This window comes from Streptomyces sp. NPDC101151 (assembly GCF_044768335.1).
In the GTDB taxonomy this organism is placed as follows: Bacteria; Actinomycetota; Actinomycetes; order Streptomycetales; family Streptomycetaceae; genus Streptomyces.
The window spans coordinates 115,344-170,618 of the sequence record NZ_JBIWPP010000004.1; the positions used below are offsets into that span (position 1 = coordinate 115,344).

Here is a 55,275-nt window from a genome sequence, read left to right on the forward strand (position 1 = left end):
TGGCCGGCCACCCGGAATCCCCCCGGCAAATCCAGGCTCCAGTAATCCCCCGTTAATAACACTCGGGGCAGGCCTTTCGATTCTTGTCATCTTGGTCGAGGTCTTCCGGCGATGACCTGCGTCTATAAAATTCATTTATCGACGCTTCGGAATGCGCGATTGCGCGGCGGCCGAACATAAGAAAGTTTGATCACCGCCCGGAGCGTAGTTTCGTGGGCCGGCCGTATATTTTGATCACCGCATCCGGGGTATCGATTGGAGCTTTGACCATGCTCGAAGTGATTCATCATGTCCGGCGCCCCGGTGCCGGGCCGACCGTGCTGTTCGTTCCCGGTCTGGGAATGACCTCGCACTGTTTCGCGCACATGGCGGCCGGCCTGGGCCCGGACCATGACGTCGTCACCGTGGACCTGCGCGGGCACGGGGCCAGCCCGGAACCCCCGCTCGGCTGGACCCTCGAGGACGCGGCGGCCGATCTGGCGCAGGTCGTCGAGCAGTTGGACCTGCACGATGTCACGCTCGTCGGGTGGTCGCTCGGCGCGACCGTCACCTACAACTATGTCGACCGGTACGGGACCGACCGGGTCTCCCGGCTGGTCTCCGTGGAGATGTCGCCGCACCTGCTGCGGGAGGAGGGCTGGGAGCACGCGGCGTTCGGTGGTCTGGACGCGGTCGGCGCGCTGCAGGCGACCCAGCAGCAGTGGACCGACCCGGACGCGTACCTCACAGCCCTGATCGAGAACTGTTTCGCGTCCGGGAGTGAACCCGAACCCGGCGCGCTGCAGCCGCTGTTGGCCGAATCGCTGAAGACGTCGCGGCTGGCGCTGCTGGCCCTGTGGAGCGGGGTCCTCACCCAGGACTGGCGCGAGCGGATCGGTGCGCTGACGCTGCCGACGTTGCTGCTGCACGGGGCGAAGAGCCGGATCTTTCCCACCGAGGTCGGCAAGTGGCTGCTTGATGCGCTCCCCGACGCCCGGCTTGAGATGTTCTCCGAGAGTGGCCACGCTCCCTTCCTGGAGGAACCGGACCGGTTCGTCCGCGTGCTCCGCGACTTCATGGACGGGACGGCGGGCGTGTGAGTCGGCTGCGCGGCAACCCTTGGGCGACGCTGGTGGTGTTGTCCCTGGGCTACTTCATGACCTTGCTGGACTCCACGATCGTCACCATCGCGATCCCCAGCATCATCGACTCGTTGCACGCCACGCTGCCCCAGGTGCTGTGGGCGTTGAACAGCTACATCATCGCCATCACCGTACTGTTGATCACCGCGGGCCGCCTCGGCGACCGGTACGGCCCGCGGCAGATATTCGTCGTGGGCGTCCTGCTCTTCACCGTCGCGAGCCTGCTGTGCGGGCTCGCGACGGTGCCCGGCATTCTGGTGGGTGCCCGCGTGCTGCAGGGTGCCGGTGCCGCGCTGCTCATGCCGCAGAGCCTGACCCTGATCGTGGCCTCTTTCCCGCGCGAACGGCGCGGCACCGCACTGGGGGTGTGGGGCGCGATCGGCGGGGTGGCCTCGGTGCTCGGCCCGTCTCTCGGCGGCCTGCTGATCAACGTGGCCGGCTGGCGGTGGATCTTCCTCATCAACCTGCCGATCGGCGTGCTCGTCGTGGTGGCGGGCCTGACGATCGTCCCGGACCTGCGCACGGGCCGGCAGCACTCCTTGGACCTGCTCGGCGTCGGTGTCGCCTCGGTGGCCCTCGCCTGCTTCGCCTACGCCGTGACCAACGGCGCGGATCACCACTGGGGCCCCCTTGTCTGGGCACTGCTGGTGGCAGCCGCGCTGTTCGGCACCGGCTTCACCGTCCGCCAGCGGCATCGCCAGGACAGTGATCCGCTGGTGCCCTTCGCCCTCTTACGGATCCGCAGCTACACCGTGACGCTCGGGATCGCCGCCGCGATCACCGGTGCCACCTTCGCCATCACGGTGGTGGCCGCGCTGTACTTCCAGTCGGTGCTCGGCCTGAGCGCCTTCCGGGCAGGGCTGATCCTGGCGCCGGCCTCGGCGATGTCCATGCTGATCGCCCTCGTCGCCGGCCGGCTGGCCGACCGGATCGAGGGCCGGTACATCCTGCTGACCGGCATGGTCGTTCAGGGTGCCGGCATCCTGTGGACCGCGCTGCTGATGACGGGATCGGTGCACTGGACGGCCTTCCTGGCCCCGATGGCGGTCATCGGCATGGGCAACGGCTGCTCGATCGCGCCCAGGACGACGGTCGCCATGCGCGACGTCCCCCAGGAAATGACGGGTGCGGCCTCCGGGATCCTGGAGACGATGCGGCAGCTGGGCGCGATGGTCTTCACCGCCGGCGTCGTGGCGCTGGTGCAGGGTCTGCAGTCGGTGACGGGCGGCAGCGGCGCGGCGATGCGCGCCGCCACGGTCCTGCCGATCGCGGCGCTGGCTCTCGGCGCCGTCGCCTGCCTGGCGCTGCCGCGCGAGGCGGCTGAGCCCGCCGTGCATGCCCGACCGGTACCGTCCGACTGACGGCGACCGACCTGAGGAGTGCGGCTTTCCCGGCGGTGAACAGGACTCCGGACAAGTCCTGTCGTCCCGGGTCAGCGGCACTCCTCTCGCCTGTGGTCGGGCTGGTGCCGCTGCAGGCGGCGTTTGCCCGTCGAGGAGCGGCGTCCGGTGCGTGCTCTGGGGCCCGGGCCGGAGGCCGGGGGAGTGCCGGCCGGAAGCCCTCGTACGGGACGTACTCGGGCTTTCGGCACTGTGCGGCGAGTGGGGGTACCCCCGCTGGGGGAGCGTGCCGGGCGTCGCGACGGGGCGAACGTCGCCCGCCGCGGCACTAGCTTCCGGAACCGCTCTGTCCGGGCGTGTGCTGGAGGAGGAAGCTGATGTTCTCGTGGACGGAAGCGTGATCGCCGGACACGAACAGGGCATGGCCTGCTCGCCAGTACCGGATGCGCAGGCCTTCGTACTCGAAGACCTTCGGGGCCCGGCGGCGGTCGACGTCGATCGAGGCGACGGCCTCGGGGTGCGGGAAGGCATAGGACGGCCAGGTGAAGGGAGCGTCGGTCGGACCATTGAAGAAGCCCACGCCGTAGTGGTCGCCGGTCGGCCGGGGCCGGCTCGGGGCGCGGCCGTTGAGCATCGCGTCGAAGTACGCCTCGTACGGACGTATCTCGTACGCCGATTCGAGCAGCTCGACGACGCGGTCGCCGGGGTAGCGGGTGTGGATCTCGACAAGCTCGATCCGGTCGTCGAGCAGCTTGATCTCGGCGTGCATCGGCGAGGTGACGAAGCCCAGCGCCGACACGACGGCCTGCAGGTACTCCTCGACCTGCGCGGTCCGCTCCTCGGTGTACTTGCTGGGCACCACATGGCCGACTTCCTCGAAGTGCGGCATACCGGTGTTGACCTTGTCGGTCAGGGTGAACAGCGTGAGCCGGCCGTCGACGACGAGACCCTCGGCGCTGATCTCGGGGCCCGGCACGTACTCCTCGACGATGACCTCGTGCGTACGGTGGTCCCCGGACAGATGAGCCACCCGGACGTCACGGTCGGGGCGATTGGTCTCGGCCAGGTCGTAGGGCTCGAAGACGCGCGCCAGCTCGGAACGGTCGGCGACGAAGGTCACGCCGTGGCTGCCGCTGAACGATCGCGGCTTGACCACCACCGGCGGCTCCAGGCCGCCGAGCAGGTCCTCGGGCGAAAGCAGCGAACTCCGGTGGAAACCGACCTGGGTGAGCCCGTGCTCGCGCAGCACTTCGCGGGTCCCCGCCTTGTCCAGGACGCGGGCCTCGACGGCGGACGGCGTGCCGGGGATGCCGAGTTGCTCGCGTACGGCCGCCGCCAGCTCCATGGAGAACTCGGTGATGGCAAGGACGGTGGCCGGCTCGGCGTCGCGCACGCAGTCGGCGACGAGCAACGGGTCGAGCGCCTTGACGGTCCGGGTCTGCACGGCGGTCTGTTCGCCGATCTGCGCGAGGGACTCGGGTGTGTCGACGACGAGGAGCGAGGCGCCGAGTGTGGCCGCGTCACGGACGGCGTCGTCCAGTTCGTGGACGCTCCACGGGACTCCGACCAGCACGACGGTCTTAGTATTCATCCCGCTATTTTCCACACACAGACAGTGCGTCGACAATGCCGGATAGTTGCAGGAATTGTTATCGGTCGATCAAAAATCATTATTGGACCGCTCCGCCGCAGCTTGCATAGGGTTTATTTGACCTAGTGCCACACGGCGTGCGAATTATTCGAATGAATAGACAGTGTATTTCGTGCACGCCTGTGTCCCTTCATCGATCTGCCAGGAGAATCATGATCGGAACCATCGACCGGGAGATCCTGCTCGCTCACGCCCGGATGATCGCCTCGTCCGGCGGGAAGGCAGTCCCCGAGGGGGCGCAAGAGCTTTCCGACCTGGAGATCTGTGGTCCTGCCGAGATAACGGCGATGACCAGGGCGGCGGCCGGACGTGACGGCAGCGTGCTCGTCTCCAGCGGCGGCACCACGGGCACCCCGAAGCTGACCTACCTGCCCCACGACATGGCCTTCGACCGACTCCTGCCCGTCTGGCGCCCGGTGGGCGTCGGCGACGTCGTGCTCAACCTCTATGACGCCGGCCGCATGTGGGGCACCCACTATTTCGTGCAGAAGCTCGCCGAGCGCACCGAATCCACGGTGATCCCCTCGGGACCGATGACGGCCGAGGAGCTCGAACTCCGGCTTCCGATGCTCCGCGAGGTCGGCGTCAGCGCTCTGGCCAGTGTTCCGTCCGTTCTCGCCGATTTCGCCGAGACCGTGCTCAAGACCGGAGTGAAGCCACCGGTCAAGACCATCATCTGGATGGGCGAGGCATGGACGGAGTCCAAGCGGGAGCTGGTTCGACGGGCCTTTCCCGATGTCCAGCTGTGGGGCATCTACGGCTCGGTCGAGACCTGGGCGATGGGGTCCAACCGGCCCGAGTGCGACGAGGCGACGCTCCATCTGCTCGCGGACGAGATCTTCGAGCTGGAAGAGGCGGGTGCCTTGCTGACCCGGGCCGGCGACGGATGGACCGTGCCCGTCGTCCGTTATCGCCTCGGTGACCGCATCGAGGCAGCGGAGTGCCGCTGCGGACGCGGCGACGCCTTTCGGGTCTTGGGACGTGCCGACGACGGCTTCAGCCTTCTCGGCAACTATGTCAACATCGCGGACATCGTCGAGTCCGCGCGGCAGTGCCCGGGCGTCCTGGATGCCCAGCTCGTGCTCGTCCGCGACACCGACATGGCCGACGCGGCGCGTTCGATGACCGTCGAATACACCGGGACGGCCGCCCCGGAAGCCGTCCGGAGCCTGCTGACGGGGAGCAACGTGCGGCTCGGCACCGTCGACAGCCAGCACCCCGAGGCGATCTCCGCCCGTATGGTCGACCGGTTGCGCCGCATCACGAGGACGAACAAGACGCCGGCCGCGGTCTGGCAGGACGCACTCGGCAGCGGTTCTTAGACCGTGTACTGCGTGGTGAGGGGGACGGGCCGTGTGCGGCAGCGCCGCAGCTGCAGGCGGTCACCCGCCGCATCGGCCTTCGCCGGTGCGGCATGCCGCCCACTTGGTCCGGCCGTGCCACCGGTGAGGTCACGTCAGCTGCGGATCAAGTCCTGGAACCCGCCAGGGTCGTGACCCCCTCGGGCGGGCTCTCCGGGGCATGGCGGCGGGCTCTCGTCCAGGTCTTGGGCGTCCTCGGCGTCGACCCCGGCAGCCGGCAGCCAGGGAGCCGGTGGTGAGATTCGCCCGGCCGTGGCGGTCGGGGCCGGAGGCTTCGGGAGGCCTGGGCGGCGAGCCACCGCGCCGCCTTGTCCGACGCGGAACGAGTCGTCGGTCACCGTCCAGTCCGTCGGCCAGGGCAGCGTCTCGATCCGTCACGCCTCCTTCGTCGTCGGCTGCGACGGTGCCGGGAGCACCGTCCGCAAAGCCGCGGGCATTGCTTCCCGGGGACGAACGCCACCGCGTACGGCTTCGTCGGTGAAGTCCTCCTCGACAGCCCTCCGCAGGGAGCCGCCTGGCACACGGCGGAGGGCGAACCGGCCGTCGTACCCGTCTTCGGCCGCGGACCCTGCCGTTCGGCGCGGCCACCGTGTCGAGTTCCCCAGCCCGGTGATCGGCACGGCCGGCCGAAGTCCGGCAGGTGCGGGTTTCCGGGCGGGCGACGCGCTGTCGGTTCAGTCGATGACCGCCGTGGCCTCGATCTCGACGAGGTGGTCGGGTACGTCGAGTGCCGCAACGCCCAGCAGTGTGGCCGGCGGTACCGGGGTGACTCCCAGTTTCGCGGCCGCCCGGGACACCCCGTCCATGAGCAGCGGCATCTTGTCGGGGGTCCAGTCGACGACGTAGACGGTCAGTTTCGCCACGTCGTCGAAGGAGGCGCCGACCTCGGCCAGAGCGGTGGCGGTGTTGAGGTAGCACTGCTCGACCTGGGCGGCGAGGTCGCCCTCGCCGACCGTGACCCCGTCGGCATCGCCGGCGACCTGCCCGGCGATGAAGACCAGTTTCGACCCCGTCGCGACCGACACCTGCCGGTAGGCGTCGACCTTCGGCAGTCCGGTGGGGTTCACCAGGGTGATGGCCATGCTGACTTCCTCCTCCGCGCGAGGGCTTGTGGGTCCGCTCGCGGCGGACGGAGCCCTCGTAGTCACTTGTGGTTACTCGGGAACCGTAGGAGAGTGGTCGCTGACATGGAAGAACGCACTTTTCGGTGACTGGGGAACCTGATGGTGACCAAGCAGCTCAAGGGCTTGCCCGAGGACGCGGACCTGAGGCGAGCGGACTCGCTGGGGCGGGAGATTTTCTCCGACGTGGCCAACAAGTGGGCGCTTCTGATCATCGAGTGTCTCGGTGAGAGCACCCTTCGCTTCACCGAGCTGCGGGACGGGGTCGAGGGCGTCAGTCACAAGATGCTCACTCAGAACCTGCGCATGCTGGAGCGCAACGGCCTGGTCGAGCGGACGGTGCACCCCACCGTTCCCCCGCGGGTCGAGTACCACCTCACGGAGCCGGGTCTCGCCCTGCGAGTGACGATCGACGCACTGTGCGGCTGGACCCACCGCTACCTCGGCCACATCGAGGCCTCCCGTCACCGCTTCGACGCCTGACGCGTCAGCTCCCGTTCGGCGACCGCCCGGAAGCTGTGTGGCGGCCGGCCGGTGAGACGCTGGACGGTGTCGGTGGTGCGGTCCTCGGCTCCCTCGGCGATGGCGCGGTCCATGCCCGCCAGCATGGCGGCGAACTCCGGCGGTATGGACGCGGCCAGTCGGTCACGCATCTGTTCGTAGGTCAGATTGCGATGGGTCACGGGGCGGCCGGTGACCTCTGTGACGATCACGGCGATGTCGTCGTGGCTGAGCGCCTCCGGTCCGGTCAGGACCAGATCGGTGTCGGGCGCGCGGTCGCCGGTCAGGGCATGTACGGCGACGGCGGCGATGTCGTCGGCGTCGACGAATCCGACCCGGCCGGTCCCGGCCGCGGTCAGGATGACGCCGTCCTCACGGATGCTGCGGGCGTGGGCGTGCGTGCCGGTGAAGTTCTGCATGAACCAGGAGGGCCGCAACACCGCCCACTGGTCGAACACACCGGGCAGGGCCTCGTGCACCGCTCCCACCGCCGGGCCCCCTTCGGGGACGGCCGAGGAGCTGAGCAGCACCGCGCGGTGCACGCCGGCGGCGCGGGCCGGGCGGAGGAAGGGCAGCATGACCGCGGCCGGGTCCGGGTCGCCCACGGGCGGGACGAGGTAGACGCGGTCGGCTCCGTCGAGCGCGGCGCCGAAGGTCGCGGGGTCGTACCAGTCGAAGCGGACGGGTTGCGCGCCCGGGAGCGGGGTGGCCCGACGGCCGGCGGCCCTGACGCGGTGGCCGGCGGCGATCAGCTGCGCGGTGGTACGGCTGCCGGTCGTTCCGGTGGCGCCGATGACCAGGATGGTGCCGGTGGGGGTCATCGGGCGCCTTCCGTGACGAAGTCCAGGCCGGGCTGCTGGACGGCGAGCGGGTTCCAGTAGTCGCGGTAGGAGGTGAAGCGTCCGTCCTCGACGGTCACGACGGCGATGTAGGTCATGTCGAAGGGGTTCCCTGTCTCGACGAGGCGGCCCACGCCGCGCATCTCGACCACGACGGTCCCGGGCTCGGTGGTCTCGTGGATCCGCACCTCGGGAAAGCCGTGCAGGTCGATGTGGTCGGGATAGTCGCGCATGTAGTCGGCGACGGCCTCCCTGCCTTCCAGCCGCTCCGGCCACCCCGGGGGCGCGAAGGGGAACTCCATGACGCCGTCCTCGGCCCACAGGCCGACCCAGGCGGGAATGTCCTTGTCCAGGAGCAGTTGCAGGCTCCGGCGGTACAGCTCCGCCGGCGAGGTGCTGGTGTCTGCGGGCATGAGTATCTCCGTCCCGTACGATACGGACCAGCGGTCCGCTTATGCTTCGAAAGATACGGACCGCCGGTCCGGATCGCAACTGGAGGAATCGCATGACCGAGCGCAAGCCGCGCAAGGACGCGGCCCGCAACAGGGCAGCCGCCCTCGCGGCCGCCGACGGGCTCTTCGCTCGGTGTCAGAGCCCCGAGGACCTGACCATGGCCGACATCGCAAGCGCGGCCGGCGTCGGCAAGGGAACGCTCTTCCGTGCCTTCGGCGACCGCGCCGGACTGCTCCGCGCGCTGTACGAGGCGCGGCTCGAACCGATCAGACGGGCCGTCGAGGAGGGTCCGCCGCCGCTCGGACCCGCCGGCCCGCCGCATCAGCGCGTACCGGCCCTGCTCGACGCCATCGTGTGCTTCAAGCTCGACAACCGCCGCCTCGCGCTGGCCCTGGAGGGAACCGGCGCGGACAGCCCCTACCGGACCGAACACTACGAGCGCTGGCACGCGCTGCTCCGGGAGGCGCTGGAGCGGATTCCTGGCCTGACCGACAGCGACTTCACCGCCCACGCGCTGCTCGCCGCCACCCGGGCCGACCTCGTCGAGCACCTGGCCGGAGAGAAGGGCGTGCCCCGCGAGGAGATCCGGGATCAGCTGGCCGGATTCACCACCGCACTCCTCGGCACCCGTGCAGAAGACGGCGCGGGCGCCGAGCACCGGGCACGTACCGGAGGGGGCGCGGACGCCGAACGCTGAGCACGGGCCGGCCGAACGCCCGCCGGGTTCGCCCGCACCTCCGGGTCCTCCGGCGCTCAGGCACACGGGGCGGGGGCGCCGTGGCCGCGAGCACGATCGGCGGGCGACCGGGTGACGGGAGGCGCGGCCGCCGATGGGATGATGATCGCTGACAAGGCGACGGCGATCCGAGGAAGCCGGTGTGAATCCGGCGCGGTCCCGCCACTGTGATCGGTGAGCGAGTTCCGACAGGCCACTGCCCGAGAGGGGCGGGGAGGCCGGGACGAGCGACGACCCGAGAGCCAGGAGACTCACGCGGTCGCCTCCTCGACGGACACCGGGGCGGATCTCCCCGGGGGAGGGGTGGTGCGGCATGCCCGAGAGGCCGGCCGAAGAGACGTTCGGCGACGAGGTGGCTCCGGAGAAGGACGAGGTGGCTCCGGAGAGAGCCGACCCGGTGCCGTGCCGTGTCGTCGTGTGCCGGGACTGCTGCTGCGGCAGTCCCAAGGTGATAGGCGTCGATCACGCGGCGCAGACCGCACGTCTGCGTGCGGAGGTGCCCGTGCGCATCTCCGCTTGCCTCGACGTGTGTGAGCAGGCCAACGTCATCGTCGTACAGCCCTCCGCCGCCGGCCGGGCAGCCGGTGGCCGGCCGGTGTGGCTGGGCCTGGTCAACGACCCCGACGCGGCCGAGGACATCACCGCCTGGGTGCGCGCGGGCGGCCCGGGCATCGCGCCGCTGCCGGAGATCCTCGACCTCTACGCCTTCACACCGCCTCGGCTCGCCACGGCCTCCCGGGAGCGGCGCCGAGTCGACGGCCCTCGCTGAGAACGGACCGGACGGCACCGAGCACGTCCTGGTCGCGGACCGGCGACAGCCCGGGGCGGGCGAGCAGGGCCAGGAGGAGGCGGGCGCAGGCCAGGTCCTGACGTCGGACTCCCGCCGCACGGGCGGACGGCGGGAGTCCGACGACAGGACGACCTACGCCGTCCGCCCCAAGTCCCCGGTGTCCAGGCGCAGTCCGAGCGCGTTGCGGCGGTGCACGGCGGCCAGTTCCGTCTCCAGGGGCGACGGTGGCACCGCCAGGACCGGGCAGGTCGCGTGAGCCAGGCAGTAGCGGCCTGCCGAGGGGCAGAGGGCGCGGTGCAGTCGGCTGCGGCGTCCGGCGCCGATGACCAGGACGTCGGTCTCGCGGTCGGCGATCCGCACCAGCGCCGGGCCCGGAACACCCCGGGCGACCAGGGCGCGCATGGGGACAGCCGGGCCGGCGGCGCCGAACACGTCGCCGAGCGCGGTGAGCAGCCTCTCCCGGGCGAGGCGTTCCCACTCCGGGACCATGAAGGAAGCGGCCGGGGAGCGCCGGGCGGCCAGGTCTCCGCCGGGCGGCTCCCAGGCAAGTACCGGCCACAGCTCGGCCCCGCGGCGCCGGGCGTCGTCGGCGGCCCGGCACAGGGCGGTGAGACTCCCCAGTGAACCGCTGACCCCGACCACGACACGAGGGGCCGGGAGCGCGTCGGACTCGTGCATCACGTCACCGTTCTTCACTCGCCGCCGGGGTTTCGGGCCGGCGGTCCTTGTTGAAGCCGCGTCCATCCCACTCCCTTCCCGGGCCCGCGAACAGCCCCGTGCGCCAGTTCTTGGCGACCTTCTGACGGCCCGTGTCCAGGCTCGCGCCAGGGGTGTCAGCATCCCGTCAGCGTCGCCCCGATCACCGTCAGCATCCCGTCAGGAGACGTCCGGGAACCGGAGTGCGCGGGCATACCGTCGTCGCCTGGCCCCGGTCCGCTTCCCGGCCGGGGCCTCCAGTTCGGCCTGTCAACGACCTCGGATCCTCCAGGAGGCATCCCATGGCAGAACCCTTGTGCGACGACCCGGAGCCCTCTGATCGGTTCCCGGCCGGACCCCTGTACGTCCCGGTCCGGTCGGGTGCTGCCGGGTGTGCGACCCGTCTGTTCCGCACACCGCTCGGCGACCGCACGGCCGTCGCCTTCACCTCGGAGCGCGCCCTCACCGCCACCCTCGGCCCCGATCAGACCTGGATCAGGCTCGCCGAACCCGCGCTGCGCGCGCTGACCGAACCCCTCGGCGTCACCACCGTCACGGTCGACCCCCAGTTCACCGCTCCGGCTCCGACGCGCATCGAGGACATCTCCCACGGTCCGCGGACACACGTAGAGCACGGCTCGCGCCCGAGCACCTGGGATCCGCAGGCGGTCGGCGTGCTCCGGCTGACCGGCGCCGCCGCACTCGTCTCCGCGCTGTCGCTGTGGCTCGGCTGAGAGGGAACACACGATGACCACCGTCCACGAACCCGCACTCGCCGCGACCGCCGGCGAGCTGTCCGTCTGGCCCGCCTCCACCGCCGAACCCCACCCGGGCGACCTCGCCGTGGGCGGCGTACCCCTCGCCGAGATCGCCGACCGCTTCGGCACGCCCGTGTACGTCGTCGACGAGGACGAGGTCCGCGAACGCTGCCGCACCTACCGGCACGCCTTCCCCGACGCCGAAGTCCTGTACGCCGCCAAGGCGTTCCTGTGCCGCGCGATGGTGCACTGGATGGAGGAGGAGGGCCTCGGGCTCGACGTCTGCTCCGCCGGTGAACTGGAACTCGCCGTCACCACCGGCTTCCCGCCCGAGCGGATCGTCCTGCACGGCAACGCCAAGTCGCCGCGCGACCTGGAGGCCGCCCTGCGGCTCGGCGTCGGCCGCATCGTCATCGACAGCCCGTCGGAGATCGCCCGGCTGGCCGCCGCCGTCGGCCCCGACGGGCACCAGAAGGTGATGGTCCGCGTGGTGCCGGGCATCAGCGCGGGCGGTCACGAGAAGATCCGCACCGGCACGGACGACCAGAAGTTCGGCCTGTCCATCAGCGACGGATACGCCCAGCACGCCATCGCCCGGATACTCGACCAGCCGCAGCTCGAACTGACCGGCCTGCACTGCCACCTGGGCTCGCAGATCACCAGCGTCAAGCCGTATCTGATCGCTGTACGACGCCTGGTGGGCCTCATGGCCCGGCTGCACCAGCAGCACGGACTCGTCCTTCCCGAACTCGACCTCGGCGGCGGCCACGGCATCGCCTACCGCCCCGGCGAAGAGGCCCTGGACGTGACCGCGCTGGCCCGCAAGGTCCGCACCGAGCTGACCGAGGCATGCGCGTCGGCCGGACTCCCCGTGCCCCGGCTCATCATCGAACCGGGCCGTGCCATCGCCGGACCCGCCGGCGTCGCCCTCTACCGCGTCCTCGCCGTCAAACACACCGGCGACCATGTCTTCGTGGCCGTGGACGGCGGCATGAGCGACAACCCGCGGCCCGCCCTGTACGGAGTGCGGTACGCGCCACGCCTGGTGGGCCGGCGCGGCAGCGCCACCCTGGCCCCGGTGACCGTAGTGGGCCGGCACTGCGAGGCCGGTGACATCGTCGCCGACGGCGTCCGCCTCCCCGACGACGTACACCCCGGTGACCTGCTGGCCGTCCCCGTCGCCGGCGCCTACCACCTGTCCATGGCCTCCGGCTACAACCTCGTCGGCCGTCCGCCGGTGACCGCCGTGCACGACGGCGGCGCCCGGCTGCTCGTCCGCCGCGAGTCCCTGGAGGACATCCGCAGCCGCGACGTGGGCCTTTAGCCCCGGTCGCGCCCTTCGAGCCACCTCGGGGCGAGCCCTGGCCCGGCCCTCGCCCCGAGGTGTTCCAACCCTGTTTTCCGATGGATATGGGGACCCTGTGACGGCCGAGAACGGCGTCAACCTCGTCGCCGTGGCCACCGGAGCCGCCCTCATCCTGGCGCTGGTCGACTTCCTGCCGCCCCCTCGCTCGGATCCCCCGCGGAGGGACTGCTCCAGCGGCGGGACGAGGACGTCGACGGGGACGCCGACGAGAATGCCGAGGAAGCGACGTAGGCTCGGAGGCTCTGTGTGATCCCGGCGGAAGGCTGAACTTCAGTGGCGGACAAGCGCGTTGTCATCGTGACCGGCGGAGGTACGGGCATCGGGGAGGCCACTGCCCGGCTGCTGCGCCAGGCGGGCCACCAGGTGGTCGTCTCCGGTCGGCGGGCCGAGCCCCTGCGGCGCGTCGAGCGGGAGACCGGTGCGCTCGCGCATCCGTCGGACGTCGGGGATCCCGATGCGGCCGAGGGGCTCGTCCGGGCGGCTCTGGCCGCGTACGGACGGCTCGACGGACTGGTGCTGAACGCGGGCATCGGACGGGGCGGAGCCGTGGGTGACCTGTCGCTGGCGGACTGGGACGAGGTGATGCGCACCAATGTCACCGGTCCGCTGCTGCTCCTGCGCGCCGCGATCCCGCACCTGCTGGAGAGCGCCGGGGCGGTGGTCGGCGTCGCCTCGGTCTCCGCACTGCGCAACGGCACGAGCAACGCCCCGTACGCCACGTCCAAGGCGGCCCTGCTCCAGCTCTGCCGTTCCGTCGCCGTCGACTACGGGCGCCAGGGCGTACGCGCCAACGTCGTGTGCCCCAGCTGGGTGCGGAGCGAGATGGCCGACCGGCGCATGGCGCGCTTCGCCGAGGAGACGGATCCGGGAGGCGGGGGCGTGGAGGCCGCCTATGAGGAGGCGACCAGGCTGCTTCCCGTGGGGCGGCCGGGTGAGCCGCGTGAGGTCGCGGAGGCCATCGGCTGGCTGCTGTCCCCGGCCGCGTCGTACGTCAACGGTGCCGTGCTGACCGTCGACGGCGGGGCCACGGCGCTTGACCCGGGGACGCTCGCCTTCGACTTCCACATCGCGCCGCGCCAGGACGCGGGCGCCGGCACTCCCGACTGACCACCGCGGCCGCACCGTACGTCATCCGTGCCCCAGCGGCCAGGAGTCCGTGTGCCGGCTCTCGCCCCGCCCGGACACCGGGATCAACCGCTCGCCGGAGCCCGGCCCTCCGCGGGCCGGTCGGTGCCCTCGAAGGCGCGCAGAAGGTGTTCCGCAGCCAAGGTGGCCGTCAACGTGCCGTCCCTGACCTGCTGTTCGAGGTCGGGGGCGGCCTCGCGTACCGCGGGGTTCGCGTGCAGGCGGCCCAGGAGTTCGTCGCGGACCATCGACCAGGTCCAGCCGACCTGCTGGTCCCGCCGCTTGGCGGTGAGCCGTCCGGTGGAGTCGAGGAGGGTGCGGTGCTGTTCCAGCCGGTCCCACACCACGTCCAGACCCGCCGACTCCCGGGCGCTGCAACTGAGCACCGGCGGCGTCCAGAACGTGTCCTTGCCATGCATCAGGCGCAGCGCGCCCGCCAGCTCACGGGCGGCGGCACGGGCGTCGCGCTCGTGGGGACCGTCGGCCTTGTTGACGGCGATGACGTCGGCCAGCTCCAGGACGCCCTTCTTGATGCCCTGCAGCTGATCGCCCGTGCGGGCCAGCGTGAGCAGCAGGAAGGAGTCGACCATGTCGGCGACCGCCGTCTCCGACTGCCCGACGCCGACGGTCTCGACGAGGATCACGTCGTAGCCGGCGGCCTCCATCACCACCATCGACTCGCGCGTCGCCTTCGCGACCCCGCCGAGCGTGCCCGCGCTGGGGGAGGGCCGGACGAAGGCGTTGGAATCGACCGCCAGGCGTTCCATCCGGGTCTTGTCGCCGAGGATCGAGCCGCCGGTGCGCGTGGAGGACGGGTCGACGGCGAGAACGGCCACCCGGTGACCCAGCGAGGTCAGCAGCGTGCCGAACGCGTCGATGAACGTCGACTTGCCCACGCCCGGCACCCCGCTGATGCCGATCCGCCGCGCCCGGCCGCTGTGCGGGAGCAGCTCGGTGAGCAACTCCTGCGCCAGCGCCCGGTGCTGGGGGCGGGTGGACTCGACGAGCGTGATGGCGCGGGCCACCAGGGCCCGCCTGCCGTCGAGCACACCCTTCACATACGTGTCGAGATCGATCGCTGCCATGCGGATCAGAGGTCGTGGCCGAGGTCGGCCGACAGCCGCTGCACCAGGTCGTACGCCGCGTCCGGGATCACCGTCCCGGGCCCGAACACGGCCACGGCGCCCATCTCCAGCAGCGTCGGCACGTCCTGCGGCGGAATCACCCCGCCGACCACGACCATGATGTCCTCCCGGCCCTCCTCGGCGAGCTTCTCGCGCAGCGCCGGTACGAGGGTGAGGTGACCGGCGGCCAGCGAGGACACGCCGACCACGTGGACGTCGGCCTCGACCGCCTGGCGGGCGACCTCCTCCGGCGTCTGGAACAGCGGGCCGACGTCGACGTCGAAACCGAGGTCGGCGAAGCCGGTCGCGATCACCTTCTGGCCGCGGTCGTGGCCGTCCTGGCCCATCTTGGCGACCAGGATGCGCGGGCGCCGGCCCTCGGCCTCCTCGAAGGAGTCCACCAGAGCGCGCGTGCGGTCCACGGACGGGGACTCCCCTGCTTCGTTGCGGTACACGCCGGAGATCGTACGGATCTGGCTCGCGTGGCGGCCGTACACCTTCTCCAGGGCGTCCGAGATCTCGCCGACCGTGGCCTTGGCGCGGGCCGCGTGCACGGCCAGCTCCAGCAGGTTGCCGTTGCCGTCGGCGGCCAGGGTGAGCGCGTCCAGCGCGTCCCGGCAGGCGGTCTCGTCCCGCTCCTCGCGCAGCCGCCGCAGCTTCTCGATCTGCTGGGCGCGCACGGAGGAGTTGTCGACCTTGAGGACCTCGATGGCCTCGTCGTTCTCCACCCGGTACTTGTTGACGCCGATCACCGGCTGACGGCCGGAGTCGATACGGGCCTGGGTGCGGGCCGCCGCCTCCTCCACGCGCAGCTTGGGAATGCCGGCGTCGATGGCCTGCGCCATGCCGCCCGCCTGCTCGACCTCCTGGATGTGCGCCCAGGCCTTGCGGGCGAGGTCGTACGTCAGCTTCTCGACGTACGCGCTGCCGCCCCACGGGTCGATGACCCGGGTGGTGCCGGACTCCTGCTGGATGAGCAGCTGGGTGTTGCGGGCGATGCGGGCCGAGAAGTCGGTCGGCAGGGCGAGCGCCTCGTCCAGGGCGTTGGTGTGCAGCGACTGGGTGTGGCCCTGGGTCGCCGCCATCGCCTCCACGGCCGTACGCGTGACGTTGTTGAACACGTCCTGCGCGGTCAGCGACCAGCCCGAGGTCTGCGAATGCGTGCGCAGGGACAGGGACTTGGAGTTCTGCGGGTCGAACTGGGAGACCAGCTTGGCCCACAGCAGCCGGGCCGCCCGCAGCTTGGCGATCTCCATGAAGAAGTTCATGCCGATCGCCCAGAAGAAGGAGAGCCGGGGCGCGAACGCGTCCACGTCCAGGCCGGCTTCCCGCCCGGCGCGGATGTACTCGACTCCGTCCGCGAGGGTGTACGCCAGCTCCAGGTCGGCCGTCGCACCCGCCTCCTGGATGTGGTAGCCGGAGATGGAGATGGAGTTGTAGCGGGGCATCCGCTGCGAGGTGTACGCGAAGATGTCGGAGATGATCCGCATCGACGGCTTCGGCGGATAGATGTAGGTGTTGCGGACCATGAACTCCTTCAGAATGTCGTTCTGAATGGTTCCGGCCAGCTTCTCGGGCGGTACGCCCTGCTCCTCCGCCGCCACGATGTAGAGCGCCAGCACCGGCAGCACGGCGCCGTTCATCGTCATCGACACGGTCATCCTGTCCAGCGGAATCCCGTCGAACAGCTGGCGCATGTCGTAGATCGAGTCGATCGCCACGCCCGCCATGCCGACGTCGCCGGTCACGCGCGGGTGGTCGCTGTCGTACCCCCGGTGCGTGGGCAGGTCGAAGGCGACCGACAGGCCCTTCTGACCGGCCGCCAGGTTGCGCCGGTAGAACGCGTTGGACTCCTCGGCGGTGGAGAAGCCCGCGTACTGGCGGATCGTCCACGGCTGGTTGACGTACATCGTCGGGTACGGGCCGCGCAGGTACGGCGCCATGCCAGGGAAGGTGCCGAGGAAGTCCAGGCCCTCCAGGTCACGGCCGGTGTACAGCGGCTTGACCCCGATGCCCTCCGGGGTCTCCCACAGTGGCTCCGCACTCCCGGTCGCCCGCTTGAGAGCCGTGCGCCACTCCTCGGCACCGGCGTCGGCGACCGGCGTCCCCAGCTCGATGCCGGAGAAGTCGGGGATTCCCATCAGGACACTCCCATGCGGTCGAGGGTCGCGGAGAGCACGGCCACGGCGTCGCAGCCCGCGAAGACGTACGAGTCGACGCCCGCGTACTCGGCGGGGCGGCCCGCGAGGACCACGTGCCGGGCACCGGCCGCCCGGAGCGACTCGGCGACCTGCTCCGCCTGTTCGGCGTACAGGGCGTCGCTGGAGCACAGCACGGCCTCGGTGGCCCCGCTGTCCTCGAAGCCGCCCTCGGTGACCGGCTCGATGCCGCCCGCCTGGAAGAGGTTTGCGGCGAAGGTCGCGCGCGCGGTGTACGCGGCGGGCGAGCCGAGAGCGGCCAGGAAGATCCTGGGGCGGGAGCCGGTCGTCGCCAGGTGGGCGTCGGAGCGGGCGCGCAGGGCCTCGTACGCCTCGTCGCGACGCACCCGGGGCAGTCCACCGGACGGCGGCTCGGGTGCGGGCTCGCGCTGCACCGGCTTCTCGGACAGGAGCGGGAACTCGCTGACGCCGGTGATGGGTTCGCGCCGCTTGGCGAGCTTCTTGCCGCGCTCCTCCCAGGTCTTCGCGAGGTCCGCGCGGAGCCGGCCGGAGCGCAGTACGGCCGCCTGACCGCCGTCCCGCTCGATCGACCGGAAGAACTCCCAGGCGGCCCGGGCGAGTTCGTCGGTGAGCCGCTCGACGTACCAGGAGCCGCCCGCCGGGTCGATGACCCGGGCCAGGTGGGACTCCTCGATGAGAATCGTGGAGGTGTTGCGCGCGATACGGCGGGCGAACGCGTCCGGCAGGCCGAACGGGTGGTCGAACGGCAGCACCGTGACGGAGTCGGCGCCGCCCACCCCGGCGGCCAGCGTCGCGACCGTCGTGCGGAGCATGTTCACCCACGGGTCGCGGCGGGTCATCATCACCGGCGAGGTCACCACGTGCTGCACCTGTGCGCCCGCACCGGGCGCCCCCGACACCTCGGCGACCCGCGCCCACAGCCGGCGCGCCGCGCGCAGCTTGGCGATGGTCAGGAACTGGTCGGCGGTGGCCGCGTACCGGAACTCCAGCTGCCCGGCCGCCTGCTCGACCGAGAGCCCCGCCTCGGTCAGCTCGCGAAGGTAGGCCACGCCGGTGGCGAGGGAGGCGCCCAGCTCCTGTGCGGCCGAGCCGCCCGCCTCGTGGTACGGAAGCGCGTCCACGGTCAGTGCGCGCAGACCCGGGTACTGCTCGGCGCAGCGACGCGCGAGCGCGGCGACCGGGGCGAAGCCCTGGGAGGTGCCGGTGCGGGCCTCGTACCCGAGCGGGTCGCCGCCGAGGTTGCCGCGCACGGTCTTCGGGTCGACGCCCCGCTCCTCGTACAGCCGAAGCAGTTCGGCCGCGGCGGCCTCGATGTCGAGGCCGGCGTCCAGGACCACCGGGGCCAGGTCGAGGTAGACGCCGTCGAGGGCGCGCGGGAGGCCGGACACCGGGATACCGCCCTGGCCCACGAGCAGCCAGAGCGAGGTGACGCCGTTCTCCAGGTCCGCCAGGACCGACCCGTCGGCGAGTGCCGCGTGCCGCTGCCGTACGTCCCAGCCGCCCGCGGTGTTGCCCTCGGGGCGGCCGCCGCGTACGAACGGGGCGAAGCCGGGCAGACCGGGATCGGGCGCGTCGTCGCGTGCGGTGTACAGGGGCCGGGTGCGCAGCCCGTCCTCGAGCATGGTGGACAGAGCGTCCTCAGCTGCCGCGCCCGAGACTTCCTTGCCCGACTTGCGCAGTACACCTTCGACCAGGCGTTGCCACTGCTCGTGTGTCGCGTCAGGGAACTCGGCGGCCAGTGGGAGCCCGTCGTCAGGCAGGACCGTCATGCTCGGATGCTAGGGCAGAGCGTTCAAGTGACAGCAGAGCGCAGGGCTGTGACGTTTCCCTCCTTGTGGCTGTGACCTGCGCCCCTCAGGCGTTCGGGGGACCGTTTTCCCACGTTTGGTACGGCTCGTCGGCGAGGTCGGGCACCAGTGCGCTCAGTGCCTCGCGCTGCTCGGGGCCGACGAAGCGGGCGAGCGCCTCCCTGACCGTCTCCGCGAGGATGCCGGAGGCCTCCCGCAGCAGTCGCCGGGCCTTGTCGGTGAGTGCGACCTCGATGCCCCGTTTGTCGCCGCAGACCGACTCGCGGGTGACCAGGCCGGCCCGCTGGAGGCAGGCGATCTGGTAGGTGAGCCGGGTCTTGGGGCGGCCGAGGAGTTCGGCGATCCGGGTCATGCGCAGGCCGCCGCGGGGCTGCTCGGCCAGCAGGCACAGGATCAGGAACTCGTCGTGCGAGACGTCGAGGGACTTCTTGACGACCGACCGCAGCCGCTGCTCCACCGCGCCCGTGGCGGCCAGCAGGAGCATCCAGGCGCGCAGCTCGCCCGGGAGCAGTCCGCCGCCCCCGGCGGAGGGGCAAGGGGGCTGGTCGGCGGGGTGTTCGTCGCGGGCGGCCATGGCTTCGATTCTACCCGTTGTTCAAATTTGGATATTGAGCTAGCGTGAGGTCATCCAAATTTGAACCAATAAGACAGGAGGGCGGCCATGACCGTCGCCGTGGAAACAGGCCTCTGGCAGCTCGACCCGACCGCGTCCACCGTGGGCCTGCGGCACAAGACCTTCTGGGGCCTCGTCACCGTCAAGGGCACGTTCGCCGCCGTCACGGGTCAGGGCGAGGTCCGGCCCGACGGCTCGGCCACCGGGACCGTGACCCTGGACGTGGCCTCTCTGGACACCAAGAACGCCAAGCGGGACACGCACATTCGCTCGGCCGACCTCCTCGACGCCGACCACCACCCGGAGATCACCTTCGCCGTTCACGGCGCCGACCGCCTCGACGGTGAGAGCGTCCGGGTCACCGGTCAGCTGACCGTGCGGGGCATCAGCAGGCCGCTGAACCTCACCGCGCGCCTGGCCTCGGCGACGGCCGAGGCGCTCACCCTGGAGGCCGAGTTCGCGGTGGACCGCGACCAGTTCGGCGTGACCTGGAACCAGCTGGGCATGATGCGCGGCCTGACCACGGTGACGGCCGGGCTCCGCTTCACCCGCGCCGCGGCCTGACGTCAGCCCTTTCCGGGCGGCTCGGCCGGCCGTACGTCCTGCGTGGAGAGCGTCTGCGGGGTCGCCGTGAAGGCGCGCAGCCGCAGGCGGGCGCTCTTCTTCACGGGCAGCGGGAACCGGCCGGAGGGCGCCCGTAGTTCGACGGTCGCCGTGGTGTGCGCGGGGATCGTGGCCGGCCCGCGACGCAGGGACCAGAACCTGCTCATGCCCTGACCCGTCGTGAGCATGTAGTGCGGGGTGAGCGGGGCGCTCCCGGTGTTGGTCACCCGCAGGGTCAGCCCGGCCAGCGAGCGCGCCGTGGCGTGCCGCGCCGCCGTGATGTCCATCCGCAGCGGCGGCCGGCCCGACACCGCCAGGGCCGCGCTCACCAGCGCGGGCGCCAGCAGCAGGACCACCGCGCCGACCAGTGCCGGGCGGCGGCGCCGACGCGTCAGCCACCGGGGCCGCGGCTGCCAGGCGTGTCCGAACTCCGACAGGGGCACGGTGATCGCCGCCGCCAGCCACAGCGGGGTCATCATCAGGTAGTAGCCGTCCTGCGACCGGGTGGCCAGATAGAAGGCACACCAGGGCAGCGCGGTCGCCGCCGGGCCCAGCCGCCGCACGAACAGCACGAACAGCGCGAGCAGGGCCGCCGCGAGCAGCATGCTCGCACGGCCGTACCAGTCGAGCCGGTCGCTGCCGTGTGTGAAGTACAGGGAGATGCCGACCAGGCCCTGGCCGTGCAGCACCGCGCCCTGCGTCAGCGGCAGGGCGATCCCGTCGAGCCAGGGGCCCGGCTCGTGCACGACGAAGTACGTGCTGATCAGCAGCCATGTCGTCGCGGCGATCCCCAGGATCCGCAGCACCAGCAGCGAGGCCGCGCGGCCGCCCAGCTCGCCGCGGCGTACGGCGTAGACGCCGGCCAGCAGGAACGGTGTCACGAACCACGGCAGTTGCTGGGCCGCGCACGCGGCCCCGAGACATGCGGCCCGCGCGATCCCCGCCGCGCCGAGCCGGCCGCCGCACCCGATCCGCGGCCAGCGCACCACCACCGGCACCAGCAGGGCCAGGGCGATGATCGCCGGGTAGCCCTGGCGGGCGTACGTCGGCAGGAAACTGAAACCCAGGCAGATCATCGTGGCCGACGAGCGCCACGGCACCGGCAGCATCCGCCACAGCACCACCGCGGCGGCGATCAGCGCCAGCGTCGCCGCCGCCGTCGCCGGTGCGCCGCCGTGGCCCATCCACAGCAGCGGCGCGGTCAGCAGCGGGGCGAGCGGGGGATAGCCGTACGTGAAGTCGTAACCGCCGCTGGTCGTCGGCGTCAGGGCGATGCCCTTGGCGTGGAACAGCCAGGGCCAGGGCTGACCGTACACCGGGTGCCCGGCGGCCATTTCGCGGGCGGCCTGGGTGGTGAGGACCGCCTCGTCGCCGCCGGCGTGGTTCAGCGCCCAGCTGCACACGGTGAGCGCGACCGCGGTCAGCAGCACCACCAGGTCCAGCCGGGCCAGTGAGCGCGCCCGGCGGACCGTCAGGGCGAGGACGCCGCTGACCAGGATCGAGGCGTAGCAGACGGAGATGACGGCCGCGAGGGCGAGACGGTGCGTGGCGGCCTGCGTCCACACCGCGCGCGTGCCGATGAAGAGACTCACATCGGCGAGCAGCGTCAGGACGCGATGCCACTGCGCGGGGCTCCGGGGATCTTCCGCGCGACCTCCCGGAGCGGCGGACACCGCCGACTGTGTCCGCCGATCGGGTGTCACCTGCTGTGTTTCTGCCAAGTGCACGGCACCGGACGCTAATGGCGGCCGGTGAGGGAGGCGCGGCGGCAGGTGAAGAGTCCGGTGTGAGGCGGGTAAGAAACGGGCTTTTTCGTACATCTCCCTCGCGGCAGGGCGGAACGTGGGCTGCCCCACCGGTCGCGCATCGTGTCGCTGTTGGGCCGAACGGGTGACTTGGCGTAAGAATTGGCTGGTGCAGGCATTGAGTGCGAGTCAGGTCGGGGGGAGCCGGTGAGCCGTTACGACGTCACCGATGAACAGTGGGAGGGGCTCGCCCAGGTCGTGCCGCTGCGGGGCAGGGACGCCTGGCCGTCCGCGGTGAGCCACCGCTCGCTGCCGGACGCGGAGACCGAGACCCGGCGCCGGTTCGTCGTCCTGCGGGTCAACGTCTTCGCGGACGCCCGGGATGTCGCGGAGACCCTGATGGCGGGGGTGCCGGTGCTGCTCGACCTGTCCGGGGCGGAGGGAGAGGTCGCCAAGCGCGTCCTCGACTTCAGCACCGGTGTCGTCTTCGGCCTGGCCAGCGGCATGCACCGGGTCGACCGCAACGTGTTCCTCCTGACCCCGCCCGGCACGGAGGTCAGCGGGCTGATGGAGGGGGCGGGGGTGTCCGGGGACTGAGGCCGGGGCTCGGCGGGTGCCGTTCTCGCCGGGCTGTCCGTCCGGTCGGCGTGCCGTTCTCGCCGGGCTGTCCGTCCGGTCGGCGTGCGGTTCTGCCGGGCTGTTGGTCCGGTCGGCGTGCGGTTCCGTAGGGCTGTCCGTCCCGTCGGTGTGCCGTTCTCGCCGGGCTGTCCCTCCGGTCGGTGTGCCGTTCCGGCCGGTTTCCCGCCGGCCGGTCCCCCGATCGTAGGAAAGTCCGGCGGGCAAAACGGTTCGTCGGGTAGACGGAGGCCTACGGTCCGGACATGGCCGTGCCCTCCGTGCCCTCCGTGTCCTCCGGCTCCGCCGCGTCCGCCGAGTCCTCCGCGTCTTCCGGCTCCTCCGCGCCCTTGGGGTCCTCCGTACCGTCCGGGTCCTGCGCGTCTTCAGGGCCCTCCCTACCGTCCGGGTCCCGTGCGGACCGCGACTCGTCGACACCCCGCGCGCCGGTGGTGCCGGCGCAGCTTGCCCGGGGTGCGTGCGAACGATCCCCGGAATCCGTCCCGCCGGCCCCGGCAGCCCCTGACCCCGCCCGGCCCCCGGCTCCTGTCGACGTGCGCGCCCGGATCACCGAGTTGCGGCTGTCCGCCTTTGCCGGGCACCGGCGGGCCGCGTTTCCGCTGGGGCCCGTCACCCTGTTCGCCGGGCCCAGCGGGGCGGGGAAGTCGACCGCCCTCGCGGCCTACGAGGCGCTCGCGCGGCTCGGGGGAGGAGCGTGGCTCGCCGAGGTGTTTCCGGATCCGGTCGCCTGTGTGCCCGAGCGGGCGCGGCCCGATGCCGAGGGGCGGCGGGGGTTCCGGATCGGGTGCACGGCCGACGGTGCCGAGGGGCCGGTCCGGCTCGATGTCGCCGTGCAGGCCGAGCCGGAGCTGCGGATCGTGGGCGAGCGGCTGACGGCGGGCGGAGTGGTCCTGCTGGAGACCGCCCTGCGCGATCCGGGTCGCCGGACCGTGCAGGCCGCCTGGCACACCGCGGGCTCCTCCCCGGTGACCCGCGCCCCGCTGCCCGACGACCGGCTCGGCACCGCCCTGCTGCCGCTGCGGGTGGCAGGCAAGACGGACGGGCAGCGCCAGGTGTTGGCCGCGGCAGAGCAGATGGTCGTCGCCCTGCGCTCCGTCTTCACCTGCGATCCACGCCCCGAGTACATGCGCACCCCCGTCCCGACCGGCACGGGACGGCTCATGGCCGGCTGCGACAACCTCGCCGACGTGCTGTGGCGCACCCGGTTCGAATGCGGCCGCCGGCACGCCCAGCTGGTCGAGGCGCTGCGCGCGGGCTGCGCCGGCCCGGTGACCGACCTGGTCGCCGAGCCGCTGGGCGACGGCACCGTCCGGGCGCTGCTCGACCGGGGCGACGGCCTGCGCACCGAACTGGCCCGGCTCGGCGACGGCGAGTTGCGCTATGCCGCGCTGGCACTGGTGCTGCTGACCGGGCCCGGCGTCCTGGACGTGGACCCGCCCGGGGAGGTGCCCGACGCGCTGCGGACCCTCACCGTGCTCGCCGACGGCTTCGACCGCGGCCTCGACCCGGGCCAGCGCCGCGCACTGCTGCGGACGGCGGCCCGGATGGGCGAGCGCGGGCACATCCGCTGCGTGGCCGCGGTGAGCGACGCCTCGTGGGCAGCGGGGACCGAGGGCGTCGCAGTGGTACACCTGAACCCGTGACGGAACACCCTGACCTGCCCGGACTCCAGCGCAGGCTGGCCGAGTTCGCCGCCGCGCGCAACTGGCAGCCCTACCACACGCCCAAGAACCTCGTGGCCGCCCTCAGTGTGGAGGCCTCCGAACTGGTCGAGATCTTCCAGTGGTTGACCCCGGAGGAGTCGGCCCGCGTCATGGACGACCCCGGCACCGCGCACCGCGTCACCGACGAGGTCGCGGACGTCCTCGCCTATCTCCTCCAGCTCTGCGAGGTCCTCGGTGTCGACCCGCTGGCGGCCCTGTCGGCCAAGATCGACCGCAACGAACACCGCTTCCCGGCCCCGGGGGCGGACGGCACTCCCTGACGCGGAGGGTGCCCCAACGCCCGGACTGCCGTGCTCCGTTATTACTCTCCGAAGTCAAACTCCTTCCTGGATCCGAATTGTTGTCCACAGAATTCGGGCTACCTCTGGCTTTTCGCCTCATGGGCTCTCACGCTGGGTAGTGGACAAGTGAGTTCAAGTGGACGTGCGACGACGCACGGCGGATGGGACGGGGGCAGCGCATGGATGCGGTACGGCTCATTGGGACGAGCAGGCGGGCGCTGGCGGGAGGCGCAGACATACCAGAGATCATGGCCGAGGTGTGGCAGGCACAGGCCCTCGCCCAGGCGATCGGCAGTCGCCTCGCGGTGTCAGGACCGCCGGAGCTGCGGGGCGAGGCGCTGGGGCTGACCGAGCTGGCGGGCCGGGGCTGTGGAGTCCTGGACCCTCCGGAACTCGACCCGGGCGACCTGCGCGCCGCCCAGCTCACCCAGCTGGACGACGCCCGGCAGACCCTCCTCTGCCTCGGCGGGCTGCTCGGCGAGGTCGGGATAGCCCTGGTCGGCATGGCCAGTGCCGCGGCCGACGAGACGACGTACTGGCAGTGCATGGAGGCCATCGACGCCGCGGACGAGTCCCGGGACCGGGTCATGGAGATGCTGCGCAAGCTGGCGGCGCGGGAGGAGGTGTTACCGGAGGGCGCGAAGGACAGCCCGACGGGTGTGTGAGACGCGCGGCACGTGGACCAGCCCGTCAGGCGTTCGGTGGCGAGGCCCGTTCGAGGCCGGGACCAGGAGTCCGGGGGCGGCGGCCCCCGGTTCGACGGCGCGTCAGCCGCGCTCGCCCTCTTCGGCCGGCGCACGCCCGGAGCCCCCGGCCGACTGCAGATCCGCGTCCAGGGCCGAAAGATCCGCGTTCAGCGCCGCCATCAGCTCCTCCATCTGCTCCAGCAGCCCCTTGGGCCGACCGACGGAGCCACCCTGTCGGGGAACGGACTCTTCGGACATGACGGCCTCCTCGGCCCCCGGCCCGGCCCGTGCGGGCCGATGCGACGACGCGCGACGGCGACGACCGTCCGGCGCGGGTGCCGGACGGCCCGGCTCCGACGGGCCAACGATCACCGTCGGGGGCGGTCACTGGCCCACACGGCACCCCGCGCGCAGGGTGGACGATTTTCACTCGACCGGGGACGGCCCTGCCGGGCGGTACCAGTGAGGTTGACGGGGTGGGAGCCGTGCAGGATGGATGTATGGACCTTCGAATCTTCACCGAGCCCCAGCAGGGGGCGACGTACGACACCCTGCTCACCGTGGCGAAGGCCACCGAGGATCTTGGCTTCGACGCGTTCTTCCGCAGTGATCACTATGTGCGCATGGGCAACGTGGACGGTCTGCCCGGCCCCACGGACGCCTGGATCACCCTGGCCGGCCTCGCCCGCGAGACCAAGCGCATCCGCCTGGGCACCCTGATGACGGCCGCCACCTTCCGACTGCCCGGCGTGCTCGCCATCCAGGTGGCCCAGGTCGACCAGATGTCCGGCGGCCGCGTCGAACTGGGTCTGGGCGCAGGCTGGTTCGAGGAGGAGCACAAGGCGTACGGCATCCCGTTCCCGAAGGAGAAGTTCGCCCGCCTGGAGGAGCAGCTGGCGATCGTCACCGGGCTGTGGGCGACCAAGGCCGGCGAGACCTTCGACTTCCACGGCACGCACTACGACCTCACCGACTCGCCCGCGCTGCCGAAGCCCGCCCAGGAGAAGATCCCGGTGCTCATCGGCGGCCACGGCGCGACCCGCACCCCGCGCCTCGCGGCCCGTTACGCGGACGAGTTCAACATTCCCTTCGCCTCGGTCGAGGACAGCGAGCGGCAGTTCGGCCGGGTGCGCGCCGCCGCCGAGGAGGCGGGCCGCAAGGCCGACGACCTGACGTACTCCAACGCGCTCGTGGTGTGCGTAGGCAGGGACGATCAGGAGGTCGCCCGGCGCGCGGCCGCGATCGGCCGTGGGGCGGACGAGCTGAAGGCCAACGGTCTGGCCGGTTCGCCCGCCGAGGTCGTCGACAAGATCGGCCGGTACGCCGAGATCGGCTCCCGGCGGATCTACCTCCAGGTCCTCGACCTGGACGACCTCGACCACCTGGAGCTGATCTCCAGCCAGGTCCAGGCGCAGCTGTCGTAACACCCACCCGGTACACCCGGTCCGCCGGCCCCCTCCGGTCCGAGCGCGGAGGGGGCCGGGTGACCTGTGACGGTCCTGTGACCGGAACTATGGCCTCCATCACAGCCATGCCCACAGGCTCCTGGTGATCTTCTGAGATGGAAGACTCCCTGCTCGGCACCTTCTTCGTTCTGCTGTGCATTCCGGCCGTCTTCGCCGTCCCGGTCTGGCTGATCGCGTTCGCCTTCAAACTCGTCTCCACCGCCCTGCCCGGCCGGCGTCCGGACTGGCGGTCGGATCTGCTGCGCTGGTCCGCGTGGATGACGGGTTCGGGTGCTGTGATCCTCTATGTGCTCGGCGCCGGGGCCGTCGCGCTCGCCGTGCACGAGTCCTCGTCCGGGGCGGACTCCACGCCGTCCCACGACTGCCGCGACGACTACCGGGCCGACCACCTCGTCGGTCAGACGGCCTCCTGGCTGCCGCTGCGGTTCGACTGCGTCCTGGACGACGGCGGCACCTACCCGAGCAGCCCCGCCTACGCCTGGATCAACACGCTGGTCGCCGTGCTGGGCCTGGCCTCGATCGCACTCGTGGTGGCGAAGGGGTACGCCGCCGAGCGCCGGGCCCGGGCGAGCGCAGGCGAGGGAGAACGATGAGCCGACCCCTGTAGGCGGTCGACTTCCGCGTCGGCGAGCCGGTTCCGGTGAAGGAGCCGGCGATCCGTGAGGTGCTGGGTCCTGGCACCCGGGCGGCATGCCCGCGTGGGCACTGCCCGAGTGAGCACTGCCCGAGTGGAGCGCGGCGGGGCACGGCGAGGGCCGGGCGGACAGGTGCCTGCCCGGCCCTCACCCTCCGTCAGCCGCGCTGCGCGAAACCGTGGTCGAGGATCTTCTTCGCGTCCTCGAGCCTCGCGTCCACCGAGGTGTCCGCGAGTACGGTCCCCACGACGGTCCTGCCGTTGCGGGTCGCCGCGAAGACCAGGCAGAACTTCGCCTCCGGCCCCGATCCGGTCTTCACGCCGATCGCGCCCCGATAGGTGTTCAGCAGCGTGTTCGTGTTCTCCCACGCGGCCATCGCGTGCGTTCCGCCACCGGGCCGGTACGACTGCATGTCGTCGTACTTCTTGGTGCCGACGACCGTCTTGAACGTCTTGTTCTTCAGCGCAACCCCGGCCAGCTTGGCCAGATCACGCGGGGACGCGTGGTTCTTGCCGTTGGACACCCCGTCGAACGAGTCGAAGTGAGTGTGCGTCAGGCCCAGTTCGCGCGCCTTGCTGTTCATCTTCGCGATGAACGACTTCGTCCGCTGGGCCGTCGTCGGCCCCGAGCCGTAGGTGTCCGCCAGCGCGTACGCCGCATCGCACCCGGACGGCAGCAGAAGCCCGTACAGCAGGTCCCGCACCTTCATCGAGTCGCCGAGGATCAGTTTGGCGCTGGAGTACCGCAGTTCATGGGTGTTCGGATCGATGACGTAGTCGGTGTACTCCTTCTTGATCTTCACCTTGCGGTCGAGGTTCACGTTCCGCTGCGACAGCACCACGAGCGCCGTCATGATCTTCGTCGTGGAGCCGGTCCGCAGCTCGGTGTCCGCGGCCTTCCCGAACAGAGTCCGGCCGGTGGCCGCGTTCATCGCGTATGCGCCCTGGGCCGACACGGACGGTGCCGACGCGGACGGTGCCGACGCAGTCGCCCGGGCGGGTGCGGCCGCGAGAAACCCTGTGGACAGCACGATGCCGGCCGTCGCCGCGAGCGCGGCCGGTCTGCGCATGCGTGTGCCTGTGCCGATGGTCATCCTCATCCCCGTTCTGTCAGTGGTCAGTTGACAGTGTTCAGTTGACGGTCGCCCACTCCACCAGCTCCGGGACCGAAGGGCCATGGCGGAGATCACAAAGGCGGGGGTGATGTGCTCCGTCTGTGAACTCCTTGTGGCGGAACTATGGGCTCCATCACAGCGCACATGATCGAGGTCTGATCGGATGATCGGGTGCGTAAAGTGCTCCCTCTCGCTCTCACCGGCCTGTTGGCCCTGTCGGCATGCCAGTTGGCCGGCCATGACGATGCCGCCGGCGACGCCCGCCGCCTCAACACCATGGAGGCGTTGCCGCTGTACGCCTACCTACCGGACCCGTCGTCGGACGGGGGGAAGTCCATCGGCAAGGCGCAGTGGATCCTCGCGAAGCAGTGCATGGTCCGGCTCGGCTTCTCCGGTTTCGCGATGCTCAACGGCGCGGCCGTGGAGTCGACGTACCCGGTCCGGCGGGGAACCCTCGTGAGCCGCGGCACGATCGGTGACGAGAGCCCCTACGGGGTCGACGATCCCGACCGGGCCGCCGAACACGGCTACCACGACCGCGGTCAGGAGGAGTCCTCCCAGCCCCAGGAGTGGCCCGCCGACCAGTACGTCGCCCTCACCGGCAGGTTCGACTCCGGCGACAGCCACCAGGCCCACGGTCACCCCATCCCCGAGGGTGGTTGCCTGGGACAGGCCACGCGGACGATCTACGGCCCCTCGCCCAGAACGACGAAGGTCAACGGACTGAAGCTCAGCGGCACTTACTCACCGGCCGTCGAGCTGTGGTACGAGTCCCACAAGGAGGCGCGGAAGGACCCGGCCTGGAAGAAGGCCGACCGCGCGTGGTCGGCCTGCATGAAGGAAGAGGGCTTCCGCTACCCCGAACCGGACAAGGCATCGCTGGACAGCGCCTGGTACCGGAGCGACAGGCCGTCGGGCAAGGAGAAGAAGACAGCCGCCGCCGATGCCCGGTGCAAGCTGGACACCGACTACATCGGCACCGTGCACGCCATCGAGGCCCGCGCTCAGAAGGCGGTCATCGGCAAGCACACGAAGGAGCTGGGCGCGATGCGCGCAGCGGACGAGCGGGCTGTCAGGAACGCCCGGACGATCATCGACAAGGAGTCGAAAGAGTCGAAAGAGTCGAAAGAGTCATGACCAGGGCGGTCCGTCCTACGGGGCCCCGGTGAACGCCGCCGCCGCCGCGGCGGCGGTCCTCGTCCTCACCGGCTGTGGCGCGGAGAGGACCGGCTCGCGCGGGGACGACGCCCACTCCGACGGCGGCCGAAGGGCCGTCAGCGCCGGCCCGTCGTGCCCGTCAGGCGTCCCCGGGGAGGGCGCCGCCCCGACCGAGGGCCCGTCACCCGCGAGCACCGCCCCTCCCCCCTCCCTGTCCCGCTTCCGCTGCCCACGGGCACCCCGGCGGCCCGGGGCGGTGTGCGGATCACCGGCGCTTCGGCGAGTACTCCACCCATGAACCGGGTCTTGAGCCCGAGCCGTACGACGCGCACGTGTACGTCGACTTCAGCCGGCTCCGCGGCGCCGGCCCGCCTGCACCGGACGGCTACGGTCCGGCGTCCTGATCCAGGCGGGCGAGTCCGCTGTGCCGCTGTTAGGCCGCGGGTTCAGACGGTCCAGTTGCGCGAGCACAGGACGAGCAGGTACCCGTCGGGGTCGGCGACGGTCACGCCGTACCTGTCCCAGTAGGGGTTGTGCGCGGGAACCCTGGTGCCCCGATTGGCCTCCAGGCGGTCGACCAGGGCTTGGTCGACGGGGGCGCCGAGGTAGACGACGAACAGGTCGTCCACGGTCGGGGTGGGCTCGAGCGGCCGTTCGGGGTCAAGCGTGAGTTCGAAGTGCCAGGCGGCGCCCGGCGGGCCGACCATCAGGAGGTCGTGCTCACCCGCGACACGCTCGGTGGAGCGCCACAGGACGTCCAGCCCGAGACCGTCTACGTAGAAGCGTTCCGCGGCGGCGAGGTCCCGTGAGGGCCGGGCCACCCGGATCCGGGTGGTGGAGTCGATCACGCGGAACGCTCCAGGGCGGCGCGCCAGACAGGGCTGTCGACGTAGTGGTTGTCGAAGCGTTCGGAGGACGCGGCGATCTCCTTCGGGTCCGCCTCGCCGCGCATCACCCGGCCGAGCAGGCGCAGGTAGTCGAACCTGCCCATGCCGGGAGTGAAGACGAACAGGACGTCCGCTTCGCAGCCCGGGGCGGCCGCGAAGGCGTGCGGGGTGTGGGGCGGTACGGCGAGGAAGTCGCCTGCCTCGAGGACGGTGACTTCGTCGCCCACCAGGACCTGCAGGGCTCCGCTGATGACGAAGAAGAGTTCGGATGCCCGGGTGTGGAAGTGGGCCGGCGCCCCTGTCGCGCCCTTGGCGAAGGTGGATCGGTAGCTCGTGCAGCCGCCTGCTGTGCCGTCCGAGTCGGCCAGCAGGGTCATCACGCTGCTCGGGTCGGCACAGGTCTCGGCATCTGCATGGCGGGTCAGCACCGCCCCGAGCGGGGTCGTGGTCGCGGGCGTGGTGGGTGCTTCTTCGTTCATGATGGTGCTCCTGAGTGTGAGAGTGGGCGAGGGGACTGGGGCTGGGCGTGTCAGCCGCCCAGCGTGATCAGGGCTGCGATCGCCGGGCCGAAGGCGCCGCCCAGCTGGTAGCAGAGGTTGAACAGGCCGATCGCCGTGGGGCGCTGAGTGGTCGGCGCGGCCTGGGTGGCGTATACCGCGAGCGTGGCCTGGCCCGCGCTCGTCGTGAAGACGGCCAGCGTCGCGACCAGCAGGAGCAGCGGCGCCCAGGGGGTCAGCACGGCGGTGAGCGGGGCCAGCGCTCCGGCCGTGAGCAGGATCGTCAGGACCCGCCGGCGGCGCAGCCGGGCCGAGGCCGCGGCCAGCACCATGGAGAGCACCGAGCCCGCGAGGAGGGCGACCAGTTGCCCGGTGCCGATCGTGGAGGTCGACCAGTCGGTACGGTCGCGCAGCAGCTGCGGGATGGTGAAGAGCAGCGTGAAGTACGAGGTCGCGAAGGTGCAGGCGAGCAGGGCGGAGAGGGCGAAGGCCCGGGTACGCAGCAGCGTCGCGGGGACGAAGCCCGTGGGGTTGGACCGGATGTGCAGGGCCAGCAGCGCGGCCGTCATCAGCGAGGCGGCCAGCGCCGGGAGCGGGTAGCGCGGGATGAGTACCAGGGCCGTCGCCGTCAGGACCAGCAGGGCGGCGCCCCGGCCGTCGAAGGGGGAGCTCTGCTTGGGTGCGGACAGGTCGGCGTGGCGCATGACGGCCGGCACGGCGAGGAGTGCGACCGCCCCGACGGCGAGGGACGCCCGCCATGAGGCCGTGCTCGCGATCGCCGAGCCGAGGAGTGGCCCGACCGCGCCCAGCGTCCCGAAGCCCGCCGTGATCACCCCCATCCGGCGGACCGAGCCCGCCAGGCTCATCGCCGCGGTGACCAGGCCCGCGCCGCCCACCGCCTGGGCCGCCCGGCCTGCCATGGCCAGCGGCAGCCAGGGCGCCACGGCGACGACCGCGGTGCCGGCCACGATCAGAGCGGCGCTCAGCCGGAGCGTGCTGCCCAGGCCGCGGCGGCGCAGCAGGCCCGCCATCAGCGGGGTGCCGACGGCCATGGCCCAGGCGAAGACCGTGACGAGCCAGGTCGCCGTGGCCGTACGGATGCCGAGCGAGCCGGCCATGTCGGGCAGGATCAGGACCGGGCTGTTGGCGCTCGCGGCGACCGGGGCGGCCAGCAACGCCAGCCATGCGGAAGGGACATGGCGCGAAGCCGGAGTGGCGGGCGCGGGGGCCGGCACCTGCGCGGCGGGGCGGGGGCGGGGGCGGGCAAGCAGAGACATGGCAGGCTCCGAAGGTGAGGGGTCGGCGTGGAGGGCTCAGGGAAGTCAGGAAGGAGGTTCAGGCAGGCCGGCAGCTCACGCAGCTCAGGCGGCTCAGACCGTGGTGACGACCTCGTGGTAGGCGAGCCGCGGCGAGCGCGGGAACCAGGCGTCCGCTCCGGGGCGGCCGATGTTCACGACCATCAGAGGCGTGTGGTCGTCGTCCAGGAACTCCTTCTGCACACCCGGGAAGTCGAAGCCGGTCATCGGCCCGGCGGCCAGCCCCGCCGCCCGCACGCCGAGGATGAAGTACGCCGCCTGGAGCGTCGCGTTGAGCAGCGCGGACTCCTCGCGGACCGGGCGGTCGGCGAAGAGGAGGTCCTTGGCCTGTGGGAAGTGCGGGAGCAGCGCGGGGAGCTCCTCATGGAACTCGTTGTCGGCGGCGAGGACCGCGATCAGCGGCGCGGCCGCAGTCTTGCGCCGGTTTCCCTCGTCCATGAGGTCCACGAGCCGCTCGCGGGCCTCGTCGGAGCGGACCAGGACCACCCGCAGCGGCGACTGGTTGTAGGCGGTCGGGGCGTACTTGACCAGGTCGTAGATCGCCTGGACCTGGTCTTCGGTCACCGGCTCGGCGGTGAAGGTGTTGGCGGTGCGGGCCTGGCGGAAGAGGAGGTCCTGGGCGGTGGGGTGGAGAGCGAGCTCGGACATCGGGGGTGCTCCTGTCGTTCAGTCTTGATAATCTCAACGTTGAAATAAAAGCAGCTCGACTCTCTCAACGTCAAGTGTCTTAACGTTGAGAAGATGTCTGTTGAGAGGAGTGACGGGGATGAGCGATGCCGTGGACGCGATCATCGGTCAGTGGGCCAAGGAGCGCCCCGACGTGGTGGAGGACCTCTGGCCGGTGCAGCTCTTCGGGCGGATCCAGCGGCTGGCCCGGGTGGTCGACAAGTCCGCCAGGGCCGCGGCCGCCGCACACGGCGTGGAGCACGGGGAGTTCGACGTGCTCACCACACTGCAGCGCTCAGGGCCGCCCTACACGCTCACCGCCGGGGCCTTCCTCAAGGCCTCCATGGTGACCTCCGGCGCGATCACCAACCGCATCGACAAGATGGAGGCCAAGGGCCTGGTCGAGCGAGTACGTGATGGCGACGACCGGCGCACCATCAAGATCCGCCTCACCGAACACGGACACGAGGTCACCCGGGCCGCCTTCGCCGACCATCTGGCGAACTACGCACAGCTGCTCGCCGACGTGGACCGCGACCTGGTCGACAAGACCGCCGAGGGCCTCCGCCAGGTACTGGAGACCCTCGGCGACACCGCCATCAAGTGATGACTGTCCGAAAGTGACGGCTGTCCGAAAGTGATGGCTGTCCGACAGGGCGGGGATGCACACGGTGAGCCGGATGTGACGGCCGCGGCACCCCGTTCGTGATGCCGCCGGTGCGCGGCGTCCGGCTGGGCCCCCGCCTCGTGCGTTCCGGGAGCCGCCGTCCAGGACGAGGTCGCCGGCGCGACCGGCCCCGCCCTGCCCTGATCCACCGCGAGCGACGCCGTCGCGGTATCCAGCTCAACAGTGCAGGGATCTCGGATTCCGGAGCGCGGGAGCGCGCTCGACGATGGTGGCCTGGAAGCCATGCCGATGGAGCCAGTAGGCGAGCGCGGGGCCGGCGACGGAGGCGCCGGAGATCAGTACCTTGCGGTTCGTCATGCCTCAGACCTTCCACGGGAGCGCTCACCGCGGGCTCACCGTGCGCTCACCGCGCTCGCTCGCTCACCGCGGAGCAATGACCCGGCTCACCGGTCCGCGGCCACGGCCTCGAGGACGGACTCCACGGCCTTCTCCGGCAGCCCCGGCATGTACAGCACCTCCGGGGGCGTGCGCCCGACCGTGTCGGCGACCTCGGCGGCCTGCCGGTAGTGCTTGCGCGCCTCCGTGTGGTGGCTCGGGGCCGCGGCGACGCGGCGGCGGTGCCCACCGGCTGACGCCAGGAGGCTGAACAGGTCCGCGAGTCCGGTGAGCGCCGCGCACCCGAGGCCACCGGTGAGCACCAGGACCGGCGCGGCCGCCGGGCAACGGGCCGGACCCACGTCGGCCACCGAACCGAGTGATCAAGTTCGATGCACCGTTCGACGCAGGACGCCAAAGATCGGGCCGGCGGACCCGGCGGGCGGGGCGCTGCTCGAAAAGCGGTGGTCACCGGACCCCGCACCCGGGAAACTCGGACGTGTGTTCCTGACGATATCCACGAGCGGCACCGCCGCCCTGCCCGCCACCGACCTCGGTTTCCTGCTGCACAAGCACCCCGGCAAGGCGCAGAGGTTCTCGACCTCCTACGGCACCGCGCACGTCTTCTACCCGGAGGCGGACGACGAGCGCTGCACGGCCGCGCTGTTGCTGGAGGTCGATCCGGTCGCGCTGGTCCGGCGGGGCAAGGGCAAGGGCCGCGGAGGAGCACCCGACGCGGCACTCGCCCAGTATGTGAACGACCGCCCCTACGCGGCCTCCTCACTGCTCGCGGTCGCCCTGAGCGGTGTGTTCTCCAGCGCCCTGCGCGGTGTGTGCAACGCCCGCCCGGAGCGGGCCGCCGCGCCGCTGCCGCTGCGCATCGAGGTACCCGCGCTGCCCGCCCGCGGCGGACCGGAGCTCGTACGACGGCTCTTCGAACCGCTCGGCTGGGCCGTGACCGCCGACCCGGTCGCCCTCGACACCGAGTTCCCCGAGTGGGGCGACTCGCGGTACGTCCGCCTCGTCCTGGAGTCGGAGAAGCTGACCCTCGCCGAGGCGCTGCGCCACCTGTACGTCCTGCTGCCCGTCCTCGACGACGCCAAGCACTACTGGGTCTCCTCCGACGAGGTCGACAAGCTGCTGCGCGCCGGTGAGGGCTGGCTGTCCACGCACCCGGAGCAGAAGCTGATCACCAGCCGCTATCTCTCCCGCCGCTGGTCGCTGACCCGGCAGGCGATGGAGCGGCTGGAGCTGGTGCGCCTGGCCGAGGCCGACGACAGCGAGGTCGAGTCGATCGACAACGCCGTCGAGGAGGAGACGGAGACGGAGAAGAAGCCGACACCGCTCGCCGTGCTGCGCCGGGAGGCGATCCTCGCCGCCCTGCGCGGGTCCGGAGCCGCGCGGGTCCTCGACCTGGGCTGCGGTCAGGGCCAGCTGGTGCAGGAGCTGCTCAAGGACGTGCGGTTCACGCAGGTCGTCGGTGTCGACGTCTCCGTGCGGGCCCTCACCATCGCCGCGCGCCGGCTGAAGCTGGACCGCATGGGGGAGCGGCAGGCGGCCCGCGTGCAGCTCTTCCAGGGCTCGCTCGCCTACACCGACAACCGGCTCAAGGGCTACGACGCGGCCGTGCTCAGCGAGGTGATCGAGCACCTCGACCTGCCCCGGCTGCCTGCCCTGGAGTACGCCGTGTTCGGACACGCACGCCCGCGCACGGTCCTCGTGACCACCCCGAACGTCGAGTACAACGTCCGCTGGGAGACCCTGCCCGCCGGACACGTCCGGCACGGCGACCACCGCTTCGAGTGGACCCGCGAGGAGTTCCGCACCTGGGCGGCGACGGTCGGGGAACGGCACGGCTACGACGTGGAGTTCATCGCGGTGGGGCCGGACGACCCGGAGGTCGGGCCGCCCACCCAGATGGCCGCGTTCACGATGAAGACCCAGAACACCGAGAACACCGCGAACACCGCGAACGCCGAGAACACCCAGAAGACCGAGAAGGAGGCGAAGGCAGCATGACCGAGACACGCACGGGACGGGTACTCCCCGTCACCGACCTCTCCCTCGTCGTCCTCGTCGGCGCCTCGGGCTCCGGCAAGTCCACCTTCGCCCGCCGGCACTTCAAGCCGACCGAGGTGATCTCCTCCGACTTCTGCCGAGGCCTCGTCTCCGACGACGAGAACGACCAGAGCGCCACCCGGGACGCCTTCGACGTCCTGCACTACATCGCCGGCAAGCGGTTGGCCGCCGGCCGCCGCACCGTCGTCGACGCCACCAGCGTGCAGCAGGACAGCCGGCGCCTGCTCATCGAGCTGGCCAGGAAGTACGACGTGCTGCCCATCGCCATCGTGCTGGACGTGCCCGAGGAGGTGTGCGCCGAGCGCAACGCGGCCCGCACCGACCGCGCCGACATGCCCCGCCGGGTCATCCAGCGGCACATCCGCGAACTCCGCCGCTCCCTCAGGCAGCTGGAGCGCGAGGGCTTCCGCAAGGTGCACGTCCTGCGCGGGGTCGAGGAGGCCGAGGGCGCCACCGTCGTCACCGAGAAGCGCTTCAACGACCTGACCCACCTCACCGGCCCCTTCGACATCATCGGCGACATCCACGGCTGCGCCTCCGAACTGGAGTCGCTGCTCGGCCGGTTGGGCTACACCGACGGAGTGCACCCGCAGGGCCGTACGGCCGTCTTCGTGGGCGACCTCGTCGACCGCGGCCCGGACAGCCCGGGCGTGCTGCGCCGCGTGATGTCGATGGTGAAGTCCGGCAACGCCCTGTGCGTGCCCGGCAACCACGAGAACAAGTACGGCCGCTACCTCAAGGGCCGCAAGGTCCAGCACACCCACGGGCTCGCCGAGACCATCGCGCAGATGGAGGGCGAGAGCGAGGAGTTCAGGGCGGAGGTGCGCGGCTTCCTGGAGGGGCTGGTCAGCCATTACGTCCTCGACGGTGGCAAGCTGGTCGTCTGCCACGCCGGTCTGCCCGAGAAGTACCACGGCCGGACCTCAGGCCGGGTGCGTTCGCACGCCCTGTACGGCGACACCACCGGCGAGACCGACGAGTTCGGGCTGCCGGTGCGCTACCCGTGGGCCGAGGACTACCGGGGCCGCGCGGCGGTCGTCTACGGACACACCCCGGTCCCGGAGGCGACCTGGCTCAACAACACCATCTGCCTGGACACCGGCGCCGTCTTCGGCGGCAAGCTGACCGCGCTGCGCTGGCCGGAGCGCGAGCTGGTCGAGGTACCGGCCGAGCGGGTCTGGTACGAGCCGACGAAGCCGCTGCGCAGCGAGGCGCCCGGCGGACAGGACGGACGGCCGCTGGACCTGGCGGACGTGCACGGCCGCAGGGCCGTGGAGACGCGGTACGCGGGCCGGATCGCGGTCCGCGAGGAGAACGCGGCCGCGGCCCTGGAGGTCATGAGCCGTTTCGCGGTCGACCCGCGCCTGCTGCCGTATCTGCCGCCGACCATGGCGCCGACGGCGACCTCGGAGATCGACGGGTACTTGGAGCACCCGGTGGAGGCCTTCGCGCAGTATGCGGCGGACGGGGTCGCGCGGGTCGTGTGCGAGGAGAAGCACATGGGCTCGCGGGCGGTGGTCCTGGTGTGCCGGGACGCGGAGGCGGCACGCGAGCGGTTCGGAGTGGACGGGCCCACCGGGGCGCTGTACACCCGTACCGGGCGGCCGTTCTTCGACGACGAGACGGTGACCGAGGAGATCCTCGGCCGCCTGCGCACGGCCATCGGGGACGCCGGCCTGTGGGAGGAACCGGCCGCGTCCGACAGCGCCTCCGGCGCGGGCGACTGGCTCCTGCTGGACGCCGAGCTGATGCCGTGGTCGCTGAAGGCCTCGGGTCTGCTGCGCAGCCAGTACGCGGCCGTGGGCGCCGCCTCCGGCGCGGTGTTCCCCGGTGCGCTCGCCGCACTGGAGGCCGCCGCGGCCCGCGGCACCGATGTGGGCGAACTGCTGGACCGGCAGCGTGGACGCGCCTCCGACGCGGCCGCGTTCACCACCGCCTACCGCCGCTACTGCTGGACGACCGACGGTCTGGAGGGGGTCCGCCTGGCCCCCTTCCAGATCCTGGCCGCCCGCGGCCGCAGCCTCGCCGCCCTGCCGCACGACGAGCAACTGGCCCTGCTCGACCGGCTGGTGGAGCACGACGGCACCGGACTGCTGCAGACCACCCGGCGCCTGTACGTCGACACCGGTGACCCCGAGTCGGTCCGTGCCGGTGTCGACTGGTGGCTGGAGATGACCGGCCGGGGCGGCGAGGGCATGGTCGTCAAGCCGATGGGCGCGGTGGTCCGCAGCCCGGAGGGCCGGCTGGTGCAGCCCGGCATCAAGTGCCGCGGCCGCGAGTACCTGCGGATCATCTACGGTCCCGAGTACACCCGGCCGGACAACCTCGCCAAGCTGCGCCGGCGGTTCCTGAACCACAAGCGGTCGCTGGCGATCCGCGAGTACGCCCTGGGCCTGGAGGCCCTGGACCGGCTCGCGGACGGGGAGCCGCTGTGGCGGGTGCACGAGGCGGTGTTCGGGGTGCTGGCCCTGGAGTCGGAGCCGGTCGACCCCCGGCTGTGAGCCGCCCCACTCGGCCCTTGTGCCGCACGAACCCCTGTCCATATGGTGGACAGCTGTGCGGCGCAAGGGTGTTCGCACGCGCGGAGGGGGTGGGGGAGATGGAGACCGAGAAACCGGAGGGGGCGGCGGACATGGAGATCAGGAAGATCGTGGTCCGCGAGGACGGGAACACCAGCCGCCGGCCGGCGATCCTGGAGAAACGGCCGACCCGCTGAGCATGCGCGTTCACCTGGTCACGATGCCCTGGCATCCGCTCGACCTCCCGTCACTGCAACTGGGCCTGCTGAACCGGCTGGTGCGGCAGGCCCGTCCCGGTGCCGAGGTGAGGGAGTTCCACGGCTCGCTGCGCTGGGCGGAGTTCCTGCTGGAGCGCTCCGGGGGCCGGCTGCGGCCCGGGGACTGTGTGGCGGTCGGCAGCGACGCGATCTTCCACGGCCTCGGCGACTGGGTCTTCTCCGGCGTCCTGTACGACGACCCCGGCTGGGGCCTGGCCCGGCTGCGGGACTACGCGGCCGCCCGGGACGTCTTCATCGACACCGCCGTCGCCATGCGCCCGTACGCCGCCGAGTTCGTCGCCGCCTGCGCGACGGAGATACTGGCGGACGAGCCGGACGTCGTCGGGTTCACCACCACGTTCATGCAGAACGTGCCTTCTCTCGCGCTGGCCCGCGAACTCAAGCGCCGAAGACCCGGGCTGACCGTGGTCTTCGGGGGCAGCAACTGCGACGGCCCGATGGGCCACGCCCTGCACCGCAACCACCCCTTCGTGGACCATGTGGTGCGCGGTGAGGCCGAGTACGCCTTCCCGGCCCTGTTACGGCACCTGGACGAGGGCACCCCGCCCGTCGACGTGCCCGGCCTGTGCTGGTGGGACGGCCACATGTCGCGGGCCAACACCGAGACCCGGCGGACCGTGGCGCCCGCCGACATCCCCTCGCCCGACTACGACCAGTGGCAGGCCGCCCTGGACGCCTCACCCGTGCAGGAGTACATCCACCCGAAGCTGGTGGTCGAGGGCGCCCGCGGCTGCTGGTGGGGCGAGAAGCACCACTGCACCTTCTGCGGGCTCAACGGCTCCGCCATGACCTTCCGCGCCAAGCCGGGGGAGCGGCTGTGGGAGGAGATCGACCGGCTGGTCCGGCGCCATCGCATCCTGGACGTGGTCACCGTCGACAACATCATCGACATGGCCTACTTCCGCGACTTCCTGCCCCGGGTCGCCGAGAGCGGCTGGGACCTGCGGCTGCACTACGAGGTCAAGTCCAACCTGACCCCCGGCCAGCTCCGGCTGCTCGGCGAATCCGGCACGGTGCACATCCAGCCCGGCATCGAGAGCCTGGGCAGCCGGGTCCTCGGCCTCATGGACAAGGGCGTCACCGGCGCCCGTAACGTGCGCACCCTGCGCGAGTGCGAGAACCACGCGCTGACCTGCTCGTGGAACCTCCTCTACGGCTTTCCCGGCGAGCGGGCGGACGACTACACGTCCGTCATCGACCAGCTCCCCGCCCTCGTCCACCTGCAGCCGCCGAGCGGCGCACACCGCATCCAGCTGGAGCGCTTCAGCCCGCACTTCACCGATCCCGCCCTCGGCTTCGGCAAGCGCCGCCCGGCCGAGATGTACCAGCACGTGTACGACCTGCCCGAGGACGAACTCGCCGACCTGGTCTATCTGTTCGACACCGAGGGCGCGGGCATCGCGGGCCTTGTCGAACAGCGGCTCCAGGACGCCGTCGCCGAGTGGCGCACGGGTCACGCGCACTCCCGGCTGCTGTTCGAGGCGGACGGCGAGGACCTGCTGGTGCACGACAGGCGGCACGGCCGGCCGGCCGTCACCCACCGCTTCACCGGCTGGCAGGCAGAAGCCCTGCTCCGGCTGGAGGACGGGCGCACGGTACCCGCCCTGCACCGGCTGCTGGCGGAGGGCGGCCACGAGGTGACGGCCGACGCCCTCGGCCACTGGGTCCGGCACGCCCATTCCCTGGGCCTGTTGTTCCGGGACGGCAGCACCTGTGTCTCGCTCCCCACCTGGGGCGAGCCGGTCCGGCTGTCCGAGCGTGCGGGGGTGGCCGGATGAGCGGGCTGCCCGCCGCGGTGCCCCACCGGCTCACCGGCCGCCGGGCCGAGGTGACCGAGCCGCTGGACCTCGGCGGGCAGGGGCGGGACACGGCGGAGGCCGTGCGCTTCCTGCGCGAGTGCCAGAGCCTCGGTCTCGAGGTGGGCTGGCGGGCGGCGGGGCGGCCGTCGTACGACATCAGCGTGTTGCGGCACCTGCCGCCTCCCTCCGAACTGCCGGGCTGTCGGAGGGAGTTGTCGGCCTGGCGGGCCGGGTACGCCTACGGGACCCTCTACCACCGGCGCGGTCCCGGCTTCGTGACCGTCATGGACCGCAGGGAACCCGGCACGGCGGCCCGGCTCACCCTGGACCACCCCGGTCTCCTGGCCGCCTTCGAGCTGCTCGTGGACCCCACGCCGCTCGAAGCCCTGGACCCCATCGGGCGCCGGGCCGCCGCTGTGCTGGCCGCCGAGCGGCTGGCCCTGGTCAGCGGCGGCTGGGCGGTGGCCCTGCCCCCGCGCATCCGGCGCTGGCCGGTCCCCTGCACCGCGATCTGAGCGGGGTTCAGCCCGCCAGCCGGAGCCGCTGCCCGCACACCCCGACCCGGACCGTCTGCCCCCAGGTGAGCTGGAGCGCGTCGCTCTCGATGCCGTCACCGAAGGCGATGAGCCGGTCGGACTCCACGGTGACCCGGAGGGACGCCGAGATCGCGAGTTCGCCCGCCACCAGGGTCGTGCCCGTGGCCGGTGACGGCCAGGCCTCCCGGACGAACCAGACCAGGCGGTCCTCGGTGGGGGAGGGCAGCGGCAGCCGGCTGCCCCGCTCCTGCCACACCGAGCGCAGCCAGCCGGTCGCACCGGTGCCGGTCCCGACCAGCACCCCGGAGGAGGCCTGGGCCTCGACGGCACCCCCGTCGTCGTCGAGGCCCAGGCGGTAGCGGGCGGTCTGGTGGCCCGGTGCGCCGAGGTAGATCTCGTTGAGCGCCACCAGCCGCTGGGTGTCGTCGGCGACGGCCTCCACCATGGTGAGTTCGTCCACCGTGCCGCCCGCAGCCGCAAGGAGCTTCGCCGCGTCCCGCGGGCGGTGCCGCACCAGCACACCCGGGTTGCGGCCGGGGTCGGTGTCGATGCCGATCACCGGCTGGCCCGTCAGGTACTTGGCGGCGTTCGCCACCAGCCCGTCCTGTCCGACCACCACGACCACGTCCTCCGGCGCGAACAGGAAGCGGTCCAGGTCGGCCCGCTCCACCTGGGCCTGACGCCAGGCCGGCGGCACGGCGGAGGTCACCTCGGCCAGGGCGGTGCGGGCCCGGCGGTGGCGTTCGGCGACCTCCTCGATGTCCCGGCCCCGGGAGGCGAGGAAGTAGGCGGCCTGGCCGTGCGTGCCGTGCCGGGCCACCAACTCGTCGTATTCCGAGGTGCGATGGACCAGAACGGCGCGCGGCGCGAGGCTCACGGCGCCGCCTCGCCCGGGCCGCCGCCCAGCTTCGCGAGCAGCCCGGTGAGCACGTCGGGCGAGACGGTGACGCTGTCGATGCGGGGCAGGTTCTCGGCCAGCCGGGTCGCGGTGAGCGCCTGGAGTGTCGTCGTCCCGTCGACGCCGGCCTCCGCGTGCACCCGCAGCCAGGCCGCCTGGGCCTGTGCCCGGGCCTCCCCGACCTCGCGGGCGCCCTCGGCCTCCGCGCGGGCCGCCCGCTCCGCCCGTGTGGCCTCGGCCTCGGCGAGCCGCAGGATCCGCGCCGCTTCCGCCTCGGTGAGCTTCACCGACCGTGCCGCCTCCGCCTGGGCGCGTACCGCGTCCGCGGCCGCCTGCTCCTCGGCCTCGCGGCGCGCGTTGGTGCCGCGCTGCTCGACCAACTGCTCCTCGCGGCGGGCGAGTTCGATCCGGCTGGCCAGTTCGTTCTCGGCGATGGTCCGCTCCCGCTCGACCGCCACGGCCCGCCGCTCGTAGGTGGCCCGGTCGGCCTCCTGCTGGATCTGCTCCCGGGCCGGGGTGCGCAGCGCCCGCTCCACTTCCGGCTCCGGCCGCAGTGCCATCACGCGTACGGCCACCACCTCGATGCCGGTGGCCGGCAGCCGTGGCTCGGTGCCCAGGCCGGCCGCGACCCGCTCGCGCACCGCGGTCACCCCGTCGACCAGCGCCGACGAGAGCGGCGTACGGGCGAGGACGTCCAGGGCGTGCTGCTGGGCCGTCTCGGTGAGCAGGGTGCCCAGCTGCTCCAGCGGGGTGCCGCGCCAGGCGCCCGTGTCCGGGTCGATCGAGAAGTCCAGGCGGGCGGCGGCCACGGCCGGGTCGGCGATCCGGTAGGTGACCGTCGCCTGTACCGCCACGTCCTGGAAGTCGGAGGTGCGGGCGTGGAAGGTCATCGCCAGCTCCCGGTCGTCCGCCGGCACCTCCGACAGGGCGGCGGTCAGCGGGCGGAACCAGAAGCTGAGGCCGGGACCGTCGTGGACCAGCGTGCCGGAGCGGTGGTGCCGGATGTGCGCCGTCGGCGCGCCGCGCAGATGGCGCCAGCCCAGGCGCCGGGTGATGTCGGCCATGGAAACCCCTCGCTTTTCGTCAACGCGACGATAATCGGTGACTCCGTTTTTCGTCAATAGGACGAAAACAGGAAGGGGCAGAAACAGCCAAGAAGAGCGTGAAGGCGGGCAACGATGGCCAGGATGGAGGCATGGCATACCACGTCAACTCCGAGGCCGGGCGGCTGCGCCGGGTGATCCTGCACCGGCCCGACCTCGAGCTCAAAAGGCTCACCCCCAGCAACAAGGACGCCCTGCTCTTCGACGACGTGCTGTGGGTGCGCCGGGCCCGCGCCGAGCACGACGGGTTCGCCGACGTCCTGCGCGACCGCGGGGTGGACGTCCACCTCTTCGGCGACCTGCTCGCGGAGGTGCTGGAGCTGCCGGCCGCGCGGGCGCTCGTCCTGGACCGGGTCTTCGACGAGAAGGAGTACGGTCCGCTGGCCACCGACCACCTCCGGGGCGCCTTCGAGGCCCTGCCCGCGCGCGAACTGACCGAGGCCCTGGTCGGCGGGATGACCAAGCGGGAGTTCCTGGAGGCGCACGAGGAGCCGACCTCCGTGCGGTTCCACGTCATGGACCTCGACGACTTTCTGCTGAGACCCCTGCCCAATCACCTCTTCACCCGCGACACCTCGGCGTGGATCTACGACGGCGTCTCCATCAATGCCATGCGCTGGCCGGCGCGGCAGCGCGAGACCGTGCACTTCGAGGCGATCTACCGGCACCACCCGCTCTTCCGTGCCGAGCCGTTCCACATCTGGTCCGAGGGGCAGGCCGACTATCCGTCGACCATCGAGGGCGGCGATGTCCTGGTCATCGGAAACGGTGCCGTCCTCATCGGCATGAGCGAGCGCACCACCCCGCAGGCCGTCGAAATGCTCGCCCACAAGCTGTTCGCCGCCGGGTCCGCGCAGACGATCGTCGCGCTGGACATGCCGAAGAAGCGCGCCCTGATGCATCTCGACACCGTGATGACCATGGTCGACGGTGATGTGTTCACCCAGTACGCGGGCCTCGGCATGCTCCGCTCGTACACCATCGAGCCGGGCGCCGTCGACAAGGAGCTCAAGGTCACCGACCATCCGCCGGAGCACATGCACCGCGCGATCGCCGCCGCCCTCGGGCTCAGCGAGATCCGCGTCCTGACCGCCACCCAGGACGTCCATGCGGCCGAGCGCGAGCAGTGGGACGACGGCTGCAACGTGCTCGCCGTCGAACCCGGTGTCGTGGTCGCCTATGAGCGCAACTCCACCACCAACACGCATCTGCGCAAGCAGGGCATCGAGGTGATCGAGATCCCGGGCAGCGAGCTGGGTCGGGGCAGGGGAGGCCCGCGCTGTATGAGCTGTCCCGTCGAGCGTGAGGCGGTGTGACCGAACGGACTGTATAGAAATGTTAACCGTCGTATAGAATTCCAAGGCCCGTTCACCCGTACCCCTGGAGCGCCCCCATGGCGACAGTCCCGACCGCCCTCGCCGGCCGCCACTTCCTCAAGGAGCTGGACTTCACGCAGGAGGAGTTCCGCGGCCTGGTCGAGCTGGCCGCCGAGCTGAAGGCCGCCAAGCAGGCCGGGACCGAGACGCAGCATCTGCGCGGCAAGAACATCGCGCTGATCTTCGAGAAGACCTCGACGCGCACCCGCTGCGCGTTCGAGGTCGCCGCCGCCGACCAGGGCGCCCACACCACCTACCTCGACCCGTCCGGCTCGCAGATCGGGCACAAGGAGTCCGTCAAGGACACCGCCCGGGTCCTCGGCCGGATGTTCGACGGCATCGAGTACCGCGGGCACGGCCAGGGTGTGATCGAGGAGCTGGCCACCTACGCCGGGGTCCCCGTCTACAACGGCCTCACCGACGAATGGCACCCCACCCAGATGCTCGCCGACGTGCTCACCATGACCGAGCACACCGACAAGCCCCTGGCCGAGATCGCCTTCGCCTACCTCGGCGACGCCCGTTACAACATGGGCAACTCCTACCTGGTCACCGGCGCCCTGCTCGGCATGGACGTCCGGATCGTCGCACCCCGGCTGCTGTGGCCGGACGAGACGATCGTCGAGGTGGCCCGCCAGCTCGCCACCGCTTCCGGCGCCCGGATCACCCTCACCGACGACGTGAAGGACGGCGTGCGCGGCGTCGACTTCATCGCCACCGACGTCTGGGTGTCGATGGGCGAGCCCAAGGAGGTCTGGGACGAGCGCATCGCGCTGCTCGGCCCGTACGCCGTGACCATGGACGTGCTGCGCGCCACCGGCAACGACCAGGTGAAGTTCCTGCACTGCCTGCCGGCCTTCCACGACCTCGGCACCGCCGTCGGACTCGAGATCCACGAGCGGCACGGGCTCACCGAGCTGGAGGTCACCGACGAGGTGTTCGAGTCCGAGCACTCCGTCGTCTTCGACGAGGCGGAGAACCGGATGCACACGATCAAGGCGGTCCTCGTGGCCACCCTGGCCGGCGCGTCCCGCGGCGTTTCCTGACCCACGTCACCAGGCCTTATCCTGACCGGCGGCCCGGCTCCACCCCAGCCGTGGCCGCCGCCGCGACCTCCCCCGGCTCTCGACTCCGCTCGCGCCGGGGGGACACCCATGACGGTCGCCCGCACCACGAGAAACGAGCACCACCCGCATGCCCGCTCCCCGCATCAAGTCCCCGCACCTGCTCGTCGCCGAATCGGGCGCCGACCGCGAGGGTCACGGCCTCAAGCGCACGATGGGCCTCTTCCAGCTCATCTGCTTCGGCATCGGCGCCATCGTCGGCACCGGCATCTTCGTCGGCCTGTCCGACTCCGTCGCCCAGGCCGGCCCCGCCGTGGTCGTCTCGTTCATCCTCGCCGCGATCACCTGCGTCTTCACCGCCCTCTCCTTCGCCGAGCTGGGCGGCGCGATCCCGGTCTCCGGCTCCTCCTACTCCTTCGCCTACGCGGGCCTCGGCGAGTCCACCGCCTTCCTGGTCGGCTGGTGCCTGCTGCTGGAGTACGGCATCTCCATCTCGGCGGTCGCCGTCGGCTGGAGCCAGTACGTCAACGAACTCCTGCACAGCCTCACCGGCCGGCAGCTCCCGGCCGCGCTGTCCGCCGGCCCGGGCGACGGCGGGATCGTGAACCTCCCCGCCGTGATCGTCATCGCCATGGCCTCCGTACTGCTGGTGCGCGGGGTGCGGGAGAGCGCCCGCGCCACCGCCGCCATGGCCGCCGTGAAGCTGGCCGTCCTGCTCGCGTTCTGCGTCATCGGCTACAGCGCGTTCAAGGACGGCAACCTCACCCCGTTCTCCCCGGCCGGCCTCGGCGGCATCGGCGCGGGCACCACCGCCGCGTTCTTCTCCTACATCGGCTTCGACGCGATCACCACCGCCGGCGAGGAGGCCAAGAACCCGCGCCGGGACATCCCGATCGCGATCCTCGTCTGCATGGGTCTGGTCACCCTGCTGTACTGCGCGGTCGCGCTCGCCGCGATCGGCGCCATCGGCGGCGACCAGGTCGCCGGCCGGCCCGCCGCGCTGTCATACGTCGTCAACCAGGTCACCGGCTCCACCGTCGGCGGCGGGGTCGTCGCCTTCGGCGCGGTCGTCGCCATCGCCTCCGTGGTGCTCGCCGTGATGTACGGCCAGACCCGCATCCTGATGTCGATGTCCCGGGACGGCCTCATCCCGCGCGTCTTCGAGAAGGTGTCACCGAAGACCTCCACCCCGGTCGCCGGCACGCTCATCGTCGCGGTCGTCTTCGCGGTTCCGGCGGCCTTCGCCTCCCTGGACGCCGTGATGAACCTGTGCACCATCGGCACGCTCGCCATCATGGCCGTCGTCAACATCACCGTGATCGCCCTGCGCCGCCGCGAGCCGGGCCTCGCCCGCAGCTTCCGGGTGCCGCTCTACCCGGTCGGCCCGCTGCTCGGCGTCGCCTTCTGCCTGTACCTGATGTACGAGACCGGCTGGCAGACCTGGATCCAGTTCGCGGTGTTCCTCGCCGTGGGAATGCTCGTCTACGTCGCCTACGGGCGCCGGCACTCCACGCTGGCCCAGCCGGCCCCCGAGGTCACGTCGGACGCCGCTGACCCGGAATTGCAGGCAGTCTGAACCACACCGCCTTGCCCGACGCGGTCGGGCGGTGACCGCAGGACGAACTGAGGGCGCGGATCAACAGCAGACCGCGCCCTCCCTCCTGCCAGGGGTCGGGCTCCTCGATCACGGGACGTGTGAGATGTCCGGGCGGTGCCGGGTCCGGGTCGTGCACCTCGACCTGGCAGCCGGTCGGCAGCAGCTCCACCACCAGCTCTATCGGGCCGATCCCGGCCGTGTGCTCCACCGCGTTGGCCACCAGTTCCGCCGTCAGCAGCTCGGCCGTGTGGCAGTCGGCAGGGTGCTCCACCTCGGCGAGGGCCGTCCGGACCAGGGCACGCGCCACGGGCACCGCCGCGGCGGTGTGCGGCAGCGCGATACGCCAGGAGGCCGGTTCGGTGGGGCTTTCTTGCAAGGCGAGTCCGTTCATGGAGCAGGCTGTCCTGCTTTCGACTGTAGAAATGGTACGGGCCCGGCCACAGAGACCGTCGTCGGGCGCCGCGCGGGACCTTCGCCCCGGTACCGGGCGGCTTACCCGGCCGAACGCCCCGCCTCGCACGGCCGTGCCCACTGTTACGACGCTGTGGACGACCGGTGACGCGCGTGACGGGACTCGGCCATCCCGGTCCGATCTTGTCGCGTACTCATGACGACGGTCACAAATACGTGTTAGCTTTTTCGGATAGTGCAACGTGAGGCACCGCCCCCCTAGGAGGCCGCACGTCATGAGTCCTTTCACCGGCTCCGCCGCCCGCACCTCCGACTGGGAGCACCTGCGGGTCCGGCTCGCCGACGGGGTCGCCACCGTCACCCTCGCCCGCCCCGACAAACTCAACGCCCTCACCTTCGGTGCCTACGCCGACCTGCGTGATCTGCTCGCCGAGCTGTCCCGGGAGCGGTCGGTCCGCGCTCTGGTGCTGGCCGGCGAGGGGCGCGGCTTCTGCTCCGGCGGCGACGTGGACGAGATCATCGGCGCCACCCTGTCCATGGACACCGCCCAGCTGCTCGACTTCAACCGGATGACCGGGCAGGTGGTGCGGGCGGTCCGGGAGTGCCCGTTCCCGGTGATCGCCGCCGTGCACGGGGTGGCGGCGGGCGCCGGTGCCGTACTGGCTCTCGCGGCCGACTTCCGGGTCGCGGACCCCTCGGCCCGGTTCGCCTTCCTCTTCACCCGGGTCGGCCTGTCCGGCGGCGACATGGGCGCGGCGTACCTGCTGCCCCGGGTCGTCGGGCTGGGCCATGCCACCAGGCTGCTGATGCTCGGCGAGCCCGTACGTGCCCCCGAGGCCGAGCGCATCGGACTGATCAGCGAGCTGGCGGAGGAGGGCCGCGCGGACGAGACGGCGCTCGAGCTGGCCCGCCGTCTGGCCGACGGCCCGGCCCTGGCGTACGCCCAGACGAAGGCGCTGCTCACGGCGGAGCTGGACATGCCCTTGGCGGCCTCGATCGAACTGGACGCCTCCACCCAGGCGCTCCTGATGAACGGCGAGGACTACGCCGAGTTCCATGCGGCGTTCACGGAGAAGCGCCCGCCGAAGTGGCAGGGACGATGACCATGGCAGCCGACCCGAGGGACCGAGGGGCGCGGGGAACCGCGCGACAAGCCGCGACGCACCCGCAGCCCGCCGCGACGACCAGCCGGCCCCAGCGCATCGCCGTCATCGGCGGAGGCCCGGGCGGCCTCTACGCCGCAGCGTTGCTCAAGCGCCTCGACCCGACCCGCGAGATCACCCTCTGGGAACGCAACGCCCCCGACGAGACCTTCGGCTTCGGAGTGGTCCTCTCCGACGAAACCCTCGGCGGCATCGAACACGCCGACCCCGTGGTCTACGCGGCCCTGCAGCAGGACTTCGTCCGCTGGGACGACATCGACATCGTGCACCGAGGCACCCGGTACACCTCCGGGGGCCACGGTTTCGCCGCGCTGGGCCGACGCCGCCTCCTGGAGATCCTGCACGACCGCTGCCGCTCCCTGGGCGTGGACATCCGCTTCCGCAGCGAGGCACCGGACGCCGAGCGGCTGGCCGCGACCCATGATCTCGTCATCGCGGCCGACGGGGTGAACAGCACCACCCGCGAGGCTCATGCCCAGGTGTTCGGCCCCCATGTGGCCACGCACCACTGCCGCTACATCTGGCTCGCCGCGGACTTCGCCTTCGACGCCTTCCGCTTCGAGATCGCGGAGACCGAGCACGGCGTGATGCAGCTGCACGGCTACCCGTACGCGGCCGACGCCTCCACCGTCATCGTCGAGATGCGCGAGGAGGTGTGGCAGGCGGCGGGGTTCGGCGAAGCCGGTCCGCAGGAGTCCGTCGAGCGCTGCGCCAAGATCTTCGCCGACGCGCTCGGCGGACGGCCGCTGCGCTCCAACAAGTCGGCATGGACCACTTTCCGTACGGTCGTCAACGACCGCTGGTCGCACGGCAATGTCGTCCTCCTCGGCGACGCGGCGCACACCGCCCACTTCTCCATCGGCTCCGGCACCAAGCTCGCCGTGGAGGACGCACTGGCCCTGGCGGCGTGTCTTGCGGAACAGCCCGATGTGCCGAAGGCGTTGGCGGCCTACGAGGAGGAGCGCAAACCGGTCGTCGCCTCCACCCAGCGGGCCGCCCGGGCGAGCCTGGAGTGGTTCGAGAACGTGAGCCGCCATCTCGACCAGCCGCCCCGCCAGTTCGCCTTCAACCTGCTCACCCGCAGCCGCCGGGTCACTCACGACAACCTGCGGCTGCGCGACGCGCACTTCACCGAGGCCGTCGAGCGCGAGTTCGGCTGCCCGCCCGGCACACCCCCGATGTTCACGCCCTTCCGGCTGCGCGGCCTGACCCTGCGCAACCGGGTCGTCGTGTCCCCCATGGACATGTACTCCGCGGTCGACGGCGTCCCCGGCGACTTCCACCTGGTCCATCTGGGCGCCCGTGCCCTGGGTGGGGCCGGTCTGGTGATGACCGAGATGGTGTGCGTCAGCGAGGAGGGCCGGATCACCCCCGGCTGCACCGGGCTCTACACCGGCCGCCAGGCCGAGGCATGGAAGCGGATCACCGGCTTCGTGCACGCCCAGGCACCGGGTACAGCGATCGGCGTGCAGCTCGGGCACTCCGGCCGCAAGGGCTCGACGAAGCTGATGTGGGAGGGCATGGACGAGCCGCTGGCCGACGGCAACTGGCCGCTGGTGGCGGCTTCCCCGCTGCCGTACAAGCCGGGCAGCCAGACCCCGCGAGAGCTGTCCCGGGCCCGACTGAGCGACATCCGTGAGCAGTTCACGGCCGCCGCCTGGCGAGCCGCCCGCGCCGGTTTCGACCTGCTCGAACTGCACTGCGCGCACGGCTATCTGCTCTCCGGCTTCCTCTCCCCGCTCACCAACCGGCGCACCGACGCCTACGGCGGTTCGCTGGAGAAACGGCTGAGGTTCCCGCTGGAGGTCTTCGACGCCGTACGCGCGGTGTGGCCGGCCGAGCGGCCCATGACGGTCCGCATCTCCGCCACCGACTGGGCGGAGGGCGGCACCACCGCCGAGGACGCGGTCGTGATCGCCCGGGCCTTCGCCGCGCACGGCGCCGACGCGATCGACGTGTCCACCGGACAGGTGGTGGCCGAGGAGCGGCCGGAGTTCGGGCGGTCGTACCAGACGCCGTTCGCCGACCGCATCCGGCACGAGGTCCGCGTCCCGGTGATCGCGGTCGGCGCGATCTCCTCCTGGGACGACGTCAACTCTCTGATCCTGGCCGGGCGTACGGATCTGTGCGCCCTGGCCAGGCCGCACCTGTACGACCCCAACTGGACGCTGCACGCCGCCGCCGAGCAGGGCTACGAGGGCCCCGGCGCCGGCTGGCCGGCGCCCTACCGGGCGGGCGGCCGGCGCCCCCAGACCGGACGCACCGACGCTCCCAGACCCCGTCTCTCGCTCGGCGGCTGAGGACCACCGGCCCGGCGGGGCGATGTCCCGCGGCCCTCACCCGGTCGCTTCCGGCACCCCCGCGAACTCGGCCCCCGTGTCCCGCAACCGCTCGTGCAGTCCCCGGAACACCTCCGCCGAGCGGACGCCCGGCCAGTCGGTGGGGAGGAGATGTGTGGGCAGGCCGGGGTCGGTGTAGGGGAGGTGGCGCCAGGAGTCGAGGGCGAGGAGATAGTCGCGGTAGGCCTCCTCGGGCGGGGTGTCCGTGCGGTGCTGCCAGGCGTGCAGGACGGGGGCGTGGGTGTCGAGGAAGCGTTCGTGTTCCTTGGCGATCGCCGAGAGGTCCCACCAGCGGGTGACGGCCTCGGGGGTGGGGGCGAAGCCGAGGTGCTCACCGCGGAAGAAGTCGACGTACGGGTCGAGACGCAGGCGGCGCAGGGTGTGCCGGGTCTCCTCGTACAGACGGGCCGGGGCGATCCACACCCCGGGCGCCGCCGTGCCGAAGCCCAGGCCGGACAGCCGGGAGCGCAGCACGTGCCGCTTCTGCCGCTCCGACTCGGGGACGGAGAAGACCGCGAGGACCCAGCCCTCGTCCTCGGGAGGCGTGGTCGCGTAGATGCGGCGGTCGCCGTCGTCCAGCAACTGGCGTGCCTCGGGCGAGAGTTCGTACCCGGCGGCGCCGGCCCGCGTGCGGGCCGGCAGCAGCAGGCCGCGGCGTTTGAGCCGGGACACCGAGGACCGCACGGAGGGCGCGTCCACCCCGGCCGCGGCCAGGAGCCGGATCAGCTCGGCGACGGGCACCGGGCCGGGCATGAAGCGGCCGTACGCGCCGTAGAGCGTGACGATGAGGGACCTGGGGGCGTGCTGCTCGGACACGTTGATCATTTTAGGTCGTCGGTGTCACTGCTGGTCGCCTTCGCTGCGCAGCCGGAACCGCTGCAGTTTGCCGGTGGCCGTACGGGGCAGGGCGTCGAGGAAGACGAACTCGCGCGGACATTTGTAGGGCGCCAGTTCGGACTTGAGGAAGGTGCGCAGGCCCTCGGTGTCCCGCCGGGCCCCGTCCCGCAGCACGGTGTACGCCACCACCACCTGGCCGCGCGCCTCGTCGGGCCGGCCGACGACCGCCGTCTCGACCACGTCCGGGTGGCGCAGCAACGCGTCCTCCACCTCCGGTCCGGCGATGTTGTACCCGGCGGAGATGATCATGTCGTCGGCGCGGGCCACATAGCGGAAGTAGCCGTCGCTCTCGCGGACATAGGTGTCGCCGGTCACGTTCCAGCCGCCGCGCACGTACTCCCGCTGCCGTGGGTCGGCGAGATAGCGGCAGCCGACCGGACCGCGGACCGCGAGCAGGCCGGGCTCGCCGTCGGGCACCGGCTCGCCGTTCGTGTCCTGGACACGCGCCTGCCAGCCCGGCACCGGGATGCCCGTCGTGCCGGGTCTGATCCGCTCGTCGGCCGCGGAGACGAATATGTGCAGCAGCTCGGTGGCGCCGATGCCGTTGATGATGCGCAGCCCGGTGCGCTCCTGCCAGGCCCGCCAGGTGGCCGCGGGCAGGTTCTCGCCGGCCGACACACAGCGCCGCAGGGACGAGATGTCGTGCCCGTCCAGGTGGTCGAGCATCGCCCGGTACGCGGTCGGCGCGGTGAACAGGACGGAGACCCGGTGCTCGGCGATCGCGGGCAGCAGCTGACGAGGGCCGGCCTGCTCGAGCAGCAGGGCGCTGGCGCCGGCCCGCAGCGGGAAGACGACCAGTCCGCCGAGGCCGAAGGTGAAGCCGAGCGGAGGGCTGCCGGTGAAGACATCGTCCTCGTGGGGGCGCAGCACATGCCGGGAGAAGGTGTCGGCTATGGCCAGCACATCCCGGTGGAAGTGCATACACCCTTTCGGGCGACCCGTGGTGCCGGAGGTGAACGCGATCAGGGCCACGTCGTCGGCCGCGGTGTCGACGGCCGGGTAGGGGGTGCCGGGTGCCGGGCGGTGCAGCAGGTCGTCGGGTGCGTCACCGCCGTACGTGGTGATGCGCAGGCCCGGGATCTCGGCCTTCGCCAGGTCGTCCACGGCCCGGACGTCGCACAGCGCGTGCCGGACCCGGGCGATCTCGCAGATCGTGGCCAGCTCGTGCGGGCGCTGCTGGGCGAGCACGGTGACCGCGACCGCGCCCGCCTTGAGCACCGCCAGCCAGCAGGCCGCCAGCCAGGGGTTGGTGGGGCCGCGCAGCAGGACACGGTTGCCGGGTACGACGCCCAGGTCGCCGGTGAGCACGTGGGCGATGCGGTCGACGCGGGCGCGCAGGTCGCCGTACGTCCAGGCGGGGCCGGCCGGGGTGTGGAAGACCGGACGGCCGGGGTCGGTGCGGCCGAGGAGTTCGACGGCGCAGTTCAGCCGTTCGGGGTAGCGGAGCTCGGGCAGGTCGAAGCGCAGCTCGGGCCACTCGTCCGGCGGCGGGAGATGGTCGCGCGCGAAGGTGTCGACGTGGGCCGAGACGTGCATGGCGGTTCGCCCCCTTGCCGTGACAAACGTCGAGACGGGCGTCCTGGTGGGCTCGGGCGTCCTGGAGGACTTGCGCATCGAGCGTATCGTGTTGGTGACGGCAGTCAACCTTGCGCGATAACGTCGAGGGGTGCGCCCCCCTGAGGGCGTGACCGGGGCCGTGGTGCCCCGCCGTGGAGGGAGGACCGGCCAGTGCCCGCATTCTCACTCGAACCGGAGCAGACCGCCTGGTGTGCCGAGCTGCGCATGCTGGCCGCCGAACGGCTGCGCCCGCTCGCCGACAAGGGCGAACCGGGCCGGGTCAACCGGCCGCTGCTCGCCGAACTCGGCCGACTCGGCCTGCTGGAAAGACTGTTCGCGTCCGGTGCGCTCGATCTGTGCCTGATGCGGGAGTCCCTGGCCCAGGCCTGCACCGAGGCCGAGACCGCGCTCGCCCTCCAGGGCCTGGGCGCCCACCCCGTGCACGCCCACGGCACCGCCGCCCAGCGCGAGCGCTGGCTGCCCCGGGTGGCCGACGGCAGCGCGGTGGCGGCCTTCGCGCTGAGCGAGCCCGGCGCGGGCTCGGACGCGGCGGCCCTCGCCCTCGCGGCCGAGCCGGACGGCTCATCCGGCTGGCGGCTCACCGGCACCAAGTGCTGGATCTCCAACGCCCCCGAGGCCGACCTCTACACCGTCTTCGCGCGCACCACCCCCGGCGCCGGAGCCCGTGGGGTGACCGCCTTCCTGGTTCCCGCCGACCGGCCCGGTCTGACCGGCTCCGCGCTGGACATGCTCTCGCCGCACCCCATCGGCGCCCTCGACTTCGACGCCGTCACGGTCACCGCCGACGACGTACTCGGCGAGGCCGACCGCGGCTTCGCCGTCGCCATGGGCACCCTCAACCTCTTCCGGCCCAGCGTCGGAGCCTTCGCCGTCGGCATGGCCCAGGCGGCGCTCGACGCCACCCTCGACCACACCCGCGGGCGGGACGCGTTCGGCAAGAAGCTGATGGACCTGCAGGCCGTGTCCCACCAGGTCGCCGAGATGGCCCTGCGCACCGAGGCGGCCCGGCTGATGGTGTACGCGGCGGCGACGGCGTACGACGAGGGTGCCCCCGAGGTGCCACGGCGTGCCGCGATGGCCAAGCTGCTCGCCACCGAGACCGCGCAGTACGTCGTGGACACCGCCGTCCAGCTGCACGGCGCCCGCGCCCTGCGCCGTGGCCACCTGCTCGAACATCTCTACCGGGAGGTGCGCGCACCGCGTATCTACGAGGGCGCGAGCGAGGTCCAACGGGGCATCATCGCCAAGGAGTTGTACGCCGTCACGCGCGACGGGGAGGTCCGGTGACGACCGAGCGCATCAACCCGCCCGACCTGTCCCCGCCCACGGGCTTCTCCCATGCCGTGGTCGCCTCCGGCTCCCGCGTGGTGTTCCTGGCGGGCCAGACCGCCCTCGACGCCGACGGCAAGGTCACCGGGGGCACGCTCCCCGAGCAGTTCGAGAAGGCGCTCACCAACCTGCTCGCCGCACTCGACGCGGCCGGCGGCACCCCCGGCGACCTCGCCCGCGTCACCGTCTACGCCACCGACGTCGCCGCCTACCGCACCCAGGTCCGCCAACTGGGCCGCATCTGGCAGCGGTTGGCCGGCCGGGACTATCCGGCGATGGCGGTCGTGGGGGTCGTACGGCTGTGGGACG

Annotated in this window: 51 protein-coding genes, 2 pseudogenes and 1 riboswitch (1 of these 54 cut by a window edge); of the genes and pseudogenes, 30 read left to right on the plus strand and 23 right to left on the minus strand. The window is 71.7% G+C overall.

The window, feature by feature from the left end:
* Nucleotides 1-269 precede the first annotated feature (269 nt).
* Nucleotides 270-1,079, plus strand: coding sequence for an alpha/beta fold hydrolase (locus ACIRU3_RS08945; protein ID WP_404053495.1), 810 nt, complete (start codon nt 270-272; stop codon nt 1,077-1,079).
* A complete protein-coding gene (locus ACIRU3_RS08950) occupies nt 1,076-2,482 on the plus strand; it encodes a DHA2 family efflux MFS transporter permease subunit (RefSeq protein WP_404053498.1) in 1,407 nt (468 codons plus the stop codon). The genes ACIRU3_RS08945 and ACIRU3_RS08950 overlap by 4 nt, the downstream gene beginning before the upstream one ends.
* A gap of 307 nt (nt 2,483-2,789) precedes the next feature.
* On the opposite strand, the gene ACIRU3_RS08955 is transcribed toward ACIRU3_RS08950, so the two are convergent.
* Nucleotides 2,790-4,052, minus strand: a complete 1,263-nt coding sequence (locus ACIRU3_RS08955) for an acetyl-CoA carboxylase biotin carboxylase subunit family protein (RefSeq protein ID WP_404053501.1) — start codon at nt 4,050-4,052, stop codon at nt 2,790-2,792.
* 212 nt (nt 4,053-4,264) lie between these two features.
* Here ACIRU3_RS08955 and ACIRU3_RS08960 point away from each other — a divergent pair, with 212 nt between their 5' ends.
* The gene (locus ACIRU3_RS08960; RefSeq protein WP_404053504.1) at nt 4,265-5,434 is read left to right on the plus strand and encodes an AMP-binding protein; all 1,170 of its coding nucleotides are present in this window, start codon (nt 4,265-4,267) and stop codon (nt 5,432-5,434) included.
* Nucleotides 5,435-5,725: 291 nt separating this feature from the next.
* Nucleotides 5,726-5,923: pseudogene (locus tag ACIRU3_RS08965) on the plus strand (FAD-dependent monooxygenase); the annotation flags it as partial.
* A gap of 224 nt (nt 5,924-6,147) precedes the next feature.
* On the opposite strand, the gene ACIRU3_RS08970 reads toward ACIRU3_RS08965, so the two are convergent.
* A complete protein-coding gene (locus ACIRU3_RS08970) occupies nt 6,148-6,555 on the minus strand; it encodes a RidA family protein (protein WP_404053506.1) in 408 nt (135 codons plus the stop codon).
* A gap of 141 nt (nt 6,556-6,696) precedes the next feature.
* Here ACIRU3_RS08970 and ACIRU3_RS08975 point away from each other — a divergent pair, with 141 nt between their 5' ends.
* Nucleotides 6,697-7,077, plus strand: a complete 381-nt coding sequence (locus tag ACIRU3_RS08975) for a winged helix-turn-helix transcriptional regulator (protein WP_404053509.1) — start codon at nt 6,697-6,699, stop codon at nt 7,075-7,077.
* On the opposite strand, the gene ACIRU3_RS08980 is transcribed toward ACIRU3_RS08975, so the two are convergent.
* Nucleotides 7,059-7,916, minus strand: a complete 858-nt coding sequence (locus ACIRU3_RS08980) for an NAD(P)H-binding protein (protein WP_404053512.1) — start codon at nt 7,914-7,916, stop codon at nt 7,059-7,061. The genes ACIRU3_RS08975 and ACIRU3_RS08980 overlap by 19 nt on opposite strands.
* Nucleotides 7,913-8,347 carry a nuclear transport factor 2 family protein gene (locus tag ACIRU3_RS08985; protein ID WP_404053515.1) on the minus strand — a complete coding sequence of 145 codons (435 nt, stop codon included), beginning with the start codon at nt 8,345-8,347 and terminating at the stop codon, nt 7,913-7,915. The genes ACIRU3_RS08980 and ACIRU3_RS08985 overlap by 4 nt, the downstream gene beginning before the upstream one ends.
* Before the next feature lie 92 nt (nt 8,348-8,439).
* Here ACIRU3_RS08985 and ACIRU3_RS08990 point away from each other — a divergent pair, with 92 nt between their 5' ends.
* Nucleotides 8,440-9,084: a TetR/AcrR family transcriptional regulator gene (locus ACIRU3_RS08990; protein ID WP_404053517.1), complete on the plus strand. Its 645-nt coding sequence runs from the start codon at nt 8,440-8,442 to the stop codon at nt 9,082-9,084.
* Nucleotides 9,085-9,253: 169 nt separating this feature from the next.
* Nucleotides 9,254-9,376, plus strand: a riboswitch (cobalamin riboswitch).
* A 60-nt stretch (nt 9,377-9,436) separates the two neighbouring features.
* On the plus strand, nt 9,437-9,892 hold the full coding sequence (locus ACIRU3_RS08995; RefSeq protein WP_404053520.1) for a (2Fe-2S) ferredoxin domain-containing protein: 456 nt from the start codon (nt 9,437-9,439) through the stop codon (nt 9,890-9,892).
* A 153-nt stretch (nt 9,893-10,045) separates the two neighbouring features.
* Here ACIRU3_RS08995 and ACIRU3_RS09000 read toward each other — a convergent pair whose 3' ends face one another.
* Nucleotides 10,046-10,591 carry a universal stress protein gene (locus ACIRU3_RS09000; protein ID WP_404053523.1) on the minus strand — a complete coding sequence of 182 codons (546 nt, stop codon included), beginning with the start codon at nt 10,589-10,591 and terminating at the stop codon, nt 10,046-10,048.
* A 320-nt stretch (nt 10,592-10,911) separates the two neighbouring features.
* Here ACIRU3_RS09000 and ACIRU3_RS09005 point away from each other — a divergent pair, with 320 nt between their 5' ends.
* The 3 genes from ACIRU3_RS09005 (at nt 10,912) to ACIRU3_RS09015 (ending at nt 13,840) form a co-directional block, all read left to right on the plus strand.
* Nucleotides 10,912-11,343, plus strand: coding sequence for an SAV_915 family protein (locus tag ACIRU3_RS09005; protein ID WP_404053526.1), 432 nt, complete (start codon nt 10,912-10,914; stop codon nt 11,341-11,343).
* A 13-nt stretch (nt 11,344-11,356) separates the two neighbouring features.
* Nucleotides 11,357-12,691, plus strand: coding sequence for a diaminopimelate decarboxylase (lysA, locus tag ACIRU3_RS09010; RefSeq protein ID WP_404053529.1), 1,335 nt, complete (start codon nt 11,357-11,359; stop codon nt 12,689-12,691).
* A 315-nt stretch (nt 12,692-13,006) separates the two neighbouring features.
* Nucleotides 13,007-13,840, plus strand: a complete 834-nt coding sequence (locus ACIRU3_RS09015) for an SDR family NAD(P)-dependent oxidoreductase (RefSeq protein ID WP_404053533.1) — start codon at nt 13,007-13,009, stop codon at nt 13,838-13,840.
* Nucleotides 13,841-13,923: 83 nt separating this feature from the next.
* On the opposite strand, the gene meaB is transcribed toward ACIRU3_RS09015, so the two are convergent.
* From meaB to ACIRU3_RS09035, 4 genes are all read right to left on the minus strand, one after another.
* Nucleotides 13,924-14,943: a methylmalonyl Co-A mutase-associated GTPase MeaB gene (meaB, locus tag ACIRU3_RS09020; RefSeq protein WP_404053536.1), complete on the minus strand. Its 1,020-nt coding sequence runs from the start codon at nt 14,941-14,943 to the stop codon at nt 13,924-13,926.
* A gap of 5 nt (nt 14,944-14,948) precedes the next feature.
* Nucleotides 14,949-17,123 carry a methylmalonyl-CoA mutase gene (scpA, locus tag ACIRU3_RS09025; RefSeq protein WP_404053539.1) on the minus strand — a complete coding sequence of 725 codons (2,175 nt, stop codon included), beginning with the start codon at nt 17,121-17,123 and terminating at the stop codon, nt 14,949-14,951.
* Nucleotides 17,123-18,931 carry a methylmalonyl-CoA mutase family protein gene (locus tag ACIRU3_RS09030; protein WP_404053542.1) on the minus strand — a complete coding sequence of 603 codons (1,809 nt, stop codon included), beginning with the start codon at nt 18,929-18,931 and terminating at the stop codon, nt 17,123-17,125. The genes scpA and ACIRU3_RS09030 overlap by 1 nt, the downstream gene beginning before the upstream one ends.
* Nucleotides 18,932-19,016: 85 nt before the next feature.
* Nucleotides 19,017-19,544: a MarR family winged helix-turn-helix transcriptional regulator gene (locus ACIRU3_RS09035; protein WP_404053544.1), complete on the minus strand. Its 528-nt coding sequence runs from the start codon at nt 19,542-19,544 to the stop codon at nt 19,017-19,019.
* A gap of 87 nt (nt 19,545-19,631) precedes the next feature.
* Here ACIRU3_RS09035 and ACIRU3_RS09040 point away from each other — a divergent pair, with 87 nt between their 5' ends.
* Nucleotides 19,632-20,147: a YceI family protein gene (locus ACIRU3_RS09040; protein ID WP_404053547.1), complete on the plus strand. Its 516-nt coding sequence runs from the start codon at nt 19,632-19,634 to the stop codon at nt 20,145-20,147.
* 2 nt (nt 20,148-20,149) lie between these two features.
* Here the strand turns inward: ACIRU3_RS09040 and ACIRU3_RS09045 are convergent, their stop codons facing one another.
* The gene (locus tag ACIRU3_RS09045) at nt 20,150-21,859 is read right to left on the minus strand and encodes a hypothetical protein (protein ID WP_404053550.1); all 1,710 of its coding nucleotides are present in this window, start codon (nt 21,857-21,859) and stop codon (nt 20,150-20,152) included.
* A gap of 279 nt (nt 21,860-22,138) precedes the next feature.
* On the opposite strand from ACIRU3_RS09045, the gene ACIRU3_RS09050 reads away from it, so the two are divergent.
* The 4 genes from ACIRU3_RS09050 (at nt 22,139) to ACIRU3_RS09065 (ending at nt 25,237) form a co-directional block, all read left to right on the plus strand.
* The gene (locus ACIRU3_RS09050) at nt 22,139-22,528 is read left to right on the plus strand and encodes a cell division protein SepF (protein WP_404053553.1); all 390 of its coding nucleotides are present in this window, start codon (nt 22,139-22,141) and stop codon (nt 22,526-22,528) included.
* Between the two features lie 284 nt (nt 22,529-22,812).
* Entirely contained in the window at nt 22,813-24,210 is a 1,398-nt protein-coding gene (locus tag ACIRU3_RS09055) for an AAA family ATPase (protein WP_404053555.1), read from the plus strand.
* Complete coding sequence (locus ACIRU3_RS09060; RefSeq protein ID WP_404053558.1) at nt 24,207-24,551, plus strand: nucleotide pyrophosphohydrolase; 345 nt, start codon at nt 24,207-24,209, stop codon at nt 24,549-24,551. Before ACIRU3_RS09055 ends, ACIRU3_RS09060 begins: the two co-directional genes overlap by 4 nt.
* A gap of 200 nt (nt 24,552-24,751) precedes the next feature.
* The gene (locus ACIRU3_RS09065; protein WP_404053561.1) at nt 24,752-25,237 is read left to right on the plus strand and encodes a DUF6099 family protein; all 486 of its coding nucleotides are present in this window, start codon (nt 24,752-24,754) and stop codon (nt 25,235-25,237) included.
* A 102-nt stretch (nt 25,238-25,339) separates the two neighbouring features.
* Here ACIRU3_RS09065 and ACIRU3_RS09070 read toward each other — a convergent pair whose 3' ends face one another.
* Entirely contained in the window at nt 25,340-25,516 is a 177-nt protein-coding gene (locus tag ACIRU3_RS09070) for a hypothetical protein (RefSeq protein WP_404053564.1), read from the minus strand.
* 242 nt (nt 25,517-25,758) lie between these two features.
* Between ACIRU3_RS09070 and ACIRU3_RS09075 the strand changes: the two genes are divergently transcribed.
* Nucleotides 25,759-26,682: an LLM class F420-dependent oxidoreductase gene (locus ACIRU3_RS09075; RefSeq protein ID WP_404053566.1), complete on the plus strand. Its 924-nt coding sequence runs from the start codon at nt 25,759-25,761 to the stop codon at nt 26,680-26,682.
* Nucleotides 26,683-26,819: 137 nt separating this feature from the next.
* Nucleotides 26,820-27,317, plus strand: coding sequence for a hypothetical protein (locus ACIRU3_RS09080; RefSeq protein ID WP_404053569.1), 498 nt, complete (start codon nt 26,820-26,822; stop codon nt 27,315-27,317).
* Nucleotides 27,318-27,516: 199 nt separating this feature from the next.
* On the opposite strand, the gene ACIRU3_RS09085 is transcribed toward ACIRU3_RS09080, so the two are convergent.
* Nucleotides 27,517-28,452: a D-alanyl-D-alanine carboxypeptidase family protein gene (locus tag ACIRU3_RS09085; RefSeq protein WP_404053572.1), complete on the minus strand. Its 936-nt coding sequence runs from the start codon at nt 28,450-28,452 to the stop codon at nt 27,517-27,519.
* 201 nt (nt 28,453-28,653) lie between these two features.
* Between ACIRU3_RS09085 and ACIRU3_RS09090 the strand changes: the two genes are divergently transcribed.
* Nucleotides 28,654-29,610: a hypothetical protein gene (locus ACIRU3_RS09090; protein ID WP_404053574.1), complete on the plus strand. Its 957-nt coding sequence runs from the start codon at nt 28,654-28,656 to the stop codon at nt 29,608-29,610.
* A 467-nt stretch (nt 29,611-30,077) separates the two neighbouring features.
* Here ACIRU3_RS09090 and ACIRU3_RS09095 read toward each other — a convergent pair whose 3' ends face one another.
* The 4 genes from ACIRU3_RS09095 to ACIRU3_RS09110 all read right to left on the minus strand — a co-directional run bounded on the left by ACIRU3_RS09095 (nt 30,078) and on the right by ACIRU3_RS09110 (nt 32,979).
* Complete coding sequence (locus tag ACIRU3_RS09095; protein ID WP_404053577.1) at nt 30,078-30,479, minus strand: VOC family protein; 402 nt, start codon at nt 30,477-30,479, stop codon at nt 30,078-30,080.
* A complete protein-coding gene (locus ACIRU3_RS09100) occupies nt 30,476-30,997 on the minus strand; it encodes a cupin domain-containing protein (RefSeq protein WP_404053579.1) in 522 nt (173 codons plus the stop codon). Before ACIRU3_RS09100 ends, ACIRU3_RS09095 begins: the two co-directional genes overlap by 4 nt.
* 50 nt (nt 30,998-31,047) lie before the next feature.
* Nucleotides 31,048-32,292, minus strand: coding sequence for an MFS transporter (locus ACIRU3_RS09105; RefSeq protein ID WP_404053582.1), 1,245 nt, complete (start codon nt 32,290-32,292; stop codon nt 31,048-31,050).
* Between the two features lie 93 nt (nt 32,293-32,385).
* On the minus strand, nt 32,386-32,979 hold the full coding sequence (locus ACIRU3_RS09110) for a malonic semialdehyde reductase (RefSeq protein ID WP_404053585.1): 594 nt from the start codon (nt 32,977-32,979) through the stop codon (nt 32,386-32,388).
* 118 nt (nt 32,980-33,097) lie between these two features.
* Here ACIRU3_RS09110 and ACIRU3_RS09115 point away from each other — a divergent pair, with 118 nt between their 5' ends.
* Entirely contained in the window at nt 33,098-33,604 is a 507-nt protein-coding gene (locus ACIRU3_RS09115; RefSeq protein WP_404053588.1) for a MarR family winged helix-turn-helix transcriptional regulator, read from the plus strand.
* A gap of 261 nt (nt 33,605-33,865) precedes the next feature.
* On the opposite strand, the pseudogene ACIRU3_RS09120 reads toward ACIRU3_RS09115, so the two are convergent.
* Nucleotides 33,866-33,982, minus strand: a pseudogene (locus ACIRU3_RS09120) (FAD-dependent oxidoreductase); the annotation flags it as partial.
* A gap of 86 nt (nt 33,983-34,068) precedes the next feature.
* Complete coding sequence (locus tag ACIRU3_RS09125) at nt 34,069-34,371, minus strand: hypothetical protein (protein WP_404053591.1); 303 nt, start codon at nt 34,369-34,371, stop codon at nt 34,069-34,071.
* Between the two features lie 130 nt (nt 34,372-34,501).
* Between ACIRU3_RS09125 and ACIRU3_RS09130 the strand changes: the two genes are divergently transcribed.
* The 4 genes from ACIRU3_RS09130 (at nt 34,502) to ACIRU3_RS09145 (ending at nt 41,190) form a co-directional block, all read left to right on the plus strand.
* Complete coding sequence (locus ACIRU3_RS09130) at nt 34,502-36,019, plus strand: 3' terminal RNA ribose 2'-O-methyltransferase Hen1 (RefSeq protein WP_404053594.1); 1,518 nt, start codon at nt 34,502-34,504, stop codon at nt 36,017-36,019.
* Nucleotides 36,016-38,580 (plus strand): polynucleotide kinase-phosphatase, encoded by a 2,565-nt coding sequence (locus ACIRU3_RS09135; RefSeq protein WP_404053597.1) that lies wholly within the window; start codon nt 36,016-36,018, stop codon nt 38,578-38,580. The genes ACIRU3_RS09130 and ACIRU3_RS09135 overlap by 4 nt, the downstream gene beginning before the upstream one ends.
* 217 nt (nt 38,581-38,797) lie before the next feature.
* Nucleotides 38,798-40,654: a RiPP maturation radical SAM C-methyltransferase gene (locus tag ACIRU3_RS09140; protein ID WP_404053601.1), complete on the plus strand. Its 1,857-nt coding sequence runs from the start codon at nt 38,798-38,800 to the stop codon at nt 40,652-40,654.
* Entirely contained in the window at nt 40,651-41,190 is a 540-nt protein-coding gene (locus ACIRU3_RS09145; RefSeq protein ID WP_404053604.1) for a DUF5825 family protein, read from the plus strand. Before ACIRU3_RS09140 ends, ACIRU3_RS09145 begins: the two co-directional genes overlap by 4 nt.
* Nucleotides 41,191-41,197: 7 nt before the next feature.
* Here the strand turns inward: ACIRU3_RS09145 and ACIRU3_RS09150 are convergent, their stop codons facing one another.
* Both ACIRU3_RS09150 and ACIRU3_RS09155 read right to left on the minus strand, forming a co-directional pair.
* The gene (locus ACIRU3_RS09150; RefSeq protein WP_404053607.1) at nt 41,198-42,088 is read right to left on the minus strand and encodes a hypothetical protein; all 891 of its coding nucleotides are present in this window, start codon (nt 42,086-42,088) and stop codon (nt 41,198-41,200) included.
* A complete protein-coding gene (locus ACIRU3_RS09155) occupies nt 42,085-43,173 on the minus strand; it encodes an SPFH domain-containing protein (protein WP_404053610.1) in 1,089 nt (362 codons plus the stop codon). Before ACIRU3_RS09155 ends, ACIRU3_RS09150 begins: the two co-directional genes overlap by 4 nt.
* A 131-nt stretch (nt 43,174-43,304) precedes the next feature.
* Here ACIRU3_RS09155 and ACIRU3_RS09160 point away from each other — a divergent pair, with 131 nt between their 5' ends.
* The 3 genes from ACIRU3_RS09160 (at nt 43,305) to ACIRU3_RS09170 (ending at nt 47,228) form a co-directional block, all read left to right on the plus strand.
* Nucleotides 43,305-44,528, plus strand: coding sequence for an arginine deiminase (locus ACIRU3_RS09160; protein WP_404053612.1), 1,224 nt, complete (start codon nt 43,305-43,307; stop codon nt 44,526-44,528).
* A 77-nt stretch (nt 44,529-44,605) separates the two neighbouring features.
* On the plus strand, nt 44,606-45,634 hold the full coding sequence (gene argF / locus ACIRU3_RS09165; RefSeq protein WP_404053615.1) for an ornithine carbamoyltransferase: 1,029 nt from the start codon (nt 44,606-44,608) through the stop codon (nt 45,632-45,634).
* A 148-nt stretch (nt 45,635-45,782) separates the two neighbouring features.
* Nucleotides 45,783-47,228, plus strand: coding sequence for an amino acid permease (locus tag ACIRU3_RS09170; protein WP_404053617.1), 1,446 nt, complete (start codon nt 45,783-45,785; stop codon nt 47,226-47,228).
* Here ACIRU3_RS09170 and ACIRU3_RS09175 read toward each other — a convergent pair.
* Complete coding sequence (locus tag ACIRU3_RS09175) at nt 47,188-47,640, minus strand: ATP-binding protein (protein ID WP_404053620.1); 453 nt, start codon at nt 47,638-47,640, stop codon at nt 47,188-47,190. The two genes, ACIRU3_RS09170 and ACIRU3_RS09175, sit on opposite strands and share 41 nt — an antisense overlap.
* A 295-nt stretch (nt 47,641-47,935) precedes the next feature.
* On the opposite strand from ACIRU3_RS09175, the gene ACIRU3_RS09180 reads away from it, so the two are divergent.
* Nucleotides 47,936-48,763: an enoyl-CoA hydratase family protein gene (locus ACIRU3_RS09180; protein WP_404053623.1), complete on the plus strand. Its 828-nt coding sequence runs from the start codon at nt 47,936-47,938 to the stop codon at nt 48,761-48,763.
* Nucleotides 48,764-48,765: 2 nt separating this feature from the next.
* Entirely contained in the window at nt 48,766-51,123 is a 2,358-nt protein-coding gene (locus ACIRU3_RS09185) for a bifunctional salicylyl-CoA 5-hydroxylase/oxidoreductase (RefSeq protein WP_404053626.1), read from the plus strand.
* Between the two features lie 36 nt (nt 51,124-51,159).
* Here ACIRU3_RS09185 and ACIRU3_RS09190 read toward each other — a convergent pair whose 3' ends face one another.
* On the minus strand, nt 51,160-51,987 hold the full coding sequence (locus ACIRU3_RS09190; protein ID WP_404053628.1) for a PaaX family transcriptional regulator C-terminal domain-containing protein: 828 nt from the start codon (nt 51,985-51,987) through the stop codon (nt 51,160-51,162).
* 15 nt (nt 51,988-52,002) lie between these two features.
* On the minus strand, nt 52,003-53,595 hold the full coding sequence (locus ACIRU3_RS09195; RefSeq protein WP_404053631.1) for an AMP-binding protein: 1,593 nt from the start codon (nt 53,593-53,595) through the stop codon (nt 52,003-52,005).
* Between the two features lie 192 nt (nt 53,596-53,787).
* On the opposite strand from ACIRU3_RS09195, the gene ACIRU3_RS09200 reads away from it, so the two are divergent.
* Together ACIRU3_RS09200 and ACIRU3_RS09205 are read left to right on the plus strand one after the other, a co-directional pair.
* Nucleotides 53,788-54,924, plus strand: a complete 1,137-nt coding sequence (locus tag ACIRU3_RS09200) for an acyl-CoA dehydrogenase family protein (RefSeq protein ID WP_404053633.1) — start codon at nt 53,788-53,790, stop codon at nt 54,922-54,924.
* A protein-coding gene (locus ACIRU3_RS09205; protein WP_404053636.1) for a RidA family protein crosses the window boundary here: on the plus strand, nt 54,921-55,275 show its 5' portion. Its footprint extends 44 nt past the window's final position; the window shows 355 of its 399 coding nt (coding positions 1-355); its start codon is at nt 54,921-54,923; its stop codon lies beyond the right edge, outside the window. The genes ACIRU3_RS09200 and ACIRU3_RS09205 overlap by 4 nt, the downstream gene beginning before the upstream one ends.

Coding starts and splice junctions, on each gene's coding strand:
- ACIRU3_RS08945 (WP_404053495.1), top strand. CDS start 270: ATGCTCGAAGTGATTCATCATGTCCGGCGCCCCGGTGCCGGGCCGACC.
- ACIRU3_RS08955 (WP_404053501.1), bottom strand. CDS start 4,052: ATGAATACTAAGACCGTCGTGCTGGTCGGAGTCCCGTGGAGCGTCCAC.
- ACIRU3_RS08960 (WP_404053504.1), top strand. CDS start 4,265: ATGATCGGAACCATCGACCGGGAGATCCTGCTCGCTCACGCCCGGATG.
- ACIRU3_RS08970 (WP_404053506.1), bottom strand. CDS start 6,555: ATGGCCATCACCCTGGTGAACCCCACCGGACTGCCGAAGGTCGACGCC.
- ACIRU3_RS08975 (WP_404053509.1), top strand. CDS start 6,697: ATGGTGACCAAGCAGCTCAAGGGCTTGCCCGAGGACGCGGACCTGAGG.
- ACIRU3_RS08980 (WP_404053512.1), bottom strand. CDS start 7,916: ATGACCCCCACCGGCACCATCCTGGTCATCGGCGCCACCGGAACGACC.
- ACIRU3_RS08985 (WP_404053515.1), bottom strand. CDS start 8,347: ATGCCCGCAGACACCAGCACCTCGCCGGCGGAGCTGTACCGCCGGAGC.
- ACIRU3_RS08990 (WP_404053517.1), top strand. CDS start 8,440: ATGACCGAGCGCAAGCCGCGCAAGGACGCGGCCCGCAACAGGGCAGCC.
- ACIRU3_RS08995 (WP_404053520.1), top strand. CDS start 9,437: ATGCCCGAGAGGCCGGCCGAAGAGACGTTCGGCGACGAGGTGGCTCCG.
- ACIRU3_RS09000 (WP_404053523.1), bottom strand. CDS start 10,591: ATGCACGAGTCCGACGCGCTCCCGGCCCCTCGTGTCGTGGTCGGGGTC.
- ACIRU3_RS09005 (WP_404053526.1), top strand. CDS start 10,912: ATGGCAGAACCCTTGTGCGACGACCCGGAGCCCTCTGATCGGTTCCCG.
- lysA (WP_404053529.1), top strand. CDS start 11,357: ATGACCACCGTCCACGAACCCGCACTCGCCGCGACCGCCGGCGAGCTG.
- meaB (WP_404053536.1), bottom strand. CDS start 14,943: ATGGCAGCGATCGATCTCGACACGTATGTGAAGGGTGTGCTCGACGGC.
- scpA (WP_404053539.1), bottom strand. CDS start 17,123: ATGGGAATCCCCGACTTCTCCGGCATCGAGCTGGGGACGCCGGTCGCC.
- ACIRU3_RS09030 (WP_404053542.1), bottom strand. CDS start 18,931: ATGACGGTCCTGCCTGACGACGGGCTCCCACTGGCCGCCGAGTTCCCT.
- ACIRU3_RS09035 (WP_404053544.1), bottom strand. CDS start 19,544: ATGGCCGCCCGCGACGAACACCCCGCCGACCAGCCCCCTTGCCCCTCC.
- ACIRU3_RS09040 (WP_404053547.1), top strand. CDS start 19,632: ATGACCGTCGCCGTGGAAACAGGCCTCTGGCAGCTCGACCCGACCGCG.
- ACIRU3_RS09055 (WP_404053555.1), top strand. CDS start 22,813: ATGGCCGTGCCCTCCGTGCCCTCCGTGTCCTCCGGCTCCGCCGCGTCC.
- ACIRU3_RS09065 (WP_404053561.1), top strand. CDS start 24,752: ATGGATGCGGTACGGCTCATTGGGACGAGCAGGCGGGCGCTGGCGGGA.
- ACIRU3_RS09070 (WP_404053564.1), bottom strand. CDS start 25,516: ATGTCCGAAGAGTCCGTTCCCCGACAGGGTGGCTCCGTCGGTCGGCCC.
- ACIRU3_RS09075 (WP_404053566.1), top strand. CDS start 25,759: ATGGACCTTCGAATCTTCACCGAGCCCCAGCAGGGGGCGACGTACGAC.
- ACIRU3_RS09080 (WP_404053569.1), top strand. CDS start 26,820: ATGGAAGACTCCCTGCTCGGCACCTTCTTCGTTCTGCTGTGCATTCCG.
- ACIRU3_RS09085 (WP_404053572.1), bottom strand. CDS start 28,452: ATGACCATCGGCACAGGCACACGCATGCGCAGACCGGCCGCGCTCGCG.
- ACIRU3_RS09100 (WP_404053579.1), bottom strand. CDS start 30,997: ATGAACGAAGAAGCACCCACCACGCCCGCGACCACGACCCCGCTCGGG.
- ACIRU3_RS09105 (WP_404053582.1), bottom strand. CDS start 32,292: ATGTCTCTGCTTGCCCGCCCCCGCCCCCGCCCCGCCGCGCAGGTGCCG.
- ACIRU3_RS09110 (WP_404053585.1), bottom strand. CDS start 32,979: ATGTCCGAGCTCGCTCTCCACCCCACCGCCCAGGACCTCCTCTTCCGC.
- ACIRU3_RS09115 (WP_404053588.1), top strand. CDS start 33,098: ATGAGCGATGCCGTGGACGCGATCATCGGTCAGTGGGCCAAGGAGCGC.
- ACIRU3_RS09135 (WP_404053597.1), top strand. CDS start 36,016: ATGACCGAGACACGCACGGGACGGGTACTCCCCGTCACCGACCTCTCC.
- ACIRU3_RS09140 (WP_404053601.1), top strand. CDS start 38,798: ATGCGCGTTCACCTGGTCACGATGCCCTGGCATCCGCTCGACCTCCCG.
- ACIRU3_RS09145 (WP_404053604.1), top strand. CDS start 40,651: ATGAGCGGGCTGCCCGCCGCGGTGCCCCACCGGCTCACCGGCCGCCGG.
- ACIRU3_RS09155 (WP_404053610.1), bottom strand. CDS start 43,173: ATGGCCGACATCACCCGGCGCCTGGGCTGGCGCCATCTGCGCGGCGCG.
- ACIRU3_RS09160 (WP_404053612.1), top strand. CDS start 43,305: ATGGCATACCACGTCAACTCCGAGGCCGGGCGGCTGCGCCGGGTGATC.
- argF (WP_404053615.1), top strand. CDS start 44,606: ATGGCGACAGTCCCGACCGCCCTCGCCGGCCGCCACTTCCTCAAGGAG.
- ACIRU3_RS09170 (WP_404053617.1), top strand. CDS start 45,783: ATGCCCGCTCCCCGCATCAAGTCCCCGCACCTGCTCGTCGCCGAATCG.
- ACIRU3_RS09175 (WP_404053620.1), bottom strand. CDS start 47,640: ATGAACGGACTCGCCTTGCAAGAAAGCCCCACCGAACCGGCCTCCTGG.
- ACIRU3_RS09180 (WP_404053623.1), top strand. CDS start 47,936: ATGAGTCCTTTCACCGGCTCCGCCGCCCGCACCTCCGACTGGGAGCAC.
- ACIRU3_RS09185 (WP_404053626.1), top strand. CDS start 48,766: ATGGCAGCCGACCCGAGGGACCGAGGGGCGCGGGGAACCGCGCGACAA.
- ACIRU3_RS09190 (WP_404053628.1), bottom strand. CDS start 51,987: ATGATCAACGTGTCCGAGCAGCACGCCCCCAGGTCCCTCATCGTCACG.
- ACIRU3_RS09195 (WP_404053631.1), bottom strand. CDS start 53,595: ATGCACGTCTCGGCCCACGTCGACACCTTCGCGCGCGACCATCTCCCG.